43 protein-coding genes, 1 tRNA gene and 2 pseudogenes (1 of these 46 running past the window's edge) are annotated in these 57,671 nt (G+C 66.2%); 30 read left to right on the plus strand and 16 right to left on the minus strand.

The features are described from left to right. The 14 genes and pseudogenes from QPK32_RS23040 to arsH all read left to right on the plus strand — a co-directional run. A pseudogene (locus tag QPK32_RS23040) lies at positions 1-63 on the plus strand (elongation factor Tu); the annotation flags it as partial. A gap of 120 nt (positions 64-183) precedes the next feature. Further along, positions 184-259 (plus strand) — tRNA-Trp (locus tag QPK32_RS23045). Positions 260-298: 39 nt separating this feature from the next. After that, positions 299-688 (plus strand): preprotein translocase subunit SecE, encoded by a 390-nt coding sequence (secE, locus tag QPK32_RS23050; RefSeq protein ID WP_290415123.1) that lies wholly within the window; start codon positions 299-301, stop codon positions 686-688. Beyond that, positions 688-1,302, plus strand: coding sequence for a transcription termination/antitermination protein NusG (gene nusG / locus QPK32_RS23055; RefSeq protein ID WP_290415124.1), 615 nt, complete (start codon positions 688-690; stop codon positions 1,300-1,302). The genes secE and nusG overlap by 1 nt, the downstream gene beginning before the upstream one ends. A 111-nt stretch (positions 1,303-1,413) precedes the next feature. Beyond that, positions 1,414-1,845 (plus strand): 50S ribosomal protein L11, encoded by a 432-nt coding sequence (gene rplK / locus QPK32_RS23060; RefSeq protein ID WP_290415125.1) that lies wholly within the window; start codon positions 1,414-1,416, stop codon positions 1,843-1,845. Then, positions 1,845-2,540 (plus strand): 50S ribosomal protein L1, encoded by a 696-nt coding sequence (gene rplA / locus QPK32_RS23065; RefSeq protein WP_290415126.1) that lies wholly within the window; start codon positions 1,845-1,847, stop codon positions 2,538-2,540. Before rplK ends, rplA begins: the two co-directional genes overlap by 1 nt. A gap of 292 nt (positions 2,541-2,832) precedes the next feature. Beyond that, positions 2,833-3,357, plus strand: a complete 525-nt coding sequence (gene rplJ, locus QPK32_RS23070) for a 50S ribosomal protein L10 (RefSeq protein ID WP_290415127.1) — start codon at positions 2,833-2,835, stop codon at positions 3,355-3,357. A gap of 53 nt (positions 3,358-3,410) precedes the next feature. Next, the gene (gene rplL / locus QPK32_RS23075) at positions 3,411-3,791 is read left to right on the plus strand and encodes a 50S ribosomal protein L7/L12 (protein WP_258823090.1); all 381 of its coding nucleotides are present in this window, start codon (positions 3,411-3,413) and stop codon (positions 3,789-3,791) included. 279 nt (positions 3,792-4,070) lie between these two features. Continuing rightward, positions 4,071-8,180, plus strand: a complete 4,110-nt coding sequence (rpoB, locus tag QPK32_RS23080; RefSeq protein ID WP_290415128.1) for a DNA-directed RNA polymerase subunit beta — start codon at positions 4,071-4,073, stop codon at positions 8,178-8,180. A gap of 224 nt (positions 8,181-8,404) precedes the next feature. Beyond that, positions 8,405-12,649 (plus strand): DNA-directed RNA polymerase subunit beta', encoded by a 4,245-nt coding sequence (gene rpoC / locus QPK32_RS23085; protein WP_290415129.1) that lies wholly within the window; start codon positions 8,405-8,407, stop codon positions 12,647-12,649. A gap of 174 nt (positions 12,650-12,823) precedes the next feature. Continuing rightward, positions 12,824-13,135 (plus strand): helix-turn-helix transcriptional regulator, encoded by a 312-nt coding sequence (locus tag QPK32_RS23090; protein WP_290415130.1) that lies wholly within the window; start codon positions 12,824-12,826, stop codon positions 13,133-13,135. A gap of 17 nt (positions 13,136-13,152) precedes the next feature. Further along, positions 13,153-13,632 (plus strand): arsenate reductase ArsC, encoded by a 480-nt coding sequence (locus QPK32_RS23095; protein WP_290415131.1) that lies wholly within the window; start codon positions 13,153-13,155, stop codon positions 13,630-13,632. Between the two features lie 15 nt (positions 13,633-13,647). After that, positions 13,648-14,928: an arsenic transporter gene (locus QPK32_RS23100; RefSeq protein ID WP_290415132.1), complete on the plus strand. Its 1,281-nt coding sequence runs from the start codon at positions 13,648-13,650 to the stop codon at positions 14,926-14,928. A gap of 18 nt (positions 14,929-14,946) precedes the next feature. Continuing rightward, complete coding sequence (gene arsH, locus QPK32_RS23105) at positions 14,947-15,663, plus strand: arsenical resistance protein ArsH (protein WP_290415133.1); 717 nt, start codon at positions 14,947-14,949, stop codon at positions 15,661-15,663. A gap of 18 nt (positions 15,664-15,681) precedes the next feature. Here arsH and QPK32_RS23110 read toward each other — a convergent pair whose 3' ends face one another. The 7 genes from QPK32_RS23110 to QPK32_RS23140 form a co-directional block, all read right to left on the minus strand. Beyond that, positions 15,682-16,404, minus strand: a complete 723-nt coding sequence (locus QPK32_RS23110) for an Imm52 family immunity protein (protein WP_290415134.1) — start codon at positions 16,402-16,404, stop codon at positions 15,682-15,684. Positions 16,405-16,479: 75 nt separating this feature from the next. Beyond that, positions 16,480-17,208 carry an Imm52 family immunity protein gene (locus QPK32_RS23115; RefSeq protein ID WP_290415135.1) on the minus strand — a complete coding sequence of 243 codons (729 nt, stop codon included), beginning with the start codon at positions 17,206-17,208 and terminating at the stop codon, positions 16,480-16,482. A gap of 88 nt (positions 17,209-17,296) precedes the next feature. Continuing rightward, a complete protein-coding gene (locus QPK32_RS23120) occupies positions 17,297-18,028 on the minus strand; it encodes an immunity 52 family protein (RefSeq protein ID WP_290415136.1) in 732 nt (243 codons plus the stop codon). Next, complete coding sequence (locus QPK32_RS23125) at positions 18,025-18,618, minus strand: restriction endonuclease fold toxin 5 domain-containing protein (protein ID WP_290415137.1); 594 nt, start codon at positions 18,616-18,618, stop codon at positions 18,025-18,027. Before QPK32_RS23125 ends, QPK32_RS23120 begins: the two co-directional genes overlap by 4 nt. Next, on the minus strand, positions 18,619-18,954 hold the full coding sequence (locus QPK32_RS23130; RefSeq protein WP_290415138.1) for a hypothetical protein: 336 nt from the start codon (positions 18,952-18,954) through the stop codon (positions 18,619-18,621). It lies immediately after the preceding gene. Next, positions 18,951-19,442, minus strand: coding sequence for a DUF4123 domain-containing protein (locus QPK32_RS23135; protein WP_290415139.1), 492 nt, complete (start codon positions 19,440-19,442; stop codon positions 18,951-18,953). The genes QPK32_RS23130 and QPK32_RS23135 overlap by 4 nt, the downstream gene beginning before the upstream one ends. 3 nt (positions 19,443-19,445) lie before the next feature. Continuing rightward, positions 19,446-19,853 carry a PAAR domain-containing protein gene (locus QPK32_RS23140; protein ID WP_290415140.1) on the minus strand — a complete coding sequence of 136 codons (408 nt, stop codon included), beginning with the start codon at positions 19,851-19,853 and terminating at the stop codon, positions 19,446-19,448. A gap of 210 nt (positions 19,854-20,063) precedes the next feature. On the opposite strand from QPK32_RS23140, the gene sodC reads away from it, so the two are divergent. Further along, positions 20,064-20,606: a superoxide dismutase [Cu-Zn] SodC gene (gene sodC / locus QPK32_RS23145; RefSeq protein ID WP_308632656.1), complete on the plus strand. Its 543-nt coding sequence runs from the start codon at positions 20,064-20,066 to the stop codon at positions 20,604-20,606. 51 nt (positions 20,607-20,657) lie between these two features. On the opposite strand, the gene QPK32_RS23150 is transcribed toward sodC, so the two are convergent. Beyond that, complete coding sequence (locus QPK32_RS23150) at positions 20,658-21,134, minus strand: nuclear transport factor 2 family protein (protein ID WP_290415141.1); 477 nt, start codon at positions 21,132-21,134, stop codon at positions 20,658-20,660. 141 nt (positions 21,135-21,275) lie between these two features. Between QPK32_RS23150 and QPK32_RS23155 the strand changes: the two genes are divergently transcribed. The 3 genes from QPK32_RS23155 to QPK32_RS23165 all read left to right on the plus strand — a co-directional run bounded on the left by QPK32_RS23155 (position 21,276) and on the right by QPK32_RS23165 (position 24,222). Next, the gene (locus tag QPK32_RS23155) at positions 21,276-21,839 is read left to right on the plus strand and encodes a TetR/AcrR family transcriptional regulator (RefSeq protein WP_290415142.1); all 564 of its coding nucleotides are present in this window, start codon (positions 21,276-21,278) and stop codon (positions 21,837-21,839) included. Between the two features lie 59 nt (positions 21,840-21,898). Next, a complete protein-coding gene (locus tag QPK32_RS23160; protein ID WP_290415143.1) occupies positions 21,899-23,350 on the plus strand; it encodes a GAF domain-containing sensor histidine kinase in 1,452 nt (483 codons plus the stop codon). After that, positions 23,338-24,222 carry an ATP-binding protein gene (locus tag QPK32_RS23165; RefSeq protein ID WP_290415144.1) on the plus strand — a complete coding sequence of 295 codons (885 nt, stop codon included), beginning with the start codon at positions 23,338-23,340 and terminating at the stop codon, positions 24,220-24,222. Before QPK32_RS23160 ends, QPK32_RS23165 begins: the two co-directional genes overlap by 13 nt. A 141-nt stretch (positions 24,223-24,363) precedes the next feature. Here QPK32_RS23165 and QPK32_RS23170 read toward each other — a convergent pair whose 3' ends face one another. The 3 genes from QPK32_RS23170 to QPK32_RS23180 form a co-directional block, all read right to left on the minus strand. Then, positions 24,364-26,004 (minus strand): M28 family peptidase, encoded by a 1,641-nt coding sequence (locus QPK32_RS23170; RefSeq protein WP_290415145.1) that lies wholly within the window; start codon positions 26,002-26,004, stop codon positions 24,364-24,366. A gap of 73 nt (positions 26,005-26,077) precedes the next feature. Then, positions 26,078-28,402 (minus strand): M28 family peptidase, encoded by a 2,325-nt coding sequence (locus tag QPK32_RS23175; RefSeq protein WP_290415146.1) that lies wholly within the window; start codon positions 28,400-28,402, stop codon positions 26,078-26,080. 88 nt (positions 28,403-28,490) lie between these two features. Continuing rightward, positions 28,491-29,159: an energy transducer TonB gene (locus tag QPK32_RS23180; RefSeq protein WP_290415147.1), complete on the minus strand. Its 669-nt coding sequence runs from the start codon at positions 29,157-29,159 to the stop codon at positions 28,491-28,493. A gap of 262 nt (positions 29,160-29,421) precedes the next feature. Between QPK32_RS23180 and QPK32_RS23185 the strand changes: the two genes are divergently transcribed. The 6 genes from QPK32_RS23185 to QPK32_RS23210 all read left to right on the plus strand — a co-directional run bounded on the left by QPK32_RS23185 (position 29,422) and on the right by QPK32_RS23210 (position 37,669). Further along, positions 29,422-30,069: a response regulator transcription factor gene (locus QPK32_RS23185; RefSeq protein WP_290415148.1), complete on the plus strand. Its 648-nt coding sequence runs from the start codon at positions 29,422-29,424 to the stop codon at positions 30,067-30,069. An 81-nt stretch (positions 30,070-30,150) separates the two neighbouring features. Next, on the plus strand, positions 30,151-31,095 hold the full coding sequence (locus QPK32_RS23190) for a hypothetical protein (RefSeq protein WP_290415149.1): 945 nt from the start codon (positions 30,151-30,153) through the stop codon (positions 31,093-31,095). Continuing rightward, the gene (locus QPK32_RS23195) at positions 31,092-32,627 is read left to right on the plus strand and encodes an ATP-binding protein (RefSeq protein ID WP_290415150.1); all 1,536 of its coding nucleotides are present in this window, start codon (positions 31,092-31,094) and stop codon (positions 32,625-32,627) included. The genes QPK32_RS23190 and QPK32_RS23195 overlap by 4 nt, the downstream gene beginning before the upstream one ends. A 41-nt stretch (positions 32,628-32,668) precedes the next feature. Further along, positions 32,669-34,357 carry a M14 family zinc carboxypeptidase gene (locus QPK32_RS23200; RefSeq protein WP_290415151.1) on the plus strand — a complete coding sequence of 563 codons (1,689 nt, stop codon included), beginning with the start codon at positions 32,669-32,671 and terminating at the stop codon, positions 34,355-34,357. A 23-nt stretch (positions 34,358-34,380) separates the two neighbouring features. Beyond that, complete coding sequence (locus QPK32_RS23205) at positions 34,381-36,054, plus strand: PQQ-dependent sugar dehydrogenase (RefSeq protein WP_290415152.1); 1,674 nt, start codon at positions 34,381-34,383, stop codon at positions 36,052-36,054. An 85-nt stretch (positions 36,055-36,139) separates the two neighbouring features. Then, positions 36,140-37,669: a S41 family peptidase gene (locus QPK32_RS23210; protein WP_290415153.1), complete on the plus strand. Its 1,530-nt coding sequence runs from the start codon at positions 36,140-36,142 to the stop codon at positions 37,667-37,669. 105 nt (positions 37,670-37,774) lie between these two features. Here QPK32_RS23210 and QPK32_RS23215 read toward each other — a convergent pair whose 3' ends face one another. Beyond that, entirely contained in the window at positions 37,775-38,113 is a 339-nt protein-coding gene (locus QPK32_RS23215; RefSeq protein ID WP_290415154.1) for a hypothetical protein, read from the minus strand. Between the two features lie 190 nt (positions 38,114-38,303). Here QPK32_RS23215 and QPK32_RS23220 point away from each other — a divergent pair, with 190 nt between their 5' ends. Then, positions 38,304-38,915 (plus strand): hypothetical protein, encoded by a 612-nt coding sequence (locus QPK32_RS23220; RefSeq protein ID WP_290415155.1) that lies wholly within the window; start codon positions 38,304-38,306, stop codon positions 38,913-38,915. Positions 38,916-38,942: 27 nt separating this feature from the next. On the opposite strand, the gene QPK32_RS23225 is transcribed toward QPK32_RS23220, so the two are convergent. The 3 genes from QPK32_RS23225 to QPK32_RS23235 all read right to left on the minus strand — a co-directional run bounded on the left by QPK32_RS23225 (position 38,943) and on the right by QPK32_RS23235 (position 42,535). Then, complete coding sequence (locus QPK32_RS23225; RefSeq protein ID WP_290415156.1) at positions 38,943-40,757, minus strand: DUF885 family protein; 1,815 nt, start codon at positions 40,755-40,757, stop codon at positions 38,943-38,945. Positions 40,758-40,843: 86 nt separating this feature from the next. Further along, positions 40,844-41,974, minus strand: coding sequence for a branched-chain amino acid ABC transporter substrate-binding protein (locus QPK32_RS23230; RefSeq protein WP_290415157.1), 1,131 nt, complete (start codon positions 41,972-41,974; stop codon positions 40,844-40,846). 75 nt (positions 41,975-42,049) lie between these two features. Further along, entirely contained in the window at positions 42,050-42,535 is a 486-nt protein-coding gene (locus QPK32_RS23235) for an Lrp/AsnC family transcriptional regulator (protein WP_290415158.1), read from the minus strand. Positions 42,536-42,686: 151 nt separating this feature from the next. Between QPK32_RS23235 and QPK32_RS23240 the strand changes: the two genes are divergently transcribed. The 4 genes and pseudogenes from QPK32_RS23240 to QPK32_RS23255 all read left to right on the plus strand — a co-directional run bounded on the left by QPK32_RS23240 (position 42,687) and on the right by QPK32_RS23255 (position 56,083). Further along, positions 42,687-44,741, plus strand: coding sequence for an aminotransferase class V-fold PLP-dependent enzyme (locus QPK32_RS23240; protein ID WP_290415159.1), 2,055 nt, complete (start codon positions 42,687-42,689; stop codon positions 44,739-44,741). Positions 44,742-45,013: 272 nt separating this feature from the next. After that, a complete protein-coding gene (locus QPK32_RS23245) occupies positions 45,014-53,800 on the plus strand; it encodes a GH36-type glycosyl hydrolase domain-containing protein (protein ID WP_308632657.1) in 8,787 nt (2,928 codons plus the stop codon). Continuing rightward, positions 53,797-54,282 (plus strand): annotated as a pseudogene (locus QPK32_RS23250) (outer envelope protein); the annotation flags it as partial. The gene QPK32_RS23245 and the pseudogene QPK32_RS23250, both read left to right, overlap by 4 nt. 145 nt (positions 54,283-54,427) lie before the next feature. Beyond that, entirely contained in the window at positions 54,428-56,083 is a 1,656-nt protein-coding gene (locus QPK32_RS23255; RefSeq protein ID WP_290415160.1) for a CehA/McbA family metallohydrolase, read from the plus strand. Here QPK32_RS23255 and QPK32_RS23260 read toward each other — a convergent pair. Continuing rightward, complete coding sequence (locus QPK32_RS23260; protein ID WP_290415161.1) at positions 56,080-56,658, minus strand: TMEM165/GDT1 family protein; 579 nt, start codon at positions 56,656-56,658, stop codon at positions 56,080-56,082. The genes QPK32_RS23255 and QPK32_RS23260 overlap by 4 nt on opposite strands. 201 nt (positions 56,659-56,859) lie before the next feature. Between QPK32_RS23260 and QPK32_RS23265 the strand changes: the two genes are divergently transcribed. Continuing rightward, on the plus strand, positions 56,860-57,671 hold the 5' end (the start) of the coding sequence (locus QPK32_RS23265) for a serine hydrolase (protein WP_290415162.1). The gene runs 820 nt beyond the window's last position; the window shows 812 of its 1,632 coding nt (coding positions 1-812); it begins with the start codon at positions 56,860-56,862; its stop codon lies beyond the right edge, outside the window.

Here is a 57,671-nt window from a genome sequence, read left to right on the forward strand (position 1 = left end):
TTCGCAATCCGCGAAGGCGGCCGTACCGTCGGCGCCGGCGTGGTTGCCAAGATCCTGGCCTAATCGCCTGATCAGTAGTAATTAGTTGCACACCGGGCGGAACGTTTCTGTTCCGCCCAACCCAGAGTGTTGCACGATGTATTCAAGTCGTGTATAATGCTCGATTCAACGAGAAGTTTTCGTAGGGGAGTAGCTCAATTGGCAGAGCGTCGGTCTCCAAAACCGAAGGTCGCGGGTTCGATTCCCTCCTCCCCTGCCACCGAATTCGGTGCCACAGGCACCCGAAAGTAAAATAAGTATGTCTAATCAATCCGTGCAAACCGTCAGCACCTCGAACGACAAGTTCAAGGTCGCGCTGGCAGTGGTTGCTACGATTGCAGGCGTGGTCGGGTTCTTTTACCTGAAAGGCCAGAATAAACCAGCCCTCATGTGCGCAGGCGCACTCGTGGCTGGTTTGGCTATTGCCGTGCTGCTCTTGTGGACTTCGACTGCCGGTCGCGACTTCCTGGGCTTCGCCAAAGAGTCGGTGCGCGAAACGAAGAAGGTTGTTTGGCCCACCCGTAAAGAAGCGACCCAGATCACCCTCGTGGTGTTCGGCTTCGTGCTGGTGATGGCGATTTTCCTGTGGGGCACGGACAAGATTCTCGAATTCCTGATGTACGACGTGATCCTGGGGTGGAAACAATAATGAGCGACAACGTGCAGCAAGATAACGTGCCGGGCGACGCCCCGGCACAAGACGCTGGTGCACCGCTGAGCGTCCCGGTCAGCAACAAGCGCTGGTACGTCGTGCATGTCTATTCGGGCATGGAAAAGAGCGTGATGCGCGGCCTGACCGACCGTATCGAACGCGGCGGCATGCAAGAACAATTCGGCCGCATCCTGGTGCCGACCGAAGAAGTGGTCGAAGTCAAGAACGGCAGCAAATCGGTCACCGAGCGTCGCTTCTTCCCGGGTTATGTGCTGGTCGAGATGGAAATGACCGACGAGACCTGGCACCTCGTGAAGAACACGCCGAAAGTCACCGGCTTCATCGGCGGCAAGAGCAACAAGCCGACGCCGATCCCGGCGCGCGAGATCGACAAGATCATGCAGCAGGTCCAGGAAGGCGTCGAAAAGCCGCGTCCGAAAGTCCTGTACGAAGTGGGCGAGCAAGTCCGGATCAAGGAAGGCCCGTTCACCGACTTCAACGGCAACGTCGAGGAAGTCAACTACGAAAAATCGAAGGTGCGTGTCACTGTCACCATCTTCGGCCGCGCAACTCCGGTGGAACTGGAGTTCGGGCAGGTAGAAAAAGTCTAAAACGCCGAATCGGAGCGTCGCAGCAGCTAGGCGGAATCCGGTAAGAGGAGCCCCGCCGCAGAGTAGTACGCGCGGGGCGCTACTACTCAACAATCGACAAGGAGCCACAACATGGCAAAGAAAATCGTCGGTTTTATCAAGCTGCAAGTGCCGGCTGGTAAAGCAAACCCGTCCCCCCCGATCGGCCCGGCCCTGGGTCAGCGCGGCCTGAACATCATGGAATTCTGCAAGGCGTTCAACGCCAAGACCCAAGGCATGGAGCCGGGTATGCCGATTCCGGTGGTGATCACCGCCTTCGCGGACAAGTCCTTCACCTTCGAGATGAAGACCCCGCCGGCAACCTACCTGATCAAGAAGTACTCGGGCGTCACCAAAGGCTCGGCCAAGCCGCATACCGACAAGGTCGGCACGCTGACCCGCGCCCAGGCTGAAGAAATCGCAAAAACCAAACAGCCGGACCTGACCGCTGCCGACCTGGACGCCGCTGTGCGCGTCATCGCCGGCTCGGCTCGTTCGATGGGCATCACGGTGGAGGGTATCTAATGGCTAAGCTGTCCAAACGCGTCAAGGAAATGAAAGCCAAAGTCGACCGTAACAAGGTCTACGCTTTCGACAACGCCGTCGCAATCGTCAAGGAATTCGCCACCGCCAAGTTCAACGAGTCGATCGACGTCGCCGTTCAGCTGGGCGTGGACCCGAAGAAGTCGGACCAGGTCGTTCGTGGTTCCGTGGTTCTGCCGGCCGGTACCGGCAAGGAAGTGCGCGTCGCCGTCTTCGCCCAGGGCGAGAAGGCCGAGCAGGCTAAAGCCGCCGGCGCCGACATCGTCGGCATGGAAGACCTGGCAGAGCGCGTCAAGGCCGGCGACATGCCGTTCGACATCGTGATCGCTTCGCCGGACACCATGCGTATCGTCGGTACCCTGGGTCAGATCCTGGGCCCGCGCGGCCTGATGCCGAACCCGAAGGTCGGCACCGTGACCCCGGACGTGGCTGGCGCCGTCAAGAACGCCAAGGCCGGTCAGGTCCAGTACCGTACCGACAAGGCAGGTATCATCCACGCCACCATCGGCCGTAAATCGTTCTCGGACGAACAGCTGAAGAGCAACCTGGTCGCGCTGATCGACGCCCTGAACAAGGCCAAGCCGGCTTCGTCGAAGGGTATCTACCTGCGCAAGGTCGCCATCTCGTCGACCATGGGCGCTGGCGTCCGTGTCGACCACGGCACCCTGGCTGCCTGATTGAACGGTAGGGTGGACGGCTATGCCGTCCACGCGTTCAAGATACGTAAAGAATAAAGCCCCTGTCAGCAGTACCACAGGGCAGATCTTTGGGCTGGCGGGGCAACCCGCCAGGCAATCAAAGACCGTTGGGCCGAATGCAGCAGGCAGGCAGGAGGTTAAAAGACAACCCAACGCAGATGGCGAACCCGAACAAGTTTTGTAGTCGATGCTTTGTCGTACTTCTTAACTTCGGACGCCGTGTTCGAACCGGTGTGGGGAATGTTCCTCGCATCATTTAAGGAGATTGACCGTGGGTCTTAATCTGAATGACAAAAAGGTCGTCGTCGAAGAAGTTTCCGCAAAAGTAGCAACTGCGCAAACCATCGTCGTCGCCGAATACCGTGGCATCCAGGTTAGTGCTCTGACGCAACTCCGTGCAAAAGCTCGTTCGCAGGGTGTGTACCTGCGTGTTCTGAAGAACACGCTGGCACGTCGCGCTGTGGAAGGCACCCAGTTCGCCTCGCTGGCTGACTCGATGGTTGGTCCGCTGATCTACTCGATCTCGGACGACGCCGTCGCAGCCGCCAAGGTTATCAGCGACTTCTCCAAGACCAACGACAAGTTGGTGGTGAAGGGCGGTAACTACGCAGGCAAGAACCTGGATGTCGCCGGCGTGAACGCCTTGGCAAGCATCCCGAGCCGCGAAGTCCTCATCGCCCAGCTGCTGGGCGTCATGCAGGCTCCGGTTTCCGGCTTTGCACGTGTTCTGGCTGCAGTTGCAGCACAAAAAGGCGAAGGTTCCGCAGCTCCGGCAGAAGCCGCAGCAGCAGAATAATTTCCCCCTTTTTGGTCAAGCATTAACCTCATACTAAATATTTGGAGTTTCAAATGGCAATTAGCAAAGAAGAGTTCCTGGACGCAGTTGGCGCAATGTCGGTCATGGAACTGAACGACCTGGTCAAGGCTTTCGAAGAGAAGTTCGGCGTGTCGGCAGCTGCAATGGCAGCACCGGCAGCTGGCGGTGCTGCTGCTGGCGGCGCGGCTGCTGCTGAAGAGCAGACCGAATTCAACGTCGTGCTGGCTGAAGTCGGCGCGAACAAGGTCGGCGTCATCAAGGCCGTCCGCGAAATCACCGGTCTGGGCCTGAAAGAAGCCAAGGACCTGGTCGACGGCGCACCGAAGACCGTCAAGGAAGCCCTGCCGAAAGCTGACGCTGAAGCCGCCAAGAAGAAGCTGGAAGAAGCTGGCGCCAAGGCCGAGCTCAAGTAATCCATATGCAAAGGGCGCTGGCAACAGCGCTCCGCGCCGGAGTCAAAGCGCGCAGACCCCCGCCGGAAGGTGGGGTATGCGGCTTTGGCTCTTTTGTCGTCCCTACGGCAAACAGCATGACCCCGCTTCAGAAGCGCCGCAGCACGCAATAATCGTAACACAGCAGTACCGGTTCCTTTTCACCCGACGGACAGCGACGAGCATTGAGGCCTTGCATGTGGTGGCTCAGCCACTGGCAATCCCTGAATTCTCATCCTTTCTGTCACTCACGGAGTGTCCATGCACTACTCATTTACTGAGAAGAAACGCATTCGCAAGTCGTTCGCGAAGCGCGCCAACGTTCACAACGTTCCCTATCTCCTGGCCACCCAACTGGAGTCCTACGAGAACTTCCTGCAGGCAGACGCAGGTCCTGTCGCCCGCAAGAACGAAGGCCTGCAATCGGCCTTCACCTCCATCTTCCCGATCGTGTCGCACAACGGCTTCGCGCGCCTGGAATTCCTCTCCTACGTACTGGGTGACCCCGCTTTCGACGTCAAGGAATGCCAGCAGCGCGGCCTGACCTTCGCATCGCCGCTGCGCGCCAAGGTGCGTCTGGTGATCCTGGACAAGGAATCGCCGACCAAGCCGGTCGTGAAGGAAATGAAAGAGCAGGAAGTCTACATGGGCGAACTGCCGCTCATGACCGCCAACGGCTCGTTCGTCATCAACGGTACCGAGCGCGTGATCGTCTCGCAGCTGCACCGTTCGCCGGGCGTGTTCTTCGAACACGACCGCGGCAAGACGCACTCGTCGGGCAAGCTGCTGTTCTCGGCCCGCATCATTCCTTACCGCGGCTCGTGGCTGGACTTCGAGTTCGACCCGAAGGACATCCTGTTCTTCCGCGTCGACCGCCGCCGCAAGATGCCGGTGACGATCCTGCTGAAGGCCATCGGCATGACGCCGGAACAGATCCTGGCGAACTTCTTCGTGTTCGACAACTTCAACCTGCGCTCGGAAGGCGCGGAACTGGAATTCGTGGCCGAGCGCCTGCGCGGTGAAGTCGCGCGCTTCGACGTCGTCGATCCGAAGTCGGGCAAGACCCTGATCACCAAGGACAAGCGCATCAACGCCAAGAACGTGCGCGACGTCGAGAACGCCGGCATCAAGCACATCTCCGTGCCGGAAGACTACCTGGTCGGCCGCGTGCTGGCGACCAATGTCGTGGATCCGGACACCGGCGAGATCATCGCCAACGCCAACGACGAGCTGACCGACGAGCTGCTGGGCAAGCTGCGCGATGCCAACATCGAAGGCATCCAGACCCTGTACACCAACGACCTGGACCAGGGCGCCTACATCTCGCAGACCCTGCGCACCGACGACACCGCCGACCAGACCGCCGCACGCGTGGCGATCTACCGCATGATGCGTCCGGGCGAACCGCCGACCGAAGAGTCGGTGGAAGCGCTGTTCAACGGCCTGTTCTACAGCGCCGAGCGCTACGACCTGTCGGCTGTCGGCCGCATGAAGTTCAACCGCCGCATCGGCCGCGACGAACTGACGGGCGACATGACCCTGTCGAACGACGACATCCTGGCAGTGATCAAGATCCTGGTCGAACTGCGTAACGGCCGCGGCGAAGTCGACGACATCGACCACCTGGGCAACCGTCGCGTACGTTGCGTCGGCGAACTGGCCGAAAACCAGTTCCGCGCCGGCCTCGTGCGCGTGGAGCGCGCCGTCAAGGAACGCCTCGGCCAGGCCGAAGCGGACAACCTGATGCCGCACGATCTGATCAACAGCAAGCCGATCTCGGCCGCGATCCGCGAATTCTTCGGTTCGTCGCAGCTGTCGCAGTTCATGGACCAGACCAACCCGCTGTCGGAAATCACGCACAAGCGCCGTGTTTCCGCACTGGGCCCGGGCGGCCTGACCCGCGAACGCGCCGGCTTCGAGGTGCGCGACGTGCACCCGACCCACTACGGCCGCGTCTGCCCGATCGAAACGCCGGAAGGCCCGAACATCGGCCTGATCAACTCGCTGGCTCTGTACGCCCGCCTGAACGAATACGGCTTCCTGGAAACCCCGTACCGCAAGGTCGACGGTTCCAAGGTCACCGACAAGATCGAATACCTGTCGGCGATCGAAGAAGGCCGTTACATCATTGCCCAGGCAAACGCGAAGATCAACGAAGAAGGCCAGCTGATCGACGAACTGGTGTCGGCACGTGAAGCGGGCGAGACCATCCTCGTGTCGCCGGAACGCATCCAGTACATGGACGTGGCTCCGGGCCAGATCGTGTCGGTCGCGGCATCGCTGATTCCGTTCCTGGAGCACGACGACGCGAACCGTGCACTGATGGGCGCCAACATGCAGCGCCAGGCCGTGCCTTGCCTGCGTCCGGAAAAAGCCTTCGTCGGTACCGGCATCGAGCGCACCGTGGCGGTCGACTCGGGCACCACTGTGCAGGCGACCCGTGGCGGTATCGTCGACTACGTCGACGCAGGCCGTGTCGTGATCCGCGTCAACGATGACGAAGCGCAGGCTGGCGAAGTCGGCGTCGACATCTACAACCTGATCAAGTACACCCGTTCGAACCAGAACACCAACATCAACCAGCGTCCGATCGTGAAAGTGGGCGACCGCGTTGCGCGCAACGACGTCATCGCCGACGGCGCATCGACCGACCTGGGCGAACTGGCACTGGGCCAGAACATGCTGGTGGCGTTCATGCCGTGGAACGGCTTGAACTTCGAGGACTCGATCCTCATCTCGGAGAACGTGGTCAAGGACGACCGCTACACCTCGATCCACATCGAGGAACTGTCGGTCGTCGCGCGCGACACCAAACTGGGCCCTGAAGAGATCACCCGCGACATCTCGAACCTGGCGGAAAACCAGCTGGCTCGCCTGGACGAGTCGGGCATCGTCTACATCGGCGCCGAAGTGCAAGCCGGTGACGTGCTGGTCGGCAAGGTGACCCCGAAAGGCGAAACCCAGCTGACTCCGGAAGAGAAGCTGCTGCGCGCGATCTTCGGCGAAAAAGCGTCGGACGTGAAAGACACGTCGCTGCGCGTGCCGTCGGGCATGGTCGGTACCGTGATCGACGTGCAAGTGTTTACCCGTGAAGGCATCGTGCGCGACAAGCGCGCCCAGCAGATCATCGACGACGAGCTGAAGCGCTATCGCCTGGACCTGAACGACCAGCTGCGCATCGTGGAAGGCGACGCCTTCCAGCGTCTGGAACGCCTGCTCGTCGGCAAGACCGTCAACGGCGGTCCGAAGAAGCTGTCGAAAGGTGCCGTCATCGACAAGGCCTACCTGGACGACCTGGACAAGTTCCACTGGTTCGACATCCGCCCGGCCGACGACGATACCGCCAACGCCCTGGAGGCGATGAAGGAATCGATCAACGAGAAGCGCCACCAGTTCGACCTGGCCTTCGAAGAGAAACGCAAGAAGCTGACGCAAGGCGACGAGCTGCAGCCGGGCGTGCAGAAGATGGTCAAGGTCTACCTGGCCGTCAAGCGCCGCCTGCAGTCGGGCGACAAGATGGCAGGCCGCCACGGTAACAAGGGTGTGGTCTCGCGTATCGTTCCGGTCGAAGACATGCCGTTCATGGCCGACGGTACCCCGGCCGACGTCGTGCTGAACCCGCTGGGCGTTCCGTCGCGTATGAACGTCGGCCAGATCCTCGAAACCCACCTCGGTTGGGCGGCGAAGGGCCTGGGCCTGCGTCTCGGCGAAATGATCAAGGCGAAAGCCGAGACCGAGCAGCTGCGTACGTTCCTGGGCAAGATCTACAACGAAACGGGCAAGAAGGAAGACCTGGACAACTTCAGCGACGAGGAAATCGTCACGCTGGCGAACAACCTCAAGAACGGCGTGCCGTTCGCGACCCCGGTGTTCGACGGTGCGCACGAGGAAGAAATCCGGCGCATGCTTGATTTGGCTTTCCCCGACCCGATCGCGAAGCACCTGGGCATGACCCCGTCGAAGAACCAGGTCACCATGTTCGACGGCCGTACCGGCGAAGCATTCGAGCGCAAGGTCACCGTGGGCTTCATGCACATGCTGAAGCTGCACCACCTGGTCGACGACAAGATGCACGCCCGTTCGACCGGCCCGTACTCGCTGGTGACGCAGCAGCCGCTGGGCGGTAAGGCCCAGTTCGGTGGCCAGCGCTTCGGTGAGATGGAGGTGTGGGCACTGGAAGCGTACGGCGCATCGTACGTGCTGCAGGAAATGCTGACCGTCAAGTCGGACGACGTGAATGGCCGTACCAAGGTGTACGAAAACCTGGTCAAGGGCGACCACGTGATCGATGCAGGTATGCCGGAATCGTTCAACGTGCTGGTGAAGGAAATCCGCTCGCTGGGTATCGACATCGATCTCGAGCGTTCGTAAGCAAGCGCAGCATGGCCGCCGCCTTCGGGCGCGACCTGCTACCCTTGTATCGTCGCCCCGGCGCAGGCCGGGGCCCAAGTTCGGCGATTGGCCGAAAAAATTGGATCCCGGCCTGCGCCGGGATGACGCTTTCAGGGGCTGGCGGTTGGGCAAGCACCGGCGAAAATCGGTGAGAAGCGGCGGTAGTAGTACTTAGTACAGAATTCAATCACCCGGAGTGATAAATGAAAGCACTGCTCGATCTATTCAAGCAAGTTCAGCAAAACGAGAGCTTCGACGCCATCAAGATTGGCTTGGCGTCGCCCGAGAAAATCCGTTCGTGGTCGTTCGGCGAAGTCAAGAAGCCGGAAACCATCAACTACCGTACGTTCAAGCCGGAACGTGACGGCCTGTTCTGCGCAAAGATCTTTGGTCCGATCAAGGACTACGAATGCCTGTGCGGCAAGTACAAGCGCCTGAAGCACCGCGGCGTCATCTGCGAAAAGTGCGGCGTCGAAGTCACGCTGGCGAAAGTCCGCCGCGAGCGCATGGGCCACATCGAGCTGGCCTCGCCGACCGCGCACATCTGGTTCCTGAAATCGCTGCCGTCGCGCCTGGGCATGGTCCTGGACATGACGCTGCGCGATATCGAGCGCGTGCTGTACTTCGAAGCATACGTCGTGACCGATCCGGGCATGACCCCGCTGAAGAAGTGCCAGATCATGTCGGAAGACGACTACGCCGCCAAGTACGAAGAGTACGGCGACGACTTCACCGCGTTCATGGGCGCCGAAGGCATCCGTGAACTGCTGCGTTCGATCGACATCGACCGCGAAGCCGAAGCCCTGCGCGTCGAGCTGAAGGAATCGAAGTCCGAAGCCAAGATCAAGAAATACGCCAAGCGCCTGAAAGTGCTCGAGGCATTCCAGCGTTCGGGCATCAAGCCGGACTGGATGATCATGGAAGTGCTCCCGGTCCTGCCGCCGGAGCTGCGTCCGCTCGTCCCGCTGGACGGCGGCCGTTTCGCCACGTCCGACCTGAACGACCTGTATCGCCGCGTGATCAACCGTAATAATCGTCTCAAGCGATTGATGGAACTGCGCGCGCCTGAAATCATCACGCGCAACGAAAAGCGCATGCTGCAGGAAGCGGTCGACTCGCTGCTGGACAACGGCCGTCGCGGCAAGGCGATGACCGGCGCCAACAAGCGTCCGCTGAAGTCGCTGGCTGAAATGATCAAGGGCAAGGGCGGCCGCTTCCGTCAGAACCTGCTGGGCAAGCGCGTCGACTACTCGGGCCGTTCGGTCATCGTGGTGGGTCCGCAGCTGAAACTGCACCAGTGCGGCCTGCCGAAGCTGATGGCCCTGGAACTGTTCAAGCCGTTCATCTTCAACAAGCTGGAACTGATGGGTCTCGCGACCACCATCAAGGCCGCCAAGAAGCTGGTCGAGCAACAGGAACCGGTGGTCTGGGACATCCTGGAAGAAGTCATCAAAGAGCACCCGGTCATGCTGAACCGTGCGCCGACGCTGCACCGCCTGGGCATCCAGGCGTTCGAGCCGGTGCTGATCGAAGGCAAGGCGATCCAGCTGCACCCGCTGGTCTGCGCGGCGTTCAACGCCGACTTCGACGGTGACCAGATGGCAGTCCACGTCCCGCTGTCGATCGAAGCACAGATGGAAGCCCGCACCCTGATGCTGGCCTCGAACAACATCCTGTTCCCGTCGAACGGCGAACCGTCGATCGTGCCGTCCCAGGATATCGTGCTGGGTCTGTACTACGCGACCCGCGAGGCGATCAACGCCAAGGGCGAAGGCATGCTGTTCCCGGACGTGTCGGAAGTCATCCGCGCGTACGACAACAAGGAAGTCGAACTGGCGACCCGCATCACCGTGCGTATCGTCGAGCATCCGAAGAACGACGAAGGCGGCTTCGACCGTACCCTCACGCGCTACGAGACCACCGTCGGCCGTGCGATCCTGTCCGAGATCCTGCCGAAAGGCCTGCCGTTCTCGGTGCTGAACCGCGCGCTGAAGAAGAAGGAAATCTCGAAGCTGATCAACACGTCGTTCCGCAAGTGCGGCCTGCGTGCGACCGTCGTGTTTGCCGACAAGCTGATGCAGTCGGGCTTCCGCCTGGCGACCCGCGCCGGTATCTCGATCGCCGTGGACGACATGCTGATCCCGGACGTCAAGAAGACCATGATCGCGACCGCCGAAGCGGAAGTGAAGCAGATCGAGCAGCAGTACGCCTCGGGTCTGGTCACCGCCGGCGAGCGTTACAACAAGGTCGTCGACATCTGGGGCAAGACCTCGGACGAAGTCGGCAAGGCGATGATGGACCAGCTGAAAGTGGAACCGGTCACCAAGCGCGACGGCACCGAAAGCACCCAGGAATCGTTCAACGCGATTTACATGATGGCCGACTCGGGCGCCCGCGGTTCTGCGGCGCAGATTCGCCAGCTGGCCGGTATGCGCGGCCTGATGGCGAAGCCGGACGGTTCGATTATCGAAACGCCGATTACCGCGAACTTCCGCGAAGGCCTGAACGTGTTGCAGTACTTCATCTCGACGCACGGCGCCCGTAAGGGTCTGGCCGACACCGCGCTGAAGACGGCAAACTCGGGTTACCTGACCCGCCGCCTGGTCGACGTGACCCAGGATCTGGTGGTGATCGAGGACGATTGCGGCACCACCAACGGCACGCACATGAAGGCGATGGTCGAAGGCGGTGAAGTCATCGAGCCGCTGCGCGACCGTATCCTCGGCCGCGTCGCCGGTACCGACATCGTGAATCCGGAAACGCAGGCAACCCTGTACGAAGCCGGCACGCTGCTGGACGAAGACATGGTCGAAGAGATCGAGCGCCTGGGCATCGACGAAGTCAAGGTCCGCACCCCGCTGAACTGCGACACGCGCTACGGCCTGTGCGCCAAGTGCTACGGCCGCGACCTGGGCCGCGGCCTGCTGGTCAACGCCGGCGAAGCAGTCGGTGTCGTGGCGGCACAGTCGATCGGTGAGCCGGGTACCCAGCTGACCATGCGTACCTTCCACATCGGTGGTGCGGCATCGCGTGCGGCAGTGGCATCGTCGGTCGAAGCCAAGTCGAACGGTACGGTCCGCTTCACCGCGACCATGCGTTACGTGACCAACGGCAAGGGCGCCCAGATCGTCATTTCGCGTTCCGGCGAAGTGCTGATCACGGACGACCACGGCCGCGAGCGCGAGCGCCACAAGGTGCCGTACGGCGCGACCCTGACCGTCCACGACGGCCTGGCTGTGAAAGCAGGCACGCCGCTGGCGACCTGGGACCCGCTGACCCGTCCGATCATCACGGAATACGGTGGCACGATCAAGTTCGAGAACGTGGAAGAGGGCGTCACCGTCGCTCGCCAGGTCGACGAAGTGACCGGCCTGTCGACCCTGGTGGCAATCGATCCGAAGCGTCGTGGTTCGGGCAAGGTCAACCGTCCGCAGGTCAAGCTGCTGAACGACGAAGGCCAGGAAGTCAAGATCGCCGGCACCGAACACGCCGTGACGATCGGTTTCCAGGTCGGCGCACTGATCATGGTCAAGGATGGCCAGCAAGTGTCGGTGGGTGAAGTGCTTGCACGTATCCCGACCGAATCGCAGAAGACCCGTGACATTACCGGTGGTCTGCCGCGCGTTGCCGAGCTGTTCGAAGCCCGTTCGCCGAAAGATGCCGGCATGCTGGCGGAAGTCACCGGTACGGTCGCATTCGGTAAAGAGACCAAGGGCAAGCAGCGCCTGGAAATCACCGACATGGACGGCAACAAGCACGAGTTCCTGATCACCAAGGACAAGCAAGTGCTGGTGCACGACGGCCAGGTGGTGAACAAGGGCGAGATGATCGTGGACGGCCCGGCCGATCCGCAAGACATCCTGCGCCTGCTGGGTATCGAAGCGCTGGCCCGCTACATCGTCGACGAAGTGCAGGACGTGTATCGTCTGCAGGGCGTGAAGATCAACGACAAGCACATCGAGGTGATCGTTCGCCAGATGCTGCGTCGTGTCCAGATCACCGATGCCGGCGACACCGACTACATCGTCGGCGAGCAGGTGGAGCGTTCGGAACTGCTGGAAGAGAACGACCGCGTCAACGCCGTCAACAAGCTGCCGGCGCAGTACGAAAACGTGCTGCTGGGTATTACCAAGGCATCGCTGTCGACCGACTCGTTCATCTCGGCCGCATCGTTCCAGGAAACCACCCGCGTGCTGACCGAAGCGGCGATCATGGGCAAGCGCGACGGTCTGCGCGGCCTGAAGGAAAACGTCATCGTCGGCCGCCTGATCCCTGGCGGTACCGGCCTGGCATTCCACCGCGCCCGCAAGGAGAAGGAGCAGTGGGAGGCGGAAGAGCGCCAGGCACTGCTGCAGCAGGAGAAGGCCAACATGGCTGCCGAACTGCAGGCGATGGAAGACCAGCAGCAGGCGGCTCACGCCGAGCAGCATCCGGGCGAAGGCGAGTAATCCTCGCGTCAGCCTCAGCCGCTTGAACGGCTGATAAGAACGGCACCTTCGGGTGCCGTTTTTTTTCGCCCGTCTCCATCGTGCTCCATGCGACGCCGTAGCATCATTTCAATAATTGTGGAAATGTCGAAAAATGAGTGATACGATTCCGCTCACCGACACAGGAATCCGTCCATGCAATCACCCGACGTTGTGACCGCCTTGGCCGCGCTGGCCCACGAATCGCGCCTCGCCGCCTTCCGCCTGCTCGTCCAGGCCGGCCCGGAAGGCCTGGCCGCCAGCCGCATCGCGGAATCGCTGGACATCGCCAATTCCTCGCTGTCCTTCCATCTGAAGGAGCTCACGCATGCGGGCCTCGTGACCGCGCGCCAGGAAGGCCGCTTCGTCATCTACGCGGCCCGCTTCGACACGATGAACGCGCTGCTCGGCTTCCTCACCGAAAACTGCTGCGGGGGCGCGCCCTGCACGCCCGCCAACCCCTGCTGAACCTCCCGAAAGCCGCCATGAACGTCCTTTTCCTCTGCACCGGCAACTCCTGCCGCTCGCTCATCAGCGAAGCCCTGTTCAACCACCTGGCGCCGGCAGGATGGCGCGCGCTCAGCGCGGGCAGCCAGCCCACGGGCAAGCTGAACGAACGCGCGCTCGCGCTCCTGCAGCGCAAGGGCATTCCGACCGAGGGCTACTACAGCAAATCCTGGGACGACCTGCCGGTCGTGCCCGACATCGTCGTCACGGTCTGCGCCAGCGCCGCCGGCGAAACCTGTCCCGCCTACCTGGGCCCCGTGCTGCGCACGCACTGGGGCGTCGAGGATCCCAGCCACGTCACCGGCACGGAAGAGGAGATCGCGGCCGCGTTCGAGCAGGCGTACGCGATCCTGCGCGCGCGCATCGAGGCCTTTCTGGCCTTGCCGCTGGATGCATTGCAGGGCGACCGCGCCGCGTTCAAGGCCGCGCTGGACCGCATCGGCACCATTGCCGCCTGAACCGGAAGGACGCCCGTGCCCGTTGCCTTCCTCATCTTTGTCGCGACCCTCGTCCTCGTCATCTGGCAGCCGCGCGGCCTGGGCATCGGCTGGAGCGCGGCGGCGGGCGCCATCGCCGCGCTGCTGGCAGGCGTCATCCATGTCGGCGACATCCCGGTGGTCTGGCACATCGTGTGGAACGCCACCGGCGCCTTCGTCGCCATCATCCTGATCAGCCTCGTGCTCGACCGCGCCGGCTTCTTCGAATGGGCCGCGCTGCACGTGGCGCGCTGGGGCGGCGGGTCGGGACGCCGGCTGTTCGTTCTTCTGGTGCTGCTCGGGGCGGCCGTCGCCGCCCTGTTCGCGAACGACGGGGCCGCGCTCATCCTCACGCCCATCGTCGTCGCCATGCTGGCGGCGCTGCGCTTCCCGCCGCGCGCCGTGCTGGCCTACGTGATGGCGGCCGGCTTCATCGCCGACATGGCGAGCCTGCCGCTGGTCGTCTCGAACCTCGTCAACATCGTGTCCGCCGATTATTTCGGCATCGGCTTCGCGCGCTACGCGGCCGTGATGGTGCCGGTCGACCTGGCGGCGACGGCGGCGACGCTGTGCGCGCTGCTCTGGTACTTCCGCCGCGACATCCCGGCGCATTACGATCTCGCCCAGCTTCGGCCTGCGCAGACCGCCATCCGTGACCGCGCCACCTTCGCGACCGGCTGGTGGGTACTGGCGTCCCTGCTCGTCGGTTTCTTCTGGCTCGACGACCTGGGCGTGCCGATCAGCGCGGTGGCCGCCGCCGGCGCCATCGTGCTGCTGCTCGTCGCCGCGCGCGGGCAGGCGATTCCCGTGCGCGAAGTGGTCAAGGGGGCGCCGTGGCAGGTCGTCGTCTTCTCGCTTGGGATGTACCTGGTCGTCTACGGCTTGCGCAACGCCGGCCTGACCGACTGGCTGGCGGGCGTGCTGGAACGCTGCGCGCACTACGGCGTATGGGGCGCCGCGCTCGGCACGGGCTTCATCGCCGCGCTGCTGTCGTCGGTAATGAACAATATGCCGACCGTGCTGGTGGGCGCGCTGTCGATCGATGCCAGCACCGCCACGGGCGCCGTCCGCGAAGCGATGGTCTATGCGAACGTGATCGGCTGCGACCTGGGCCCGAAGATCACGCCGATCGGCAGCCTGGCCACGCTGCTGTGGCTGCACGTCCTGGCCGGCAAGGACATCCGCATTTCGTGGGGCTACTACTTCCGCGTGGGGATCGTGCTGACGCTGCCGATCCTGTTCGTCACGCTGTGCGCGCTGGCCCTGCGCCTCTCCTGAACCAACCGCGAGCGCACCATGGACAAGATTCCGCACCTCCCCAACATCCGCCCCGATCAACTCGACCTGCCGACGCCCGCCAGGCTGGAGCCGGCGGGAGCGTTCAACCACCCGCCGCGCATCCTGATGCTGTACGGCTCGCTGCGCGAACGTTCCTTCAGCCGTTTCCTCACCGAGGAGGCGGCGCGCATCCTCGCGCATTTCGGCGCCGAGGTGAGGATCTTCGATCCCATGGAACTGCCGATGGTGGGCAGCGTGCCGGAGACGCACCCGAAAGTCGTCGAACTGCGCGAACTGTGCTTGTGGTCGGAAGGGCAGGTGTGGTGCAGCCCGGAGCGTCATGGCGCCGTGACGGCCGTGATGAAGAACCAGATCGACTGGATTCCGCTGGAGCAGGGCGCGATCCGCCCCAGCCAGGGACGCACGCTGGCCGTCATGCAGGTGTGCGGAGGTTCGCAATCGTTCAACGTCGTGAACACGCTGCGCCTGCTGGGGCGCTGGATGCGCATGTTCACGATTCCGAACCAGTCCTCCGTGCCGATGGCCTACAAGGAGTTCGACGACGAGGGACGCATGCGCCCGTCGGCTTACTACGACCGGGTGGTCGACGTGATGGAAGAGCTGTTCAAGATGACGCTGCTGCTGCGCGGCCGCAGCGACTACTTGAACGACCGCTACAGCGAGCGCAGCGAGCGGGCCAGGAAGGCGATCGACCGGCAGATCGAGAAGTTATGACACGGCCGGCCCGGCCACTCAGAATTTTTCGACGAATTCCGCGTTGGTCGGAAGCAGGTCCTGATCGACCAGGCGAGTCTCGATGGCGTTGGCCCGTTTGATGTGCTCTTCGTTTTCCATATCGAAGGTTTCCTCGACCGTTACGATGAGCGTGCCGAGCTGCTGCTTCCCGGCGTCGTCCATGATCTTGATGACTTGCGCTGCTTCGGGTACTTGCCGAGTTTCGATCTTGAAGGGAAGGTAGATCATCCAGCCTGCGCCTGGCCGGTCCGGGAAGACGCTTTTTTCCAGATATCCTGGAGGCGCAATCTGGATCAGCATTGGCTTCCACAAGCTGACGATAGCTTGCACCAGTTTGACTATGTTGCGAGTGTCCCGAAGCGCATGAATGTCTCTGCTAATAAAGTCAAAGAAAGACGGAATAATCCCGGTGTCGTAGGTAGCTGTAAAAGCAATGCCGCCTTTGCCTTCTTTGCCGTTCCACACCCCTAAATTTCTAAAATCATAGGTAAGATTCTCTTTGTCCGCTTTTGCCATCGCAATCGCTGCATTACTTGGGCCAGTTTCGGCAAATGCTTTGTTGAGCAGCGAATTCACTTCCGTGTCGGCTGGAGGGAACCATTCCTTCAGTGGTAGTCCTAACGTTTGCAAAAACTTCGCCAGTTTCCAGAGATCGGTGTACTGCTCCTCTATTGATGGCAGGGGAGTGGCCGTACGAAAGTTCGCAGTGATGTTGAACATTTGATTTGTCGAGCTAAGGCAAAGAGATCGACCGATAAATAGAGGTGCTGTGAAAATGACCGGGCTGTGGTTGAATCAGAATTTTTCGACAAATTCGGCGTTGGTAGGAAGCAGGTCCTGATCGACCAATCGGGTCTCGATCGCGTTGGCCCGCTTGACGTGTTCTTCGTTTTCCATATCGAAGGTTTCCTCGACAGTTACAATGAGCGTGCCGAACTGTTTCTTTCCGGCGTCGTCCATGATCGTGATGATTTGGGCTGCTTCGGGCACCTGTTGGCTGTCGATCTTGAACGGGAGGTAGAGCATCCAGCCTGCGCCCGGCCGGTCCGGGAAGACGCTGTCGTATTCAGCATGTGCTATCTGTACAAGCATTGGCTTCCACAACATAACGATGCCTTGGATGAGCTTGATCACATTGCGATAGTCCCGAAGAGACTTTACCTCCTCGCATCGGAAGTGGAGATGAGACGGGATTGCCCCAGTGCAATGCATTACGGTGTAAATCGCGCCTCCGCCATTGTTGTCTTTGCCGTTCCAGACGCCCAAGTTTCTCAGATCACTATCGTGGTTATCTCTGTCTGCCTTGGCCATCGCTAATGCTGCTGTGCTTGGACCGGCGTCGGTGAATGCGGGGTTGCGAAGGGATTGTTCCAATGTATTCGCCGGCGGATGCCACTCATCAAGTGGAAAACCTATGTCTCGCAGCGACTTGGCCAATGTCCAGAGATCGATGCAGTGCTCATCTATCGTCGGGAGAGCTGACCCTACCCGAAAGTTCGCACTGACTTTAAGATTGAAGATCATGACGTGCAGCACCCGAAGAAAGAAAGCGATCGGAATTTAACTCCTGAAGTTCTATCAGCTACAAACTTGCTTTTCGCGATCCGATCAACTAAAACCGTTCAAGGAACTGAGAATTGGTTGGCAGCAGGTCCTGATCCACTAGTCGGGTCTCGATTGCGTTAGCCTTCTTGATGTGCGCGTCGTTCTGCACATCGAAGGTTTCCTCGACGCTAACCAGCAGCGTGCCGAGCTGTTTTTTGCCTGTATCGTCCATGACCTCGATGACCTGTGCTGCCTCGGGAACCTGCTGGCTCTTGATATTAAATGGAAGGTAAAGCATCCATCCAGCACCCGGCCTGTCAGGAAAGACGCTTTGCACCAAATATCCTCCCGGTGCAATTTGAACGACCATCGGCTTCCAAATTCTGACAATGGCTTCAACTAATTTGACGACATTGCGAAAATCAGAAAATTGCTGAATATTTTTGCTGCTGAAGTTGAGGCTAGATGGAAAATGCCCAGTGTTATAGGTAGCGGTATAGGCCATAGCGCCATCCTTTTCCGTACCATTCCAAACTCCGAGGGTTCTCAGATCCGTAGCCTGGTTTTCCTTGTCAGCCTTCGCCATGGCGAGCGCAGCCGCACTCGGGCCGGTTTCCGTGAAGGCTGCGTTAAGAAGCGAGTTTTCCGCAGTGTCAGCGGGTGGAAACCAATTGGCAAGCTGAAAGCCTAGCTTCTCTAAAAACTTGGCGATCTTCCAAATGCTGCTGTAGTGTTCTTCTATCGAAGGAAGAGAAGATCCGGTACGGAAATTCGCATCAATATCGAAAATATAGTTCATGGCGTAAGGAACGTAATGATGGGTAAAGAGCGTTTCCTGAAAAATATGCTGACATATGCGTGGCTTAGTGGCTGCATAAAATGCCAATGCAATCGTGACGGTGGTGAAGTTTGAACTATCTCACTTTGACGTATTCCTTGGTTTAGAAGTTTGGGTAGACCCATGATCTTAAAGAAATACTTCGGTTCTACGGCTGATTCAAAAAACTGGTCATACGCCGCCTTCGCCTCCAGCAACAGGCACGCCTGCGACTTGAACCCATCAAAATCCGTCGCCTTGAAGTTCCATTCCGTATAGGGGGCGAAGCCAGTGATACGTGCCTGATAGGCACGCGCATCCTCGGACATATTCCACTTGCGCTCTACCAGCGTGCCGCAATCCGGCGGACATTTCGAACACGTGTCCTTGGTCTGCGTCTGCGTACTGGCTTGCGCAATGGGCGCCGTTTTCGCCTTGTCGGCGGCATCGGCTTTCTTCTTTGCCGCTTCGTTGACAGCGACCGCGCCGGCACCGGCGACGGCTGCAACGCCGAGTGCGCGCAGCAGTGCGGCACCTGCCGCTTCAAGGAGTGGGACGGCAAGCGCAGCCATTCAATCCTCCCTCAGCTTGGACTTCGCCTGCGCAAGCAGGTCCGCAAACCGTTGTTCGACGGTCTGGCCAGGTTTCCTGAGCCATGCATCGATGGCCGGCTGGCGGTAGAAATTCGGGGCGAAGGCTTCGTAGTAGAGAAACTGCGTGATCGCGCCTCCGTCCTTGAAGCCCAGTGACACCGCATGCGCATAGGCACGCTCGAGGCGGTCGCGCAGGCCTCTATCTCCGGCAAGCTCCGGATATTCCTTGACGATCATTTGATGAACTTCAGCCACGTACTGGAGTTTTTCCAAGCGATCCAATTGCGCGAGCTGTTCCTCGTTGAACTTGATCATTCGCTCCTCCCCGCCGATACCCGGCGGCCGTTATAGATGAAAAGCCACTCGTCGATCAGATGAAAGAATGCTGCTTTTTGTTCGGTGCTCATCGCCTGGAAGAGGTTGCCCAACACGCGCGGATCATAGAACCTCACCAATACCTTTCGCTCGTCGGGCAACTCGCCATCGAGCTTCAGTTGCAGCAATTGGCTCAATCCTTCCAGGTCGATCGACGTCAGCAGCCAGGAAACGGATGGCAAGGCCTGCTCCAGTTCGTATAGCGGCTGTATCTGGTCCGGTGCTTTTGCGGTATCGACGAGCCAGGGCCCCGCATGGGCAAGCGGTTCATCTTCCGTGCCCAGGAAGATAGGGCGGTTGATACCGGGCCGATGCTCGAGGCGGCGACCGGTATGCTGTTCGTACTGGAAACCGTCGACCAAGGCATACAGGTTGAGCGTGGCCCCGTTTTGCTTACGGGTCTGGAATCGCGTGACGACGTCGATCATGACTCAGCTTCGGACAACCATGGAGGAGCCTGCAGCCGCAGCCTGTGCAAGGCAGTCGAGGCAGATCGAGGGCGCTTCCTGCGCTATCGCCTTGGCACTGACCTGGAGGTTTTCGGTAGGGGAGGACGCTGTGCCGGTATCGGTATGGTTGTCCCACCATGTCGTGATTTGGGAGGTGACGATGGTCGCTCCGCAGGCGGTCTTGTCGCCATCGCGCGCGGCTGCCTGACCAAAACCCATCGTATCCTCGGCGCCGGTTGTAATGGCAAAGATGCCTTTGCATTTCGGGCAAACTGTCAGGTCGCCGACCCGTGCGACAGCCTTTCCGTGGATTTCCCACGTCATGTCGCCAGTAATGACCGTCCCGCCATGACTCGTGCGATCGCCCATGCGTGCGAAGGGTTTGCTCATCGGACCTCCCGACCAGGTTTAATTCGACAAGGTTAAATTGCAATGACGATAGTGTCACAAAGAAAGGGTATTGTCATCATATGATAGTGTTCATGTTGATGGCATTGCGGCGACGAACGAGGAACATGATGTCCGACACGCATCATTGCAATCGAATACACTAGAGCCGCCCCCACATCCTCAACCTGAAGACCCCTGAAAGGAGACGGCATGATGACTAAAACCCTCGGCGCCCTGCTGGCCTGCGCCCTCGCCACCGCTGCCGCCGGCGCGGCGGCCCAATCGGCCGAGAAGCTGCAAGCGCTCATGACGCTCGTGACGCCGGACGGCACCGGCAAGATGATCGGCAACGTGACGATCACCGAATCGCCGAAAGGCCTCGTGTTCACGCCCAAGCTCACCGACCTGCCGGCCGGTCCGCACGGCTATCACGTGCACGAGATGGGCAACTGCGGCGCCAACGAAAAGGACGGCAAGAAGGTCGCGGCGGGCGCCGCCGGCGGCCACTTCGACCCGCAGGCCACCAAGCACCATGCCGGTCCGACCGGCGATGGCCACCTGGGCGACCTGCCGCCGCTGGTCGTGGGCGGCGATGGCACGGCCACCGTCGCGGTGACGGCGCCGCGCCTGACGAAGCTGGCCGACGTGAAGGGCAAGGCCCTCATGATCCACGCCGGCGGCGACAATTACTCGGACCAGCCGAAACCGCTGGGCGGCGGCGGCGACCGCATCGCCTGCGGCGTGATCCAGTAAATCCACCAAGGGCGTCCGCGTGGCCGGACGCCCCTTCATCACAGTCCTGCATCACAATCCGAGGTCCGACAGCCCCGGGTGGTCGTCCGGACGCCGTCCCAGCGGCCAGTGGAACTTGCGCTCCGACTCCTTGATGGGCATGTCGTTCAGGCAGGCATAGCGGCGCTGCATCAGGCCGTGCTCGTCGAATTCCCAGTTCTCGTTGCCGAAGGTCCGGAACCAGTTGCCGGAATCGTCGTGCCATTCGTAGGCGTAGCGCACGGCGATGCGGTTGCCTTCAACCGCCCACAATTCCTTGATCAGGCGGTAGTCCAGCTCCTTCTTCCATTTGCGGTCCAGGAACTGCACGATCTCGGCGCGGCCGTTGACGAATTCCGCGCGGTTGCGCCAGCGGCTGTCCGGCGTGTAGGCCAGCGAGACCTTTTCCGGGTTGCGGCTGTTCCAGCCGTCTTCGGCCAGGCGTACCTTCTGGATTGCGCTCTCGCGGGTGAACGGCGGCAGCGGCGGGCGGCTTTCGATGTCTGACATGGCGTTTCCTTTCTTTGATAGGTAGACAGACCTGTATCGTAGACGTCATCGCGGCGCGGCCAAGCTCTCAGCAATGAGAGGTTGCGCTATACAGGTCTGTCTGTCACACTGGAGTTCCGCATCACGTCACGTCGATACCTCATGCCCCAGCCTTCCGCGCGCGAGCGCATCCTCGACACCGCCAAGCGCCTGTTCTACCGCGACGGCCTGCGCGCCACCGGCATCGATCGCATCATCGCCGAGTCCGGCGTGGCCAAGATGTCGCTGTACCGCCATTTCCCGTCGAAAAACGACTTGATCGCCGCCTTCCTCGTCTGGCGCCACGACCACTGGATGGGCTGGTTCAGCGGCGCCGTCGAGGCCCGCCTGGCTGAGCGTGCGGAACTGGGCGCGGTGGCCGATGCGCTGGGCGAGTGGTTCGCGCAGGACGATTTCCGCGGCTGCGCCTTCATCAACGCCGTGGCCGAGACGGGCGCCGTCGAGGAGGGCCTGCACCTGCGGCAGGCCATCGTCCACAAGCAGGCGCTGGAAGACTACCTGGCCGACGTCGCCGTGCGGCTGGGCCTGAACGAACCCGCACTGGCGGCGCAGGAGGCGATGCTGTGCGTGGAAGGGATGATCGTGCGGGCCCAGTTCCGCCGCGACCCGCAGATCGTTGCAGCCGGACGGCGCCTGCTGGAACACATTGCGCGTGCATACATTTAACAATGCTGTATCATGGAAACTAGGCATCACATCGCTGCCATCATTCCAAGAACTACATCATGCCCTGGCCCATCGACCTCGCGTCCGACGACGCTCCGCACCTCACGACTGGCGCCATGGAGCGGCAAATGCGCGAGTTCCCCTGGGAGACGACCAGTGCCGGCCCAGTGACCACCTGGCCTTGCGGCCTGAAGCACGCCATCCGCACGCTCCTCGATTGCCAGCTGCCCATGCACCTGACCTGGGGCGTGGACTGCATCCAGTTCTTCAACGACGCCTGCACGCCGCTGCTGGTCAACAAGACGCGCGCGCTGGGTTGCGACCTGCGCGAGATCTGGCCCGAGCTGTGGCCTGACGTCGCCCCGCTGTTCGCGCGCGTACGCCAGGGCGAGCCGGTCGGCGGCAGCGGGCAATGCCTGCAGATGAACCTGCACGGCTATCCCGAGAAACGCTGCTTTACCTATTCGTACAGCCCCGTCTACCGCGACGACGGCAGTGTCGGCGGCGTGCTCGCCACCTTCCTCGACACCACCGCCAGCCACCGTGCCGAACGGCGCCAGGCGTTGCAGCTGGCGCTGGCCGACGCGCTGCGCGGCGCGGCCGATCCGCTGGCGCTGCAACGCGCGGCGGTTGCGTGCATCGGCACCTATTTCGAAGGTGCTCGCATCGGCTACGCCGTCATCGACCAGGCCAGCGGCGGGGCCGTCGTGCACGTCGACCGTGCCGGCGGCGACGATGCCGGGCATCCGGATGCCGTCGTCCCGCTGGGCATGCTGTGCTTCGGCCAGGAAGGGCGCCTGCATGCCGGCGAGACGGTGTGGACGGTCGACGTGTCGCAGGATGCGCGTGTCGTCGATCCCCAGCGCTGGCGCGCCCTCGGCATCGCCGCCGGGATCGCCGTGCCCCTGATGGACAACGGGCGCCTGGAGGCGCTGCTGTTCCTGCACGAGACGGCGCCGCAGCACTGGGGCGGCGAGGAAATGCGCATCGTGGAAGACGCCGCGCACCGCACCTGGGATGCGCTGCGCCGCATGCGCGCCGAGCACGCGGTGCGCGACGAGACGCGCCAGCTGGAATTGACCAGGAACGCGAGCGAGACGCTGGCGCAGGAGCGCGAACAGCTGCTCGCGTCCGAGCGCGCCGCCCGTTCCGAGGCCGAGCGCCACAACAAGATGAAGGACGAGTTCCTGGCCATGCTGGCGCACGAGCTGCGCAATCCGCTGGCGCCGATCACCAGCGCGGCCCAGCTCCTGCGCCTGCCGGAAGTGAACGAGGGCCTGCGCCTGAAGGCCAGCAACATCATCTCGCGCCAGGTGCGCCACATGACGGAACTGGTCGACGACCTGCTGGACGTCTCGCGCGTCACGCGCGGCCTGGTCAAGCTGGAGAACGAGGTGCTCGACCTGAACAAGGTCGCCATGGCCGCCGTCGAGCAGGCGCGTCCGCACGTCGAGGAACGCTTGCATACCCTGTCCGTGGAGCNAAGCTGGAGAACGAGGTGCTCGACCTGAACAAGGTCGCCATGGCCGCCGTCGAGCAGGCGCGTCCGCACGTCGAGGAACGCTTGCATACCCTGTCCGTGGAGCTGCCGCCGGATCCGGTGCCGGTCGAGGGCGACCGCACGCGCCTGATCCAGGTGCTGGTCAACCTGCTCAACAACTCGGCCAAGTACACGCCGCAGGGCGGCAAGATCGCGATCGCCGTGATCAACGACGGCGTGTCCGCGGAAGTGGTCGTGCGCGACAACGGCAGCGGCATCGACGCCCAGCTGCTGCCGCATGTGTTCGACCTGTTCACCCAGGCCGACCGCGCGCCGGACCGCTCGCAGGGCGGACTCGGCATCGGCCTGGCGCTGGTGAAGAGCATCGTCCGCATGCACAACGGGAAGGTAGCCGCCCACAGCGACGGCCCCCAGCGCGGCACCACGATGACGGTGACGCTGCCGGTGGCGCAGGCAGAAGTGGGCCAGGTCGTGCGCACGGGAGAAGGCGGCGACGAAGCGCGTCCCTTGTCCGTGACCATCGTCGACGACAACGGCGACGCCGCCCACTCGCTGGCCGTGCTGCTGCGCGCGCACGGCCACACGGTGCACGTGTACGAGGATGCATCGAGCACGCTGAAGGCCGCGGGCGCCACCGACACCGAAGTCTTCATCCTCGACATCGGCCTGCCCGACATGACGGGCTATGAACTCGTGCGCCGCCTGCGCCGCGATCCGCGCCACGCCGACGCCGTCCACGTCGCGCTGACGGGCTACGGCCAGCAGCGCGACCGCGAACTGTCGCGCCAGGCGGGCTTCGATCATCACCTGGTCAAGCCGGTGGAGATCGGGAAGCTGGCGCAGATCCTGGCGGCGGCGGGGGAGCGCAAGCCGGCGACGTGAAAGTCGCCGCTGTCGTCCCTGCGTACGCCACCGTCGTCCCCGCGCAGGCGGGGACCCAATTTCTGCACGCATTTCGACCGCGCCAGCAACATTGGATCCCCGCCTGCGCGGGGACGACGGTGGTATATGAGCGGACGGGTTTTATTTTGCCCCCTCCCGCACCTTCCCGAACTGATCCCCCGCCTTCCACGCCGGCATCGCCGGCGCGTCCGCCACCGCGCGTCCCAGGTTCAGCGTGAACTGCGCCTGCTGCACCATGCCCGCCAGATCCCAGCTCGCGTCGTATTCGTCGTTGGCCTGGTGGTAGCGCGCGCCGTAGGCCTTCTGCTTGGCGTCGTTCGCGTCCTTGTTCGTGACCCAGTCGCGGCCGCCCGAGATCGAGAACGCGGGCACGCCGGCCTTGGCGAAGCTGAAGTGGTCGCTGCGGAAGTAGCCGCCGCCCAGGTCGGGACGCGCGGCCGCCACGTTCAGCTGCATCGCCTTGGCGACCGTCGCCGCCGTTGCCGCCAGGCTGCTGCGCTCGCTGCCCTGCACGCCGATGTCCCGGGCCGCGCCGACGAAGTTCAGGCTGTCCAGGTTCAGCGCCGCCGCCGTCTTATCGAGTGGCCACAGCGGCTTGGCGGCGTAGGCCGCGCTGCCCAGCAGGCCCTGTTCCTCGGCCGCGACCCACAGGAACATCTGGCTGCGCTTGGCCGGATGCCTTGCCGCTTCCTGGGCCATGGCCAGCAGGCCCGCCGTGCCCGAGGCGTTGTCGACGGCGCCGTTGTAGATCGTGTCGCCTCCGGGTTTGTCACTGCTTTCCTGCTTGCCCAGGTGGTCCCAGTGCGCGCTGTAGATCACGACTTCGTTCTTCAGCTTCGGGTCCGTGCCCGGCACGACGCCGGCCACGTTGAACTGTTCCAGCGTGCGCACGGCGGCCTTTTCCTGGCCCTGCACGCGCGCGTCCAGCGTCACCGGCTTGAACGACTTGTCCTCGGCGGCGATGCGCAGCTTGTCGAGGTCCTGGCCGGCGGCGGCGAACAAGGCGCGCGCCGTCGCGTCGGTCATCCAGCCCTGCATGCCGGAGCCGAGGTCGGCGTCGGCCAGCTGGAAGCGCTCGGCGGTCCAGCTGTTGTGCACCACGCCCCAGCCATAGGAGGCCGATGCGTCGGTGTGGACCAGCAGGACGCCGGCGGCGCCGCGGCGCGCGGCTTCCTCGAATTTATAGGTCCAGCGGCCGTAGTAGGTCAGGCCCTTGCCGGCGAAGCGGTTCGGTTCCGCCGTGGTCGGCGCCGGATCGTTGACCAGCATGACGAGCACCTTGCCCTTCACGTCCATTCCCTTGTAGTCGTCCCAGCCCCCTTCTTCCGGCGCCGCGATGCCGTAGCCGACGAAGACCAGTTCCGCATCCAGGTTGTGCTCGGCCTGGGCGTCGCCCGGCGCCCATACCCAGTCCTTGCCGAAGGCGAGCGCCAGCGGCTTGCCGCCCGCGACCAGCGCGACCGAGCTTTCCTGCGGCAGCGCCTTGACGCCGGCGATGCGCACGCTCTGGCGGTAGCTGTTGCCGTTGGCCGGCTTCAGGCCCACGGCCAGCGCCTGGGTCTCGAGGTAGCTGACGGTCAGGTCGCCGCCGCGCTGGCCCGTGCCGCGGCCTTCGAGCAGGTCGGACGAGAGGAAGGCCAGGTGGGCGCGCAGCGGCGCCTCCTGGACCGTGGCGGCCTGGCCGGGCGCGGCCGCGCCGGCGGGAAGGGAGAAGGCCAGCGCGATGCTGGCCGCGAGTGCCGAGGAAACGATCTTGTGCATGGAATCCTGCAGGTTGGTGGATGCGACAGTGCGCCTGCATTGTAGGGCATCCGCCTTGCCGGGCGACCCGAAATCAGGGAAAGCGCAGGATGTCGACCGTCATCGTGGTGCCGCTCCCGGGCAGCAGGCGCGGGCGCATGTCGTCCGGCCGCGGCGGCAGTCCCGCCGGCAGGCCGGGAATGCGCTCCTGCACGAAGATCGTGAAGGCCGGGTCGCCGACCAGCTCGATGGCAAAGCGCAGCTCGCGTTCGCCCATGCCGTGCAGCGTCGCCTGCCAGCCGCGGTAGCGGCGGTCGGTGAGCACGCGCCCGTTGACGCTGGTACGCAGCGTGTCGGCGCCGCTCAGGCGCAGTACGAGGTCGGGCGCGCTGTTCTTCGAGCGCAGCAGGAATTCGACGCGGCGCACGTCGCCGCGCCGGTCGTCCTTCTCGATGAGCAGGTAGGGATAGAAGATCGTGTCGTCGCGCCGCGCCAGGCCATACCAAACGGGGTCGCTGTCGGCGCCGAAGGTGTAGGGCATCACGTAGGGCTGCAGCGCATTCGGGAAGACGCTCTTGGTCCAGGCGTCGACGGGGCCGGCCGGATGGATCCAGAACGCCTGCCAGCTTGGCGTGTCCTTCAGGTACAGCAGGCGGTTCGGCACGGGCAGCTCGGGCGGGACCGGATGCGCGGCATAGGCCATCCCGACGCAGGCGCCGCCCGCCAGCAGCAGCGGCGCCGCGACGAGAGCCGCCTTCACCTGCGCCAGCAGCATGCTGCACAGCGCCAGCAGCAGGCAGGCGAGCAGCGCGGGCAGCAGCAGCCAGCGCGGCGACAGCCAGGCGGCGCTGTCGACGGCGGCCGGCACGATCAGCACGAGCGCCGGCACGGCCGCGAGCGCCAGCAGCGCCGTGCGCCGCACGGGCGGCCACGCCTGCAGGCGCCGTGCTGCCAGCGCCAGCCACGCCGCCTGGGCCGCCAGCAAGGGCCAGGCCAGCACGTAGCTGGCGCCCGGGGCGCCGTAGCTCACGGCCAGCAGCGCGACGTTCGCCGCCAGCATCGCGCCCAGCGCCAGGCACGCGCCATCCAGGCGCGCGAGCAGCCGTCGCTGCAATATGGCGAACAGCGCGGCCGGCAGCAGGACAAAGGCCCAGGCTTGCCAGCGCAGGCCGCCGTCTCCAGCCAGGTGGTCCGCGTCCCAGCGCCACTGCAGGCCGGTCAGCATTTCGCGGCATAGCCAGGTGAGGAAGATCGCCAGGGCCGTCATGAACGCGAAGCCGAACATGCCGTGCACGATATCGCTGCCGGCGATGCCGAGGCGCCGCACGGCGATACGGCATGCGGCCACGTTCAGTGCGCAGGCCAGCACGGTCAGCGGCCACACCCACCACACCGGATAGTGCACCTGGCCGACGAAGGGCAGGGAAAAGAACACCTGGCCGCGGCTGCCCGCCGCCGGCAGACGGGCATTGCCGAAGTGGCGCAGCAGGGCGAGCACCGTCTCGCCTTCATGCTGCAGGCTGTCGGCGGACAGCTGCTGCGGCACGTCGTGCATGCCGTCCCAGCCCAGCGTGCCGTCGATCGTGGCGAACTGCAGGGTGGCGGCGCCCGTCGCCGCCAGTGCCCGCGCCGCGCTGCGTTGCGGCAGGCCTTGCAGCAGCTCCGCCATGAACGAGGAACCGCGCGGCTCGGGCGCCAGATGCGCCCACGCCTGCAGCGCGAAGCCGTCGGCGGCCCCGGCATCGACCAGCGCCGGCAGGCCGCGGTTGCCCGCATGGTCGAAGCGCAGCGCCACGCGCACCCGCTTCGCCCACGGATGCGATTCGGCGAAGGCGCGCGTGCCCAGCGCCAGTCCGTCGGCATCCGCATCGGTGAAGACGAACACGATGTCGTTGTCCAGCGGCGGGCCGGCCTGCAGCACGCGCAGCGCTTCCAGCAGCGTGGCCGCGCCGGCCGCGCCGTCGGCGGCACCGGGAGAGCCGGCGCTGGAATCGTAGCGGCTGCTGGCCAGCACCATCTGGCGCGGACCATTGGTGCGCGCGGTGCCGGGCTTGCGCACGACGATGTTGCGCGCCTCGGCCAGCGTGACGCGCACGTTCGCCATCATGTCGGCCGATGCCGCCTGCGCCATCGCCGTCTGGATCTCCGGTTCCAGGCCGAGGGCGCGGACCTGCGCGACCAGGTAGTCGCGGGCGCGCGCATTGGCCTTGCTGCCGGCGGGGCGCGGCGCCTGCGCCAGCGCGTGGACGTGGACCAGCGCCCGGCCGGCGGCAAAGCCGGAAGCGGGCGGACCGTCCGGTACCGGTACGGCGGCCGGACGCAAGGCGAGCCAGCCGGCCAGCAGGGCCAGCGCGATCGCGGCCGCGATCGCGAACAGCGTGGGTCCGGCGTGGCCGGGCAAAGCGGGATCCTGGCGCATCGCGCACCTCCTTGTATCGCATGACAGGCAAAAAAAGCCCGCCGAGGGGGAGGCGGGCAAAACTGGCTACAGGGGTTTCTTCAACAGCTCAGTCGAGTGTCCAGACATAGGCGAGGCGCGCCCATCCGGCTTCGGCCACGCCGTTGTTCAGCGCGGGCTTGAAGGTGCACAGGCTGAGCGCGTGGATCGCGGCCTGGTCCAGGTCGCGCGAGCCGCTGGAACGTTCGACGCGCGCCGACGTCACGCGGCCATCCACGCCCACCAGCAGCGCCAGCGTGGTGGTGCCGGCGTCGCCGTTGCGCAGCGCGCGGGTCGGATAGGCGGGCAGGGTGCAGGCATTGGCGTCGGCGAAGACGGCGCTGCGGATGGTACCTGTCTGCGCTGCCGGCTTCGCCGCGGGCGGCGCGTCCGCCACGGGCTGTTGCGCCGGCGTGGCCGGCTGCGGCGCCGGTTCCGCCGTCGTGGCCCGCACGGGAGCCGGGTCGGGCGGCGGTGCCACGGGAATCTCGACCGGCGGCACGAACAGCCTGGGCGGCGCCGTCTGCGGTACGGGATGCGGCGGTTCGGGAGGTGGCGGCGGCGGCGTTACCGGTTCGGCCTTGAACGTGACGTCGATGCCGTCCGGTACGGGCAGCGGCAGCTTCTTCATGTCCAGGCCCTGGACGAACAGGATGGCGAGCGCCGCGTGCAGGCCCGCCACGACGGCGAACTTGCCGAACCGGCTGCCGCCCGGCTGGTTGGTATGGGAAAACTGCATGGTCATCCTCCTTGTCGTTACCGGGAAAGGGATACGAGAGAAACGATATTGCCATCCGTTGGAAGTAATATATGCCATGTATTGGAAGTTCGCAAAGGGTTTTCTTGGTAGTCCATCATTCCTGCGGTGCCTCCGGTGGGAATCGGGAAGTCGCGCCCCGTGCCGTTGTATGAAATAATCAACGCATGCCACGTACCGCCTACGGGCAAGTCCCGCTGCCAGCTTGTGGCAAAGGACGAAGCGAACCACGGGAGAACACCAAGTGCAGAAAGACCAAGCGATCCGCATCATGCTGGCGGACGACCACCCGATCGTGATGCAGGGCTTTGCCATGTCGCTGGGCGCCCAGGGCATGGAAGTCGTCGGCCAGGCCAGGACGCCGAGCGAGGCGCTGGCGATGTACGAGGAAACGAAGCCCGACGTTGCCGTGCTCGACATCCGTTTCGGCACCGAGCTCACGGGCATGGACGCGGCCCAGAACATCCTCAAGGCGGACCCGAAGGCGAAGATCGTTTTCCTCAGCCAGTTCGACCAGGACAGCCTGATCAAGGAAACCTACCGCCTCGGCGCCCACGCCTTCGTGACCAAGGATTGCGACCCGGCCGACCTGGCCGACGCCGTGCGCCACGCGCATGCGGGCAAGCTGTATTTCCTGCCCCAGATCGCGGAGCGCCTGGCCAGCCTGGCCGTGCGCGGCGACGTCTCGCCGCAGTCGCAGCTGGACGAACGCAGCCTGGAGATCTTCAAGCTGATGGCCGAAGGGCTGACCAATGCGGAGATCGCGGAACGGCTGGACCTGTCGACCAAGACCATCAGCAACATCAGCCAGGCGGTGAAGGAAAAGCTGGGGGTGCACCGGCAGGCCTACATCACCAAGCTGGCGGTGAAGCATGGCTTGATCGAGCCCTGATCGGCTGATTCTCACGTGCTGCGCCGCGTGCTCCGGTTGGCGAAATTGGGTCCCTTCCTGCGCAGGGACGACGTGTCATTCGTGGCGCCGACTCAAAGGCCGTCGTCCCTGCGCAGGCAGGGACCCAATTTACTCGCCGTCGTCGCGACAGTACTTGCCCTCGCAACGCCGGCCCACGCCGCCAGGCCCGACCCCACCCCCGGCTTTCGCTTCGAAATCGTCACCACCGACGACGACAGCGCCGTCACCCGCCGCATCGTCGACGACCTGACGCGGCGCCTGGTCCCCATCTTTTCCGTCTTCCGCACCGAACTGGCCCAGCGCCGGCGCATGCTGTACGTCGCCATCGGGCCGGATGCGCTGCGCGACGTGGCCGCGCGCCGCTGCGACTGCGTCGTGATCTCGACCTTCACGTCCAGCCAGGTCGTGCGTGCGATCCTCGCCACGCTGCCGCCGGAACGCGCGGCCGCCGTCACGGCCGTATATGCGGAACCGGCGCCCGCCGACCAGCTGCGCCTGGCCGCGCTGCTGTACCGCCGGCCCGTGCGCGTGGCCACGCTGCTCGGTCCGGGCACGGCCTTCCTGAAGCCCGTGCTGGCGGCCGGCGAAGGCGCGAACCGCGTCGCCGTGCTGGATGCCGGGAGGGACGGCGACATCAACCGCCTGCTGGGCCAGATCGCCCAGACCGACGCGCTGCTGGCGCTGCCCGACAGCAGCGTCTACAACGCCGAGAACTTCCGCAACATCCTGCTCTCGACCTACCGCCACAAGCAGGGCGTGATCGGCTTTTCCAGCGACATGGTCAAGGCCGGGGCGCTCGCCACGACCTATTCCGAGATCGAGGACATCGACGCCCAGGTCGAGGAAATCGTCGCGGATTACGTCGCCAGCGGCACGCTGCCGGCGCCGCAGTTCCCGCGCTACTTCCGCACCATCGTCAACGAGGGCGTGGCGCGCTCGCTCGACGTCGAGGTGTCCGACGCCGTGCGCGCCTTCGCGCGGCCGGCGCCGGCGCGCAAGCCATGAACGTCGCGCATCGGTACCGGCAGCGGCGCTGGCAGTTCTGGCGCGGCTGGAGCATCGGCCTGCGCATGGCCTTCATCACCATGCTGCCGGTGGCGCTGCTGTTCACATCCTTCGTCTGGTATTCCTGGTATGCGCACCGCGCCCAGGTGGACGAGGAGCTGGCCGAGCGCGGCACCATCCTGGCGCGCGCGCTGGCCGTGACGAGCGAGTACAACGTCATCTCCGGCAACCTGGCCGACCTGCGCCTGACGATCAACGGCCTGGTGCAGTCGGACAGCAGCGTCTACCGCGTCGATGTGGTCGACGTCAACGGCAGGAACGTCATCGCGGTGGTGTCCGAACACCCGGTCGAGGCCGAGGGCCGCGCCTTCGTCGCCACGATCCGCAAGCAGGTCATCTGGATCAACCTGTTTTCCGACAACGGCACCCCGCACGTCTCGGCTTCCAGCGACACGCGCCCGCCCACGTTGACGAGCGAGGTCGTCGGCCAGGTGCGCGTGACGATGTCGCCGACGAACATGCTGGCCCGGCAGCTGCGGCGCTTCCGCATCGAGCTGGCGATGGCGGCGCTGGCCCTGCTCGGCAGCGGCCTGCTGGCCTGGGTGCTGGCGCGCAGCCTGATCGTGCCCCTGCGCGAGGCGATCGCCACGCTGCGCCGGATCCGCGGCGGCCACTATCGCGTCGAGCTGCTGGTGACGACGGGCGGCGAGGTCGGGGAGCTGCAGGCGTCGATCGGCGAGATGTCGGTGGCGCTGGACGAATCCAAGAAGGACCTGGAGAACAAGGTGGCGGAGCGTACGCGCGACCTGCTCGCCTCGCGCAACGAGGCGCTGCGCGCCGACGCCGACAAGCGCAAGCTGATCCAGAAGGTCAACAACATCATCGAGGACGAGCGGAAGAGCATCGCCGTCGAGATCCATGACGAACTGAATGCCTCCCTGATCGCCGTGCGCCTGGAATCGCAGACGATCCAGCACCTGGCCACGCGCGCGGCATCCGCAGCCGCATCCGAACCGGCGGCGGACCTGGAGCAGATCGCCGCCAAGGCGCAATCCATCACCCGGCTCGCGCTCGACCTGTACGCCAACGGCCGCCGCCTGGTGCGGCGCCTGCGCCCCGAGGTGCTGGACATGCTGGGCCTGCACGGCGCCGTCGAGGAAATGGTCAACCACTACCGCAGCGCGGGCTTGCTGTTCGAGTTCGATTCGCATGGCGACTTCGCCAGGATCGGCAACGAGCTGGCCATTTCCGCCTACCGCATCGTGCAGGAAGCGCTGTCGAACGTGATGAAGCATTCGAACGCCGGCTTCGCAAGAGTCGACCTGGCCCTGTCCGAAGACGAAGGCGTCCTGCACATCGAGGTGCAGGACGACGGCGACGGGTTCGACCCGGCCGTCGCGTCCGAAGGCATCGGCATCATCGGCATGCGCGAGCGCGTGCATGCGCTGGGCGGCAGCATCCGCGTGCAGTCCGCGCCGGGCGAAGGCACGCTGGTGGCGATCACGCTGCCGCTGGCGCCGAAACCGGGTTAAATTACTGTCCTCGGCAATACCACCATCATTCACGGAACATCATGCTCAACGCCTTGACCACGCCTTTCGAGAAGGGCAACCAGAACCAGACCACCACCTGGGCCGATTGCATCGCCTGGTACGAAGATCTCGCCCTCCAGTATCCGAACGTGCTGCGCTTCGGCGTCGTCGGCACCTCGGATGCCGGCGTGCCGATCCATGCGGGCGTCGTCTCGGCGGACGGCGTGTTCGAGCGCGAGCAGATCAAGCGGGAAGGGCGTCCCGTCTTCTTCAACAACAACGGCATCCACCCGGGCGAGCCGGAAGGCGTCGACGCCTGCATGGCGCTGGTGCGCGACTTCTGCCAGCAGCCGGAGCGCCTGGCGGGGCTGGGCAAGACCGTGTTCCTGTTCGTCCCCCTGTACAACGTCGACGGCGCCTTCAACCGCGCGAATACCTCGCGCGTGAACCAGGACGGCCCGGAAGCGTTCGGCTTCCGCGGCAACAGCCGCCACCTCGACCTGAACCGCGACTTCGTCAAGTGCGATACGCTGACGGCCCAGACCTTCAATAAACTGTTTACGGCCTGGGATCCGGACGTGATGGTCGACACGCACACCTCGAACGGCGCCGACTACAGCTACACGATGACGCTGATCCACACCCAGGCGGACAAGCTGGGCGGCGACCTCGGCGTCTTCCTGCGCGACACCATGCTGCCGTTCATGTACGCCGAGATGGACAAGCGCGGCTGGCCGACCTGCCCGTACGTGAACCCCGTCAAGGACAGCCCCGACGACGGCATCGCCGAATTCCTGGAAACGGCAAGGTTCTCGACCGGCTACGCGGCGCTGCACGACACGATCGGCTTCATGCCCGAGACGCATATGCTGAAACCCTTCGCCGACCGCTACGCGTCGATGCGCACGCTGGTCGAGACGGCGCTCGACTTCACCGTCGCGCATGGCGAGCGGATCGTCGCGCTGCGCCAGGCGGCCAAGGCGCATGGCCGCATCCGCCGCGAATGGCCGATTCACTGGGCGATGGACGAGGCGAACCCGTCGTCCTTCCGCTTCAAGGGCTATGCAGCCAAGTACAAGGCCAGCAGGCTGGGCGACTACCAGCGCCTGTACTACGACCGCAGCGCCCCGTTCGAGCGCGACATCGCCTACTACAACCGCTTCCCGGCCGACATCACGGTGCCGGCGCCGCGCGCCTACGTCGTGCCGCAGCAGTGGCGCGAAGCGATCGAGCGCCTGCAGTGGAACGGCGTCAAGCTGGAGCGCGTGGACGCCGAGCGCCAGCAGGAGGTGTCGGTGTACCGCATCGCCTCCGTCAGCTCGCGCGCCCGCGCCTACGAGGGCCATATGTTCCACGACGACGTGCAGCTCGAGCGCGGCCGCGAGACGGTGACGATCCGCGCCGGCGACTACCTCGTGCCGCTGGACCAGGACAATGCGCGCTACGCCGTCGAGACGCTGGAGCCGCAGGCCCACGACAGCTTCTTCCGCTGGGGCTTCTTCAACAGCGTGCTGGAAAAGAAGGAAGCGTATTCCGACTATGTGTTCGAGGACGAGGCCGAGCGCCTGCTGGCCGCCGAGCCGGAACTGGCCGCGAAGTTCGACGCCTGGAAGGCGGCGAACCCGGAGCTGCTGAAGGACCAGGGCGCCGTGCTCGACTTCATCTTCGCCCACTGCGCGCGCTGGCGCGAGCCGGAGTGGAACCGCTATCCGGTCTTCATGATCGATTGAGACATACCGAGGAGAGGGGGAGCATGAACAAGAAAAACATCGTCGCGCTGGCTGGATTGGCGCTGTCCACAGGAGGCGTGCTCGCGGCGCCGGCCGGCCAGACGTATTTCGAGCAGAACTGCGCGAGCTGCCACACGATCGACAGCAAGCTCGGTTCGCGCGCCGGCCCGGGCTTGTTCAACGTGGTCGGACGCAAGGCGGCCAGCGTGGCCGGCTACAACTACAGCGCGGCACTGGCCAAGGCGGGCGCCGCCGGCAAGACCTGGACGAAGGAAGAACTCGATACCTTCCTGCGCGACCCCGGCAAGGACGTGCCGGGCACCACGATGCCGATCGGGATCGCGGACGCGAAGCAGCGCGCCGCCGTCATCGACTGGCTGGGCACGCAGCGCGGGCAAGTGGCCGCGGCCGCGCCGGTGGCCGGGGCGAAGACGGCCGCCAAGGACGGCGCCTGGACCGAGGACAAGCCGGGCGACCTGCACCACATCACGGTCGACCAGCTGGTCGCGCCCTACGGCACGGACAGCGCCGGCAACGGCCCGAAGGTGGCGAAGCGGCCGGACGGCGCCATGCCGGCCGTGCCCAAGGGCTTCAAGGTCTCCATCTTCGCCGACGACACGGCCCGGGCGCGCTACGCGCTGCGCGCGCCCAACGGCGACATCATCCTGGCCGACACGGGCCGCGACCGCATCACGATCCTGCGTCCGAACGGCGAGCAGGCCGGCACGGCCAACGTGTTCGCGACGGGCCTGTCGCGCCCCTACGGCCTGGCGCTGTGGCCGGCCGCGAATCCGAAGTACCTGTACGTCGCCAACGTCGATTCGGTCGTGCGCTTCCCGTTCGCCGTGGGCGACCTGAAGGCGCGCGGCAAGCAGGAAATGGTCGTCGAGAAGATCAGCGACACCAGCGGCGGCCACACCACGCGCACGCTGGCGTTCTCGAAGGACGACAAGACCATGCTGCTGTCGGTGGGCTCGGCCACCAACGTGGCGGCGGGCATCGGCGCCACGCCGCCGCAGCCGCTGGCGCAATGGGAAAAGGTCCACGGCCTGGGCGGTGCCTGGGGCGAGGAAACGGACCGCGCCGCCGTGCTCGCGTTCGACCCGGACGGCAAGAACCGCCGCACCTACGCTACCGGCCTGCGCAACTGTGTGGGCATGTTCGTGCACCCGGCCACGGGCGACCTGTTCTGCAGCGTGAACGAGCGCGACGAGCTGGGCGACAACCTGCCGCCGGACTACGTCACGCGCGTCAAGCAGGGCGGCTTCTACGGCTGGCCGTGGTATTACCTGGGGGCCCACGAGGATCCGCGCCTGAAAGGCATCCGTCCCGATTTGAAGGACAAGGCGATCGTGCCCGACACGCTGATCCAGGCCCACTCGGCGCCGCTGGGCATGGCCGTGTACCAGGCTCCTGCGGGCGCGAAGCACGCCTTCCCGAAGGAGTACGAAGGCGACGTCTTCGTCGCGCTGCACGGCTCCTGGAACCGCGGCATCCGCACCGGCTACAAGGTGGTGCGCGTGATGATGAAGGACGGCGTGCCGACGGGCCGGTACCAGGACTTCATGACGGGCATGGTGCTGAGCGACCGCGACGTCTGGGGCCGTCCGACGGCGGTGACGGTGGCCGCCGACGGCGCGCTGCTGGTGCTGGACGACGCGGGCGGCGTGATGTGGCGGATCGTGCCCGGCACGTGAGGTATGCATCGAAAAAAGCGTGATCTTGGCTCCTCCAGACCTTATCATTTGACAACTTTTGACGAATGATGGCCTGGAGGAGTCCATGAGCAATCGCGCTTTTCGTGCGCTGCACGCCGGCATGGCCGGCCTCGCGCTGCTTGCCTTCTCCGTCGGCGCGCAGGCGCAGGCGGCTTCCCCGCGCACGCCCGCCGAGTGGCGCCAGGCCGCCATCCAGGACATCGAGGAAGGCGTGCGCATCACGCGCGACAACCATCCGGGGATGTTCGATCCCGGCAATCCCGCCTTCGCCGCGAACCTCGACAAGGCGCGGCAGGAAGGACTGGCGCTGGCGCAGAAGGTGGATGGCCCGGGCGCATACAGCGCCGCGCTGCTGCGCTTCAATGCCGCCATCGGCGACGGGCACGCGGGCATGGTGCCCACGCTCCCGGCCGGCGTGGAGGCGCCGGCGCGCTGGCCCGGTTTCGTCGTCGTGTGGCGCGAAACAGGCATGTTCGTGGCGGCGTCCGAACCGGACGGGCCCAAGCCGGGTTCGCAGGTGCTGGGCTGTGACGGCAAGCCGGTCAAGCGGCTCCTCGAGGACAATGTGTTCGCGTTCGACGGCCGCATCGGCGAACCGGGGCGCTGGTGGAGCCGCAGCAGGAACCTGTTCTTCGACTTCGGCAACCCCTTCATCCAGCTGCCCGCGCACTGCGAGTTCGCCCTGGACGGCAAGACCTACGCCCAGGACATCGCCTGGAAACCGTGGGACGAGCAGACCGGGCGCTGGCGCGAGGCGACGTATAACGGCCGGACGCTGGACGCGGGCATGAGCGAACCGCGCAAGGGCCTGTACTGGATCGCGATGCCGAGCTTCCACCCCGACGAGAAGCAGCGCGAGACCTACCGCGCCATCAACCGCGACATCGCCGCCGACCGCGGGCGCTTCCTGGCGGCGGATGCGGTCGTGATCGACCTGCGCCAGAACCAGGGCGGCTCCTCGTTCTGGAGCCGCGACCTGGCCGCGGCGCTGTGGGGGGAGGGACGCGTCAAGCGGCGCATGGACGCGCGCTCGGCCAGGACCGAAGTCTGGTGGCGCGCCTCGCCCGGCAACGTGGAACACGTCCGGAAGCTGGTCGACGAACTGACCAGGGAACGGCAGGCCGATGCCGTGGAATGGGTGCGGCACATTAGCGCCGGCATGCAGGCGGCGCTGGCGCGCGGCGACAAGTTCTACGTCGAAAAGAAAGATGCGTCGGCTGGCGGCGCGGGCGATCCGCGTGCCGACCTGCCCACCGATCCGCCGCCGTTCACACGGCCCGTGTACGTCGTCGTGCCCGGCCAGTGCGCCAGCGCCTGCCTCGATGCGCTCGACGTGTTCACGCAATTCTCCAACACCGTCCTGGTCGGCGCGCCGAGCGCGGCCGACTCGACCTATATGGAAGTGCGCTACCAGAAGGTGGCCTCGGGACTGGCCACGGTCATCGTGCCGAACAAGGTCTACGTGAACCGGGCGCGCGCCAACGGCGAGGTCTACCTGCCGGCGATCTCCGTGAACGACCTCGATTGGTCGGTCGATACCTTCCTGCGGGTCGTGGAGCGCGACCTGGCGCGCAAAGCGATGGCTACGCAATGAAAACGATGGGCCGGTCCCGGCGTGCTACGTGGCGGATCGTGCCGCACCCTTGAGGCGAAAAAAAACCGGGACCCGCGTGTCCCGGTTTTCACGTGGCCTGGCGGGTCAGATGGCGACGGCCGCCGGCAGCGCGACCCCCAGCGCCGACGCGGCCAGGGTATTGTCGGCGTCCGAGCCGGCCAGCACGTAGCCGCGTTCGATCAGCTTGCGGGTGTAGTACTTGTTGTACATGAAGGCCCAGACGAAGCCGACGAAGAAGGAACCGATGCCGAAGGTCATGAAGCCGATGATGGCCCAGATCACGAAGCCGCCGATGAAGGTGATGAAGTCCGAGCGGAACAGCGCGGGAAAGAAGCCGAAGAAGAGGGTGGTCCAGGAAAAGCCGTAGTAACCGTCCTTCACGATGCCGGATTCCTTGTGTTTCAGTGCGATGCGCGTTGCCATGATTCCCCGTTGTGGATTGTTGTCGATATCGATGCCGGCGGCCGCCGGCCAACGGGCAGTATGCCGAATTTTTCTCCCTGGAAAACTCACCGATTTTCACGCGGCGCCAAAAAGCCGTGCGAAGGATGGGCTGGACAGGCCGATGCGGCTTGGGCATATTCTGCCCTCCACCCATGCTCGCCCACGACCGATGAAACGATCCCTCCTCCTCGCGCTCGCGCTGTCCTGCCAGGCCGCTTACTCAGCCGAACCTTCGGCCGAACCTGCGGCCAAACCCGTGGCCCAACCGCCCGCCTTCTACGTGGTCGACATGCGCCAGGAAGGCAGTCCCACGCTGCACTCCACTGTGGGCGGCGTGGCTGCCGGTGCCGAGATGCCGTACGTGCTCACGCAGCCGAAGGCGAAGATCGATTGCTGTTTTCATGTCGGCGCGAAGCCGGGTGCCCGGGTGGCGAAGCCGAAGGCCGGCAGTATGTCCGAGGTGCTGTACGGCGATCCGGACAAGGACGAGAAGATCCTTGCCTATTCCGGCTACCTGGCCGGCAAGGGCGCGGCGAACGCGCAGGCTGGCGCGCAGCCTGGCGACATCGCGTTCGGCCTGACAGGCATGACCGCAGTGCGCAAGCGCGGGCGTGACACGTGGGAAATCACGCTGGCGCAGGGCGCAAAGCCCGTATTCGTGCGCCAGTGCCTGGGCATCGAAGGCATCCACATGCGCCTGTATCGCGCGCTGCGCGACCGGAAGCCCTATGCGGATTACTACGTGCCGCTGGGGTACGACACCGAGGCGACCTGTCCCTGAGAACCGGAGGCCGCCCCGGTTGCCACGTCATTTGCTCGCGGCGATCCAGCGGTCGACCTTCTTCTCCAGCAGCTCCAGCGGCAGCGTGCCCTCGCCCAGCACGATCTCGTGGAACTTCGGCAGGCTGAACTTGCTGCCCAGCGCCGTCTCGGCGCGGCGGCGCAGTTCCTGGATCTTCAGGGCGCCGATCTTGTAGCCCAGCGCCTGGCCCGGCCATGCCATGTAGCGCTCGGTCTCGCTGCGCGCGATCGATTCCGGATAGCCCAGGGTCTCGCGCATGTACTGGATCGACTGCTCGCGCGTCCAGCCCTTGGCGTGCATGCCCGTGTCGACGACCAGGCGCACGGCGCGCAGCATTTCGTCGTTCAGGTGGCCGAAATAATCCTCCGGCTTGTCGAACAGGCCCATCTCGCGGCCCAGCGTCTCGGCGTACAGCGCCCAGCCTTCGGTGAAGGCGTTGTTGCCGCCGAACTTGCGGAAGTTCGGCAGGCCCAGCTCCTGCATCAGCGCGATGTGGAAGTGGTGGCCCGGTTTGCCTTCATGCAGGAACAGCGTGACCATGCCGGTGCTGCCGTACTGCGCGGGGTCGTTCACCACGGACCAGAACACGCCGGGACGCGAGCCGTCGACGGCCGGCGGCGTGTAGTGGTCGGATGCCGTCGCGCGCGACAGTTCCGGTTCCAGGCGCAGGTCGAGCGGCGTCTTCGGGCGCAGCGTGAACAGGGCCGGCAGCTTGGTCTCGAGCACGCCGTCCAGGTGGCGGTAGACGTCGATGACTTCCGTGTCCGTCTTGAACGGCTTGTATTTCGCCTGTTCCGACACCCAGGTCGGCAGGCCGGCGGCCGGACCCGTGTAACCCATCTTCGGGCCGATGCGCGCGTACTCGCCCTGGATGCGCGCGACTTCCTTCAGGCCCGTCTGGTGGATCTGCTCGGGCCGCAGGTCGGTCGTGGTCTGGCTGGCCACGCGCACCAGGTACCAGTCCATCCCCTGCGGCAGCGCGCTCCAGCCGGTGCTGGTACGGCAGGCCGGGATGTATTCCTTCTCCAGGAAGTCGGCCAGGCGCTGCAGCGCGGGGTTCAGCTTGGACTCGATCACGACGCGGTAGCGTTCCGTCAGCAGCTTCTTGTCCGCATCGCTCACGCCGGCCGGGAAGTTCTTCACCGGAGCATAGTAGATGCTGTCTTCCGGCCTGGCGGCCACCAGCTGCTTGAACTGCGGCAGGGCGGACTGCATGATCGCCTTCGGCTGCACCACGCCGCGCCGCATGCCTTCGCGCATATTGGCGATGGCCTGGTCGATCCACGGACCGAGCTGCGACAGGCGGCTCAGGTAGTCCTGGTAACCCTTGGCGTTCGTCAGCGATTGCGCGCCCTGGCCGCTGGCGTAGTTCGCCAAGGTCACCGGCAGGCTGTCCATCTGGTTGATGGGCAGCAGGTGCTCGGGGAAGGGCTCGAAGCGCAGCGCCGTACGCAGTTCATAGTCGAGGATGTCCCAGCTGGTCTGGTCGCGCTGCGCGAGACCGGCGCGCGGGATCGCATGCAGGCGCTTCAGGTAGTCCTTGTACAGCGCGAACTGCGCGGCGCGCTGTTGCGGCGCGATCGACATGCCGATCTGGTCGGCGAAGCGGTTGTCGCCGCTTTCGCCGGCCGATACGGGGTCGAAGCGGGCCAGCGCGTCCCAGTAGTCGTCGGCCAGTTTGTTCAGCGCCTTCGAGGCGGCGCCGGCGGCGGGCTTTGCTGCCGCAGGCTTGGCGGCCTTTGCGGCTTCGGCGGCGCCGGCAGGGGCGCAGGCGATCATGGCGGCGCAGGCGATCGCGCCGAGCTTCAGGAGGTGTGTCATGTGTCGATGTGCTCTCGGGGAAAAGAAATGGCGGCGCCCAGCATACCCGGGTGCCGCCAGCATGCCCAGTCTTTACCAGGCTGTGTTCAATAGCTCGCCAGGGGCGCCAGCTGGCCGCCCTTGAAGGTATAGACCGTCACGGCCGTCTTTTTCAGGTTGCCGCCTTCGTCGTAGCCGTAGGTGCCGGCCACGCCCTGGTAGCTGGTCGTGTGCAGCGCCTTCGACACGGCGGCCGCGTCGACCGCGCCCGCATCCTTGATGGCGCGGCCGATGAACATGGCCTGGTCGTAGAAGGCCGGCGCGTACACGTCCGGGTCGCGCTGGAAGCGCTGCTTGTAGCGGGCCTTGAACGCGGCGCCGCCGGGCTGCTTGTCGAGCATGGCGCCGGCCTGGGCGCACAGGATGTTGTCGCCGACGGCATCGCCGCCCAGCTTGGCCATCTCGGGGCTGCACAGCGTGTCGCCGCCGAGCAGGCGCACGTTCGCCATGCCGAGCTGCTTCATCTGGCGCGCCATCGGGGCGCCCTGGGGCGCGTAGCCGCCGTAGAAGATCGCATCGACCTTCTGGGCGCGGAAGGCGGTCAGGATGGCGGAGAAATCGCTGGCCTTGTCGGTGGTGAACTGGCGGCCGGCGACGGACAGGCCCGAGCTGCGCGCCTGGCGCGCGAACTCGTCGGCGATGCCCTGGCCGAAGGCGGTGCGGTCGTCGATCACGCCGACCTTCCTGATCTTGAGCTCCTTGGCGGCGTACGAGGCCATCGAGGCGCCGACCTGCGTGTCGCTGGCCACGATGCGGAACACGTTCGGGTAGCGCGCCTGCGTGATCTTGGGGCTGGTGCCCACGGTCGACATCAGGATGCCGGCATCGTTGTAGACGCGCGATGCGGGAATCGCCACGCCCGAGTTGTAGGGGCCGAGCACGAACTTGACGCCGGCGTCGGCGAATTTCTGGGCGACGTTCACGCCGGCCTTCGGATCGCCCTGGTCGTCCTCGGACAGCAGCTCGAAGCGCAGGGTCTTGCCGCCGGCCTTGATCTTCTGGGCGTTGAGTTCCTCGACCGCGAGGCGCACGCCGTTCTCGTTGTCCTTGCCGGCGAAGGCGTTGGCGCCGGACAGCGGGCCGCTCACGCCGATGCGCACCACCTGTTCCTGTCCCTGGGCCTGCGCGCCGAGCACCAGCAGGCCGGCGGCCAGCGCGATAGTGAATTTCGATGGCATTCCTTGATGTCTCCGTTCGATGCAAACGGCTGCCATCATCGCACGATCACGCGCGCATGCAAACAGGATGGCGGCTCAGGCGGCCAGCCCGTGCGAGATCAGTTCCAGCGGCAGCGCGGTGGTGTACTTGATCTGCTCCATCGAGAACGCCGACGAGACGCCGGACAGCTGCGCGGTCTTGATCAGCTTCTTGTAGAAACGGTCGTAGCCGTCGATGTCGGTGGTGACGACCTTCAGCAGGTAGTCGACGTCGCCGCTCATGCGGTGGAATTCCAGGACCTCGGGCAGGGCCATCACGGACGCGGCGAATTTTTCCAGCCACTTCTCGTCATGCTCCGTGGTGCGCACGCTGACGAACACCGTGACGGGCAGGCCGACCTTGTGGCGGTTGACGATGCTGACCCGGCTTTCGATATAGCCTTCTTCTTCCAGGCGCTTGACCCGCTTCCAGCAAGGGGTGCTGGACAGGCCCACTTTCTCGCTCAAGCCGGAAATCGACAGGGTAGCGTCCGCCTGCAGGGCGGCCAGAATCGCACAATCGTATTTGTCGAGTGAGTTCATTGTTTCCGTCCCGATTTTTAAGAATGCTTGTTCTTCTGCCGTGGAAAAACCAAAGATTCTTTAGTACGTTCAATTCGGCATGAGTCCGTAACATATTACTCAACAATCACGCGGATGGCTCAACTATTTTTGGACTTTTAGCAATTATTTCATGACCCCGGATATCTACCTCGACGCAAACGCCACTTCGCCGGTCCTGCCTTCCGCGCTTGCCGCGGCGGTCGAGGCGATGGAAGGGCGATACGGCAATCCAAGCAGCAGCCACGCGACCGGCCTGCGCGCCAAGTGGATCCTCGACGAGACCCGCCTGCGCGCGCGCCGCGTGCTCGGCGCGGGCCCGGGCCGCGTGCTGTTTACCAGCGGCGCCACCGAAGGCATCCAGACCGCCGTGCTGTCGGCCTTGTGCGCGATCCGCGAGCGGCGCGCGGCCGGCGAGGCGGTGGGCGAGCTGCTGGTCTACGGCGCCACCGAGCACAAGGCCGTGTCGGAAGCGCTGGCGCACTGGAACCGCCTGCTGGGCACGGGCCTGACGCTGCAGGCGCTGCCCGTCGACGGCGACGGCCGCCACCGCCTGGACGTGCTGCGCGAACTGGCGCCGCGCGCCGCCATGGTCTGCACGATGGCGGCCAACAACGAGACGGGCGTGATCTCGGACATCGACGGCATCGCGCAGGTGCTGCGCGAGCACGGGCCGCGCGCCTACTGGATGGTCGACTGCGTGCAGGCGCTCGGCAAGCTGCCGCTCGACCTGGCGAACACGCGCATCGACTACGCGCCGTTCTCGGGCCACAAGCTGCATGCGCCCAAGGGCATCGGCATCCTCTACGTGCGCGACGGCGCTCCCTACACGCCCTTGATGATCGGCGGCGGCCAGGAATCCGGCCAGCGTTCCGGCACCGAGAACATGGCCGGCATCGCCGCCATGGGCGCCGTGCTGGCCGCGCTGGAAGAGGGCACGACCTTCCGCGGCCATGCCGAGCTGGCCGCCATGCGCGAGCGCGTCGCCGCCGCGCTGCGCGACGCCTTCCCCGGCATCGTGTTCAATGCCCCGTTCGACCTGGCGCTGCCCACCACGCTGAACTTCGCCGTGCCGGACCTGGCCAGCAAGGACGTGCTCGACCTGTTCGACGCGGCCGGCCTGCGTGTCTCGGCCGGTTCCGCCTGCTCGGCGGCCAAGGCCGCGCCCAGCTACGTGCTGGCGGCGATGGGCTTGCCCGAGTGGCGCAGCGCCGGCGCCGTGCGCCTGTCGTTCGGGCCGCTGTCCGACGACGCCTTCATCGACGCCGCCTGCGCCCGCATCCGCCGCTGCGGCGGAGCGCTGCGCCGCCACGTCCTCGACCATGCGGACGGTCACCCCGGCGTGCTGCAGCTCAGCAGCGAAGGGCGCCACGGCTGGATCGTGTTCGACCGCCGCGCCGGCCAGGCGATCGTGATCGATCCGCCCGCGCCGCTCGCCGGCCGCATCGCGGCGCAGCTGCGCGGCCAGGACCTGCGCGTGGCCGCCGTGCTGGGCACCGGGGCCGACCAGGATGGAGCACATGCGCGCGGCCTGCTGCGCGCGGCGCTGGGACAGGACGCGTCCGATCCGGGGCCGCTCGGCTGGCCGCGGTCCAGTGGCGAAGCGCTGCTGGGCGACGGCGGCCGCGCGCCCGCGCTGACGCTGGGCACGGCATTGCTGGCGCGCGTCGATGCGGGGGAGGGCGCGGCCCTGTACCTGCTGGGCGCGGCGGCGGGAGCGCAACTGCCGGCCGATGCGGTGCGCATGGTATTCGCTGGCAGCGGCGTGCCGGCGCTCCACGGCATCGCGCGCAAGGATGTGCTGCTGTGCCACGCGGCCGACATGGCCGGCGTGCCGTTCGGCGTCGCGTCCGCCCAGGAGGGCGTGCGCCGCGACGACGCTGCCGCGCAGCTGGCGCCGGATGCGCTGGAGGACTTCCTGCGCCGCCATCCGGATGCGCTGCTGGTCGACGTGCGCGAAGCGGGCGAGACGGCCGTCGGCGCGGGCACGCCCGCGGGCCGCGCGGCGCTGGCCGTGCCGCTGTCGCGCCTGGCCGAGCATGCGGCCGGATTGCTGGCGCAGCCGGCACGTCCGCTGGTGTTCTTCTGCCGCAGCGGCAACCGCAGCGCGCGCGCGGCGCTGTGCCTGCAGCGGCTGGGGCATGCGCAGGTGTTTACGCTCGTCGGCGGCCTCGCTCTGATGCGATAACGCAGGTACCGGTTGGACGCGTGGACAGCAAAGCTGTCCACCCTACCGGCACCGCATGTACCGTAGGGTGGACGGCAAAGCCGTCCACGCGGCGATATTGATCGCGTGCATATCCACGCACCAACTGTGTACGCTAGCGCACGGTGTCCACAAGCATGATCTCTTAGCATGGCGTCAGCCGTGCGCCTCCCAGCCCACCCCGCCTCATCTCGACCTGGCCGCTTGCGCGCCCACCCGGCGGTTCGCCGCGCACGCCACCATCGAGGTTCCTGTTGAAACAAGAAAAAGACTTCACCCGCCCAGCGTCCGGCGCGGGATCTTCCGCCGTATCGGCCAGCCTCGCCAACGGCGAGGCGCCGCTGCGTGCCGAACTGTATTCCGCCGCCCAGATGGCGGTGCACGGCCGCCGCCTGGCGGCGCGCCACCAGGTCGGCAGCCAGCCGGGCAGCGACCGCCTGCTGGCGCGCCTGGCCGACAATGCCGCCGTCATCGCCGATGCCTGCGCTGGCCTGACCCGCGCCGCCGAGGCGGGCGTACGCCTGACCCCGGCCGCCGAATGGCTGCTCGATAACTACTACCTGATCGAAGAGCAGGTGCGCACCGCGCAAAGCCACCTGCCCAAGGACTACAGCCGCGAACTGCCCTGCCTGGCGGACGCCGATGCGGAAGCGGGCGGCCGCCCGCGCGTGTACCAGCTGGCGCTGGAAATGGTCGCGCACGGCGACGGCCGGCTGGAGCCGGAAAGCCTGGCAAGATTCGTCGCGGCCTACCAGGAAGGCGCGCCGCTGGCGCTGGGCGAACTGTGGGCGATTCCGATCATGCTGCGCCTCGCGCTGATCGAGAACCTGCGCCGCATCGCCGCGCGCCAGGCCGACAACCGCGTCCAGCGCGAGCAGGCCAACCGCTGGGCCGACCGCATGGCCGAGCGGGCCGACGACAAGCCGGGCGACCTGATCCTGCTGGTGGCCGACATGGCGCGCGAAGTGCAGCCGATGGGATCGAGCTTCGTGGCCGAGCTGACGCGCCGCCTGCAGGGCCGCAGCGGCCCGCTGACCCAGGCGCTGCAGTGGATCGCCACGCGCCTGGCCGACGAGGGCCGCACGATCGACCAGGCGGTGCAGGCCGACATCGGCCAGCAGTCCAGCGACCAGGTCTCGGTGGCCAACAGCATCGGCAGCCTGCGCCTGCTGGGCACCACCGACTGGCGCGAATTCGTCGAGACCCTGAGCGCCGTGGAACAGGCGCTGCGCGGCGACCCGGCCGGCGTCTACGGGCGCATGGACTTCGCCACCCGCGACCACTACCGCCACGTGGTCGAACGCCTGGCCCGCGCCAGCGGGCGCAGCGAGCTCGAGGTCGCGACCGAGGCGGTCGCGCTGGCTGCCGCGCATGGTCGCGATGCGGGCGCCGATGAGGTTGCCAACGCGGGCCACGATGCGCGCCTGCGCCACGTCGGCTACTACCTGGCGGGCAAAGGCTACCCGAGCCTGGAGCGGCGCCTGAACATGCGGCCCGGCTTCGTCGCTTCGCTGCGCCGCACGGGCCGCGCCTGGCCCCTGCTGTCCTACCTGGGCGGCATCGGCGCCTTCACGGCCCTGTTCACGGCCGCCGCCGTCGTCCACGCATGGCAGAACGGCGCGCCGCACTGGCTGATGGTGGCCATCGGCATCCTGGCCGTCCTCGGCGCGAGCCAGCTGGCGCTGTCCCTGGTGAACCTGCTGGCCACGCGCCTGGTCATGCCGGCGCCGCTGCCGCGCATGGACTTCAGCGACGGCATCCCGCCCGATGCGCGCGCCGTCGTCGTCGTGCCTTCGCTGCTGTACAGCCGCGCCAACGTGGCGGCGCTGTGCGACGCGCTGGAAGTGCGCTACCTGGCCAACCGCGACCAGCACCTGCGCTTCTGCCTGCTGACCGACCTGGCCGACGCGCCCCAGCAGGAGATGTACGGCGACGCCGAACTGGTCGAGCAGGCGCGCGCCGCCATCGCCGCGCTGAACGAACAATATGCCGGCGAAGACGGCGGCCCCTTCCTGCTGCTGCACCGCGCGCGCAGCTGGAGCGAAGGGGAGCAGGCCTGGATCGGCCGCGAGCGCAAGCGCGGCAAGCTGGAGGATTTCAATGCCTTCCTGCGTGGCGGCGCGGCGGACCGCTTCGCCGTCGTCGAAGGCGACACGGCGGGCCTGGCCGAGACGCGCTACGTGATCACGCTGGACGCCGACACCCAGCTGCCGCGCGATGCCGCGCGCCAGTTCGTCGCCACGATGGCGCACCCGCTGAACCACCCGGTGCTCAACGCCGAGCGCAGCCGCGTGGTCGACGGCTACGGCCTGCTGCAGCCGCGCGTGACGACCTCGCTGCCGCTGGAGAACGCCTCGCGCTACGAGCGCCTGTGCAGCGGCGAGCCGGGCATCGACCCGTACACGCGCACCGTGTCCGATGTCTACCAGGACCTGTTCGGCGAAGGCTCGTTCACCGGCAAGGGCATCTACGACCTGGAGACGTTCGAGACGGTGCTGAGCGATCGCCTGCCGGACAACCGCGTGCTGTCGCACGACCTGCTGGAAGGCTGCTACGTGCGCGCCGGCCTGCTCAGCGACGCGCAGGTGGTGGAAGCCTATCCGCCGCGCTACAGCGACGACGTCAGCCGCCGCCACCGCTGGATCCGCGGCGACTGGCAACTGGCGGGCTGGCTGCGCAACAAGGTTCCGCTGCCGGACGGGAAGCGCGGGCCGAATCCGCTGTCGCCGCTGGCGCGCTGGAAGCTGTTCGACAACCTGCGCCGCAGCCTGGTGGCGCCGACGCTGACGGTCCTGTTGCTGCTGTGCTGGGCGCTGCTGCCGGCGCCCGCGTTCTGGAGCGCGGCGATCCTGTCCGTGTTCTTCCTGCCCTTCTTCATGGGCAGCCTGATCGGCCTGGCCGACAAGGCCCACGACATCACGCTGCGCCAGCACCTGCTGAACTGGACGCAGGGCGCGCGCATCGGCCTCGGCCACGCCGTGCTGAACACCGCCTTCCTGCCGCACGAGGCCTGGTACAGCGTCGACGCGATCGCGCGCACCGCGTGGCGCATGCTGGTGTCGCGCCGGCACCTGCTGGAGTGGCGCGCGTCGAGCCTGTCGCGCTCCAGCACCGACATGGAAAGCAACTGGCGCAATATGTGGTTCGCCCCGGCGCTGGCCGTCGGCACGGCCGTGCTGCTGACCTTCGCCAATCCGTTCGCCTTGTTCGCCGCGGCGCCGCTGCTGCTGCTGTGGTTCCTGTCGCCCGTGGTGGCATGGTGGGTCAGCCTGCCGGTCGAGCGCGCCAAGCCCGCGCTGGGCGTCGACCAGCACCGCTTCCTGCAGCGCCTGGCGCGCCGCACCTGGGCGTTCTTCGAGGACCACGTGACGGCGCAGGAAAACTGGCTCCCGCCCGACAATATGCAGGAGCACCCGGCCACGGTGGTGGCGCACCGCACGTCGCCGACGAACATCGGCCTGGCGCTGCTGGCCAACGTCACGGCCTACGACTTCGGCTACGTGGCCGCCGGCGAGCTGCTGCTGCGCACCCGCGCCACGCTCGGCGCCATGGGCCGCCTGGAGCGCTACCGCGGCCACTTCTACAATTGGTACGACACGCTGACGATGGCGCCGCTGCAGCCGATGTACGTGTCGGCCGTCGACAGCGGCAACCTGGCCGGCCACCTGCTGACGCTGGCCGCGGGCCTGGAACAGCTGGGCGACCAGCCGATCGCGTCGCGCCGCTCGCTGGACGGCATCCGCGACACGCTGCGCGTGATCGAACAGGAGGCGGAAACCCGGGCGGAAACCCTGCCGGCGCTGGCGGAAGCGGTCGGCGCGCTGTGGCAGCAGCTCGCCCCCGAGCGTTGCCGCAGCGCCGACACGCTGCCCGGCCTGGCCGAATGCCTGGGCGCGCTGGCGCGCCTGGCCGCCAATGCGCACAAGGCGGTGCCGGCAGACGCCGACCCGGCGCTCCACGCCTGGACCGCCAAGCTGCTCGCGCAATGCGAGGCCGCCCACGCCGACCTGCTCTTGACGGCGCCGTGGATGCGCGCCGTGCACCAGTTCGTGATCGACTCGACGCTGACGCGCATCCCGACGCTGCGCGAGCTGGCCGCGTTTTCCATGCGCGCGCCGGGCGCCGACCTGGCCGAGGATGAACGCGCGCGGCAGCAGCAATTGGCGAAGCTGGTCGCCGAGGGCAGCGCCAACGCGCGCGCGCGCCTGGACGAGATCGCGCTGCTGGCACGCCAGGCGCGCGAGTTCGCGGCGATGGACTTCGGCTTCCTGTATGTCGACGATCTCGACCTGATGGCGATCGGCTACAACGTCAGCGAGCGCCGCCTGGACGGCAGCACCTACGACCTGCTGGCCTCGGAGGCGCGCCTGGCGTCCTTCGTGGGCATCGCCCAGGGCCAGTTCCCGCAGGAGCACTGGTTCTCGCTGGGCCGCCAGCTGTGCCTCGTCGGCGGCCAGCAGCTGCTGCTGTCGTGGAGCGGCTCGATGTTCGAATACCTGATGCCCCTGCTGGTGATGCCGACCTACCGCGACACGCTGCTCGACCAGACCTACCACGGCATCATCCACGCCCAGATCGACTACGGGCGCCGCCGCAACATCCCCTGGGGGATTTCCGAGTCCGGCTACAACACGGTCGACGCGGCCATGAACTACCAGTACCGCGCCTTCGGCGTGCCCGGCACGGGCCTGAGGCGCGGCCTGGGCGAGGACCTCGTGATCGCGCCGTACGCCACGATGATGGGCCTGATGGTCGAACCCGAGCTCGCGTGCGAGAACCTGGAGCGCATGGCCAAGCTGGGCTTCATGGGCAACTACGGTTTCTACGAGGCGGTCGACTACACGCCGGCGCGCGTGCCGCGCGGCCAGGACTTCGCGATCGTCCGTTCCTTCATGGTGCACCACCAGGGCATGGGCTTCCTGGCGCTGTCCTACCTGCTGCACGACCGCCCGATGCAGCGCCGCTTCGAAGGCGACCCGCAATTCCAGGCCACGCTGCTGCTGCTGCAGGAGCGCGTGCCGAAGTCGGGCGCGTTCGAATCGGCCAGCGCCGAGGCGGAAGCGCTGCGCCTGCCGGCGCCGGAAGCGGCGATGCCGACCCGCACGGTGGGCCTGGCGCACGCCGCCCATCCGGAAGCGCAGCTGCTGTCCAACGGCCGCTACCACGTGATGGTGACGGGCAGCGGTTCCGGCTACAGCCTGTGGCGCGACCTGGCCGTCACGCGCTGGCGCGAGGATCCCACCGTCGACGACTGGGGCCAGTTCTGCTACGTGCGCGACCTGGACAACGGCCAGCTGTGGTCGACGGCCTGGCAGCCGACCCAGGCCGAGCCCGAGCACTACGAGGCCAGCTTCTCGGAGGGACGCGCGGAATTCCGCCGCCGCGACCACGGCATCGAGCTGCATACGGAAATCGTCGTGTCGCCCGAGGACGACATCGAGCTGCGCCGCACGCGCATCGCCAACCGTTCCGGCGTGCGCCGCACGATCGAGGTGACGAGCTACGCCGAAGTCGCGATGGCCGCGCCGAACGCGGATGCCGCCCACCCGGCGTTTTCGAAACTGTTCGTGCAGACCGAGATCCTGCGCGAGCGCGGCGCCATCCTGTGCACGCGCCGTCCGCGCCACAAGGGCGAGCACATGCCCTGGATGCTGAACCTGATGACGGCGCACCAGGAAGGCAAGGGCGGCGAGGCGCCGGCCGCGCCGGAATTCGAGACCAGCCGCGCCGACTTCATCGGCCGCGGCAACCGCAACGCCCTGCCGCAGGCGCTGGCCGCGATGAACCGCGCGCCGCTCGGCGGCCAGGACGGTTCCGTGCTGGATCCGGTGGCGGCGATCCGCCGCGTGTTCGTGCTCGAACCGCACGAGGAAGCCGTGTTCGACGTAGTGCTGGGCGCGGCGGAAACGCGCGAGCACGCGCTGCACCTCGTCGAGAAGTACCAGGACCGCCACCTGGCCGACCGCGTGTTCGAGCTGGCCTGGACCCACAGCCAGGTCGTGCTGCGCCAGCTGAACGCCAGCGAGGCCGACGCCCAGCTGTACAGCCGCCTGGCCGGCAGCGTGATCTATCCGAACACGGGCCTGCGCGCCGACCCGGCCGTCATCGCCCGCAATGCGCGCGGCCAGTCCGGCCTGTGGGCGTACGCGATCTCGGGCGACTTCCCGATCGTGCTGCTGCAGATCCGCGACGTGGCCAACATCGAGCTGGCGCGCCAGCTGGTGCAGGCGCATGCCTACTGGCGCCTGAAGGGGCTCGTCGTCGACATCGTGATCTGGTGCGAGGAGCGCAAGGAAAACACCAGCGGCTACCGCCAGGGCCTGTACGACCAGATCATGAGCCTGATCGCGTCCGGCATGGATGCGCAATCGGTCGACCGTCCGGGCGGCGTGTTCGTGCGCCTGCTCGAGCAGATCCCGAACGAGGACCGGATCCTGATGCAGTCGGTGGCGCGCATCGTGCTGTCGGACGAGGCGGGCAGCCTGGCCGACCAGCTGCGCCGCGCCGGCGCGCAGAAAGGCCAGCTGCCGCCGGCGCTGGTGCCGCAGCAGCCGGACGGGATACCGGTCGACACGGTCGCATCGCTGCCGGCGCCGGCGACCATCCTCGACAACGGCATCGGCGGTTTCAGCGCCGACGGCCGCGAATACCTGATCCGCACGGGTTCGGGGCGCCACACGCCGGCGCCCTGGGTCAACGTGCTGGCCAGCCCCATGTTCGGCAGCGTCGTCTCGGACAGCGGCACGGCCTACAGCTGGAACCAGAACGCCCACGAGTTCCGCCTGACGCCCTGGGAAAACGATCCCGTGTCGGACCGCGGCGGCGAAGCGTTCTACCTGCGCGACGAGCACACGGGCGTGTTCTGGTCGCCGACCGCGCTGCCGGCGCCGTCCGGCGGCGACTACCTGACCCGCCACGGCTTCGGCTACAGCGCCTTCGAGCACAGCGCCCACGGCATCCGCAGCGAACTGCTGACCTACGTGGCACTGGACGCGCCGCTGAAGTACGTGACGGTCAAGCTGCGCAACGAAGGGTCGAGCGCGCGCCGCCTGTCCGTCACCGGCTACGTCGAATGGGTGCTGGGCGACCTGCGCGCCAAGTCGGCCATGCACGTGGTGACGGAACAGGACCCGGTCAGCGGCGCGCTGTTCGCCCGCAATGCCTACAACACGGACTTCTCGGGCCGCGTCGCGTTCTTCCACCTGGATGCCGAGCACGTGTCCTATACCTGCGACCGCGCCGAATTCGTCGGCCGCAACCGCAGCCTGGCCAATCCGGCGGCGCTCGAGCGCCAGGGGCTGTCCGGCCGCAGCGGCGCCGCGCTCGATCCGTGCGCGGCGCTGCAGACCGTGGTCGAGCTGCAGCCGGGAGAAGAGCAGGAGCTGGTGTTCATGCTGGGCGTGGGCGGCCGCCGCAACCTGGACGCGTCGGGCATGGTCCAGCGCCACAGCGGCGGCGGCGTCGCCGCGGCGGACTTCGCCAAGGTGCGCGAGTACTGGGAGGAGACGCTGGGCGCGATCCGCATCGAGACGCCGGATCCGGCCCTCGACGCCATCGCCAACGGCTGGCTGATGTACCAGACCATCGCCTGCCGCATGTGGGCGCGCAGCGGCTACTACCAGTCGGGCGGCGCCTACGGCTTCCGCGACCAGCTGCAGGATGCGATGGCCACCGTGCACACGCGCCCGCAACTGCTGCGCGACCATATCCTGCTGTTCGCCGGCCACCAGTTCGCCGAGGGCGACGTGCAGCACTGGTGGCACCCGCCCACCGGACGCGGCGTGCGCACGCACTGCTCGGACGACTACCTGTGGCTGCCGCTGGCCGTGCACCGCTACGTCGGCGTGACGGGCGACGCGTCGCTGCTGGACGAGGTCGCGCCCTTCATCGAAGGCCGTCCGCTCAAGCAGGAAGAGGAATCGTGGTACGACCTGCCGGGCCAGTCGCGCGAGCAGGCCAGTATCTACGAGCACTGCGTACGCGCGATCCGCCGCGCGCTGACGTTCGGCGCGCACGGCCTGCCGCTGATCGGCACCTGCGACTGGAACGACGGCATGGACCGCGTGGGCAACGAAGGCCGCGGCGAAAGTGTGTGGCTGGGCTTCTTCCTGTACGAGGTGCTGCAGCGCTTCGCCGAGCTGGCCGAACGGCGCGCCGACTACGGCTTCGCCACCACCTGCCGCAGCGCGGCCCAGGTGCTGTCGCACAACATCGAGGAAAACGCCTGGGACGGCAGCTGGTACCGCCGCGCCTACTTCGACGACGGCACGCCGCTCGGCTCCCGGCAGAACGACGAGTGCCGCATCGACTCGATCTCGCAGAGCTGGGGCGTGTTGTCCGGCGCCGCCGATCCGCAGCGCGCGCGCCAGGCGATGGGCGAAGTGGATGCGCACCTGGTGCGGCGCGACGCCGGCCTGATCCAGCTGCTCGATCCGCCGTTCGACAAGGGCGTGCTGGATCCCGGCTATATCCGCGGCTACGTGCCGGGCGTGCGCGAGAACGGCGGCCAGTACACGCATGCGGCGATCTGGACGGCGATGGCGTTCGCGCGCCTGCGCGATACCGAACGCGCCTGGGAGTTGCTGCGCATGATCAACCCGGCCAACCATACGGGCACGCTGGAGGCCTGCGCCGTCTACAAGGCCGAGCCCTATGTGATGACGGCCGACATCTACGCCGTGGCGCCGCACGTGGGGCGGGGCGGCTGGAGCTGGTACACGGGCTCGGCCGGCTGGATGTACCGCCTGATCGTCGAATCCTTGCTCGGCGTCGAACGCAGCGGCGAGCGCCTGACCCTCGCGCCACAATTGCCACGCGCCTGGCCCGGCTTCACGCTACACTACCGCTACGGCGATACGCCTTACACGATCGCCGTGACGCGCAGCAGCGAGCCCGGCCTTGTCGTGGATGGCGTCGCGCAGGACGGCGATGCGATCGTGCTGGTGGACGACGGCAGGCCGCACAGCGTCGAACTGCGGGTGGCGGAAGACGGCGGGGCGCTCCCCGCGGAGCACGAGAACCGGGCCGAGATCGACCGATGACGAGACGGGTACATGCCGGGGCCAGCGTGGCTTGCTCGGCCGCGCTGGCTGCGGCCGGCTTCGGCGCCGTGCTGGTGCCGGAGCGCGCAGCCCGCGCCGCCGACTGGAGCGACACGGCCATCAGCTGGCGCTACGGCACCCGTTTTCGCGAACCCTTCAATCCCGCCGACATCAAGAAGCATATCGTCGCGCTGACCCACTCCAGCGGCTACCGCTACGGCACCAGTTACTTCAACCTCGACCTGCTGGAGTCGGACCGCAACGATCCGGCTTCCCTGAACGGGCGCGAAGGGGCGCAGGAAGCGTACGTGGTCTACCGCCACACCGTCGACATCGGCGCGCTGCGCGGCGAGCCGATCCGCTTCGGCAAGGTCAAGGGTGTGGGACTTGTGCTGGGCTTCGACTGGAACACCAAGAACGACGTCGGCTACAACTCGCGCAAGCGCATGCTGGTGGCGGGGCCGACCCTCATGTGGGACGTGCGCGTAGGCGACGTGCCGGGGGCCGAATACCATTTTTAGGTTTTACCCAGTATCACTTTATCTTTGTCAATAAGATAATAAAATAATGACAAGAATATGATCTTGGGATCAAGGCGGGAATCGATGCAATTGCAAAAATTGCATCATGAAAACCTTATCCTTCCTCCTCCCCCTGGCGCTGGCCGCGGCCGGCTCGATCAACGTACAGTCCGCAATTGCTGCCGTGCCGGTCGTGGCGGCGCAGCACGAGCACCGCGAGCTCGATGCCACGCTGCACGCACCCTACCGCGGCGACGGCCGTGGCCAGCCCGACGCGCGCACGTTCACCCTCGCGTTCGACTATCCCGGCCTGGCCGGCGGCGAGGTCGCCTGGCGCCTGGAACTGCTGGCGCCGAAGGGGCGCCGCGTCGGACAGTGGCAGGGGCGGCAAGCGCTGGCAGGCGGCCGGCCGGCCAGCGTGGCGGTGCGCTGGCAGGGACTGGTGGGCGGCGCGCGCCCCGCCGCCGGCATCTACCGCGTGCGCCTGCATGCCCGGGTCGCCGGCGAGGAGGTGGAACAGGCCTGGGATATCGCCGTGGGCACGATCGCGGCGCCGTCCATGCCACCCTTTGCCGGCCTGCCGACGCGGCGCACGCCGTTGCACGACACCTTGCCTGCGGCACCGGCGCCTGACGGCTTGCCCTATACCGTCTACTACGGCAACCTGCACAGCCAGACCAGCCACAGCGACGGCGGCGCGCCCGTCGACGACTGCCACGGCGCCCAGGAGCCGCAGAGCGCGCCCTTCGGCCCGGATGCGGCCTGGCCCTATGCCTGGCGGCACGGCCTGGACATCCTGATGGTCTCGGAACACAACCACATGTACGACGGTTCGAGCGGCACCAGGACGGACGCCGATCCGCTGGCGGCGAAAGCGCTGTACCGCGCAGGCCTGGACAGCGCGCGCGCCTTCAACGCCGCGCACAAGGATTTCCTCGCGCTGTACGGACTGGAGTGGGGCGTGATCGGCAACGGCGGCCACCTGAATATCTTCAACGGCGACGCGCTGCTGGGCTGGGAAAAAACCGGCAAGGGAGACCTGCTGGCGGACGTGGAGACGGCGCGCGGCGACTATGGCGCCCTGTATTCCCTGATGCAGCGGCGCGGCTGGATCGGCCAGTTCAACCATCCGGCGCTCACCGGGCAGTTCGCCGTCGGCGGCCAGGCGCTGGCCTACACGCCGGAAGGAGACGCCGCGATGGCCTTGTGCGAGGTGATGAACAGCTCCGCATTCTCGACCAGCGAAAACGAGGGCGAGACGCGCCGCAGCAATTTCGAACAGGCCTGCAACAAGCTGCTCGAAGCGGGCTACCACGTTGCCTTCAGCAGCAACCAGGACAACCACTGCGCCAACTGGGGCGCGTCGGCCGCCAACCGCACCGCCGTGCTGATACCGAACGGCGTGCCGCTCACGCGCGACAGCTTCGTCGAGGCGCTGCGCGCGCGCCGCGTGTTCGCCACGATGGACAAGGATGCGCAACTCGTGCTGACCGCCAATGGCCACCTGATGGGCGAGCGCTTCGCCAACAGCGGTCCCTTGCGCCTGCTGGTGCGCTTCGCCGGGGCACCGGGGAGGACGGCGGCCGCGGTGGAGATCGTCGAGGGCGTGCCGGGCCGGGGCGGCGAGGTCGCGACGCTGCCCGGCGGGGCCGACGTGCAGCTGGCGCCGGCGCCGGGCCCGCATTTCTACTACGCGAAGGTGACGCAGGACGACGGCCGCATCCTGTGGTCGGCGCCCGTGTGGGTCGACCAGTCTCCCTAGAAGCCCAGGTTGCTTCCCGCGCCCAGCAGCGTGGCCACGCCCAGCGCGACGAAGATGAGGGCCGCGCAACCGTGCACGAGCTGCAGCGGCACGCGGCCGGCGATGCGGTCGCCGAACAGCACGGCCGGTACGTTCGCGAGCATCATGCCGAACGTGGTGCCGGCGACGACCAGCGGCAGCGAGGCATAGCGCGCGGCTAGCGCGACGGTCGCGACCTGGGTCTTGTCGCCCATCTCGGCGAAGAAGAACGCGAGCACCGTGGTCGCGAACACGCCCAGGCGCGCGGGGGCCGGTTCGTCGTCCTCGTCGATGGTGTCGGGCACCATGATCCAGGCGGCCATCGCCAGGAAGGCGATGCCCAGCACCCAGCGCATCGCGTCCGGGCCGAGCAGGCGCGCCACCAGGGTGCCCGCGGCGGCAGCGAAAGCGTGGTTGGCGATCGTGGCGACGAAGATGCCGAGCACGATGGGCAGCGGGCGGCGAAAGCGCGCGGCGAGCAGGAAGGCGAGCAGCTGGGTCTTGTCGCCGATTTCGGCGAGGGCGACGATGCCGGTGGAGATGAGGAAGGCGTCCATCGGGGGCGGGCGGAAAGAGCAAGGCGCGGATCATAGCAGAAGGTGGCGCGGCGGGGGAGCGATGACACGCGGTGACGTCTGCCGGATGAAATGCTATCCTGCTGGCGCCCACGGCTTGCCGTGCCGCCCTGACATCGGGCGCCGTATCGATCTGTCGATGGATGCGGCGCCGCCATACCGAGGAACCCAAGAGTGCTCTCCATGAACCGCATCGCAGCAGCCGTCCTGCTCGCTTTCTCCAGCATCGCCCTGGCCCAGACCGCCCCCGCCGCCGCTTCTGTCACCGCTTCCGCAACAGCCGCCGCCGCCGATCCGGCCGTGCAGGCCTGGCTCGCCGGCGACGTCCAGCGGACGATGACACTGTTCGACGTGCCCGGCATCGCGATCGCCATCGTCAAGGACGGCAAGGTCGTGGCGACCCAGGGCTTCGGCGTGCGCAAGCTGGGCGCGCCGGACAAGGTCGACGGCAAGACGCTGTTCGAGGTGGCCTCGAATTCGAAGGCGTTCACCGCCGCCGCGCTGGCGATGCTGGTCGACGAAGGCAAGCTGGCCTGGGACGACCCGGTCACCAAGCACCTGCCCGACTTCCAGATGTACGACGCCTACGTGACCCACGAGATGACGGTGCGCGACCTGCTGACCCACCGCAGCGGCCTGGGCCTGGGTGCCGGCGACCTGCTGTGGTGGCCGACCACGCAGTTCTCGACCGACGAGATCATCCACAAGCTGCGCTTCATTCCGCCGGCGACGAGCTTCCGCAGCAGCTATGCCTACGACAACCTGCTGTACATCGTGGCCGGCAAGATCATCGCCGCCAAGTCCGGCAAGACCTGGGGCGAGACGATCCGCGAGCGCATCCTGGCGCCCGTGGGCATGAACACGACGACGACCAGCCTGGCGGACAACGCCGGCAATCCGGACGTGGCGAACGCGCACAGCAAGATCGGCGGCAAGATCGCCGCCGTCAAGGCGATGCCGGTCCCGAACGCCGTCGGCGCCGTCGGCATCAATAC

The organism is Massilia sp. YIM B02763 (genome assembly GCF_030412015.1).
Lineage (GTDB): Bacteria > Pseudomonadota > Gammaproteobacteria > Burkholderiales > Burkholderiaceae_D > Telluria.

Excerpts from the sequence above, each read along its gene's own strand:
- QPK32_RS23135 (WP_290415139.1), bottom strand. The coding sequence starts at position 19,442 with ATGATCGACGTCGTCACGCGATTCCAGACCCGTAAGCAAAACGGGGCC.
- QPK32_RS23210 (WP_290415153.1), top strand. The coding sequence starts at position 36,140 with ATGAGCAATCGCGCTTTTCGTGCGCTGCACGCCGGCATGGCCGGCCTC.
- QPK32_RS23130 (WP_290415138.1), bottom strand. The coding sequence starts at position 18,954 with ATGATCAAGTTCAACGAGGAACAGCTCGCGCAATTGGATCGCTTGGAA.
- QPK32_RS23260 (WP_290415161.1), bottom strand. The coding sequence starts at position 56,658 with ATGGACGCCTTCCTCATCTCCACCGGCATCGTCGCCCTCGCCGAAATC.
- QPK32_RS23170 (WP_290415145.1), bottom strand. The coding sequence starts at position 26,004 with ATGCACAAGATCGTTTCCTCGGCACTCGCGGCCAGCATCGCGCTGGCC.
- rplL (WP_258823090.1), top strand. The coding sequence starts at position 3,411 with ATGGCAATTAGCAAAGAAGAGTTCCTGGACGCAGTTGGCGCAATGTCG.
- secE (WP_290415123.1), top strand. The coding sequence starts at position 299 with ATGTCTAATCAATCCGTGCAAACCGTCAGCACCTCGAACGACAAGTTC.
- nusG (WP_290415124.1), top strand. The coding sequence starts at position 688 with ATGAGCGACAACGTGCAGCAAGATAACGTGCCGGGCGACGCCCCGGCA.
- QPK32_RS23175 (WP_290415146.1), bottom strand. The coding sequence starts at position 28,402 with ATGCGCCAGGATCCCGCTTTGCCCGGCCACGCCGGACCCACGCTGTTC.
- QPK32_RS23225 (WP_290415156.1), bottom strand. The coding sequence starts at position 40,757 with ATGACACACCTCCTGAAGCTCGGCGCGATCGCCTGCGCCGCCATGATC.
- QPK32_RS23155 (WP_290415142.1), top strand. The coding sequence starts at position 21,276 with ATGCCCCAGCCTTCCGCGCGCGAGCGCATCCTCGACACCGCCAAGCGC.
- QPK32_RS23095 (WP_290415131.1), top strand. The coding sequence starts at position 13,153 with ATGAACGTCCTTTTCCTCTGCACCGGCAACTCCTGCCGCTCGCTCATC.
- sodC (WP_308632656.1), top strand. The coding sequence starts at position 20,064 with ATGATGACTAAAACCCTCGGCGCCCTGCTGGCCTGCGCCCTCGCCACC.
- rpoB (WP_290415128.1), top strand. The coding sequence starts at position 4,071 with ATGCACTACTCATTTACTGAGAAGAAACGCATTCGCAAGTCGTTCGCG.
- QPK32_RS23125 (WP_290415137.1), bottom strand. The coding sequence starts at position 18,618 with ATGGCTGCGCTTGCCGTCCCACTCCTTGAAGCGGCAGGTGCCGCACTG.
- QPK32_RS23110 (WP_290415134.1), bottom strand. The coding sequence starts at position 16,404 with ATGTTCAACATCACTGCGAACTTTCGTACGGCCACTCCCCTGCCATCA.
- QPK32_RS23240 (WP_290415159.1), top strand. The coding sequence starts at position 42,687 with ATGACCCCGGATATCTACCTCGACGCAAACGCCACTTCGCCGGTCCTG.
- QPK32_RS23205 (WP_290415152.1), top strand. The coding sequence starts at position 34,381 with ATGAACAAGAAAAACATCGTCGCGCTGGCTGGATTGGCGCTGTCCACA.
- QPK32_RS23220 (WP_290415155.1), top strand. The coding sequence starts at position 38,304 with ATGAAACGATCCCTCCTCCTCGCGCTCGCGCTGTCCTGCCAGGCCGCT.
- rpoC (WP_290415129.1), top strand. The coding sequence starts at position 8,405 with ATGAAAGCACTGCTCGATCTATTCAAGCAAGTTCAGCAAAACGAGAGC.
- QPK32_RS23215 (WP_290415154.1), bottom strand. The coding sequence starts at position 38,113 with ATGGCAACGCGCATCGCACTGAAACACAAGGAATCCGGCATCGTGAAG.
- QPK32_RS23235 (WP_290415158.1), bottom strand. The coding sequence starts at position 42,535 with ATGAACTCACTCGACAAATACGATTGTGCGATTCTGGCCGCCCTGCAG.
- rplK (WP_290415125.1), top strand. The coding sequence starts at position 1,414 with ATGGCAAAGAAAATCGTCGGTTTTATCAAGCTGCAAGTGCCGGCTGGT.
- QPK32_RS23180 (WP_290415147.1), bottom strand. The coding sequence starts at position 29,159 with ATGCAGTTTTCCCATACCAACCAGCCGGGCGGCAGCCGGTTCGGCAAG.
- QPK32_RS23195 (WP_290415150.1), top strand. The coding sequence starts at position 31,092 with ATGAACGTCGCGCATCGGTACCGGCAGCGGCGCTGGCAGTTCTGGCGC.
- QPK32_RS23230 (WP_290415157.1), bottom strand. The coding sequence starts at position 41,974 with ATGCCATCGAAATTCACTATCGCGCTGGCCGCCGGCCTGCTGGTGCTC.
- QPK32_RS23255 (WP_290415160.1), top strand. The coding sequence starts at position 54,428 with ATGAAAACCTTATCCTTCCTCCTCCCCCTGGCGCTGGCCGCGGCCGGC.
- rplA (WP_290415126.1), top strand. The coding sequence starts at position 1,845 with ATGGCTAAGCTGTCCAAACGCGTCAAGGAAATGAAAGCCAAAGTCGAC.
- QPK32_RS23120 (WP_290415136.1), bottom strand. The coding sequence starts at position 18,028 with ATGAACTATATTTTCGATATTGATGCGAATTTCCGTACCGGATCTTCT.
- QPK32_RS23090 (WP_290415130.1), top strand. The coding sequence starts at position 12,824 with ATGCAATCACCCGACGTTGTGACCGCCTTGGCCGCGCTGGCCCACGAA.
- QPK32_RS23140 (WP_290415140.1), bottom strand. The coding sequence starts at position 19,853 with ATGAGCAAACCCTTCGCACGCATGGGCGATCGCACGAGTCATGGCGGG.
- QPK32_RS23150 (WP_290415141.1), bottom strand. The coding sequence starts at position 21,134 with ATGTCAGACATCGAAAGCCGCCCGCCGCTGCCGCCGTTCACCCGCGAG.
- QPK32_RS23200 (WP_290415151.1), top strand. The coding sequence starts at position 32,669 with ATGCTCAACGCCTTGACCACGCCTTTCGAGAAGGGCAACCAGAACCAG.
- QPK32_RS23115 (WP_290415135.1), bottom strand. The coding sequence starts at position 17,208 with ATGATCTTCAATCTTAAAGTCAGTGCGAACTTTCGGGTAGGGTCAGCT.
- arsH (WP_290415133.1), top strand. The coding sequence starts at position 14,947 with ATGGACAAGATTCCGCACCTCCCCAACATCCGCCCCGATCAACTCGAC.